The following is a 57,671-nucleotide window of genomic DNA, read 5'->3' on the forward strand; positions in this document are numbered from 1 at the left end:
AGCAGGACGCCGTAGACGTATCCGATGACGACGGCCGCGTACGCGAAGACGGCTGTGAACGGCGTCAGCAGCGCGCAGCCGACCGCCCGCCAGCCCGCCCGGTCCAGCAGGACGCCCCGCCGCCACCCGAGGACCCCGCTGCCCGCGTCCGCCGCGCCCGGCGGTTCGATCTCCAGGCCGAGCAGCTTCCGCGCGAGCCCCCGCTGCACCACGCCCAGCGCCAGCGCGCCCCGCACGGTGACGGCCAGCAGCCACAGCCCCAGCGTGGTCACCGACAGCGCCCCGCCGAACGCCAGCCCGACGAAGGTGAGGAAGAAGCCGGCCAGGGCGAGCGGGAGGGCGAGCACGCCGTAGAGGACGGCGGCCAGGGCGCGGGGGCCGAAGGTGGCGGCGGCCAGGGAGCGGAGGCGCGGCATGGGATCAACCTAGGAGAGGAGCGACCTGGCGACACGGAGCTGGACGGCGGTCAGGCCCCGCACCACCCACGGCATCAGCAGCAGGAAGCCGATGCCGCCCACTATGGCGTGGAAGGCCCAGGCGCCGACGAAGGTGGGGCCGCCCCACGCGCCGGAGTAGTCGGAGCCGGCCCGCACCGGCCAGCCGAGGTTCAGCGGGACGATCGCCCAGCCGTAGAGGGCGACGAAGGCCGTGACGAGATTGAGGGGGACGGTGAGCAGGGCGTGGCGCAGGCCGCCGCCGCGGGCGGTGCCGGGCACCTCCGTGTGCAGGAAGCGGCGGAGGAGATTCCGCTGCCAGCGGGCCGTGGGCGCGCCGAGGAGGGAGAGCGGGACGCAGATCAGGCCCAGCGGCAGGGCGAGCAGGGCGTAGGCGGTGCGGCGCCATGTCTCCGCGGTGAAGGGCGCCCGTAGGGTCTGCTGGATCGGGCCCGCCGGGGTGGCGCGAACCTGCACATGCCGGACACTGTCCATGGTGCTTCCTCCTGGCGGTGAACTGGTGTGAGCTGCGGTGAGCCGCGATGAACCCGATGCCTCCAGCCTTCCGCCACCGCCCGCCGTACACGATGGTGCCTGCACGGAAGTGCGGGGTTCGGTTAACCGAACCGGCCGATCCCGCCCCGGCCTCACACTCCGCCCCCGGCGCCCACCCGGAACCCTCACACCCTCCGCGCGCTCCCGCTGAGGGCAGCGTTCCTCACGGGAAACAGATGTGATGCGGTCGGGTAACACCGGCGTCGCAGGCTCCTGGCATGACCTCGAATCCCCGTGCGGTACCCACCATCGTGCTTGTCGGCCACGGCATGGTCGGTCAGCGCTTCCTCGAAGCGCTCGCCGAGCGCGGCCTGACCGCGACACACCGCGTGGTCGTGCTGTGCGAGGAACCACGCCCGGCGTACGACCGCGTCCAGCTCACCTCGTACTTCTCGGGCCGTACGCCCGAGGAACTCTCGCTCACGGACGCGGAGTTCATCAAGGACCACGGGATCGAGCTGTACATCGGCGACCCGGCCGAGACGATCGACCGGGCGGCGAAGACGGTAACCGCCCGCTCCGGCCTGACAGTTGAGTACGACACCCTCGTCCTCGCCACCGGCTCGTACCCGTTCGTGCCGCCCGTCCCGGGCAAGGACTCCGACGGCTGTTTCGTCTACCGCACGATCGAGGACCTGCTCGCGATCGAGGAGTACGCGAAGGCGCGGGCGACGACGGGTGCCGTGGTCGGCGGCGGGCTGCTCGGCCTGGAGGCCGCCGGTGCGCTCAAGGGGCTCGGACTGGCCACACACATCGTGGAGTTCGCGCCCCGGCTGATGCCGGTGCAGGTCGACGAGGGCGGTGGCGCGGCCCTGCTGCGCACCATCGAGGACATGGGCCTGAGCGTCCACACCGGGACCGGTACGCAGGAGATCCTGGCGGACGAGTCCGGTGCCGTCACCGGGATGAAGCTGTCGGACGGCTCCGAACTCGCCACCGACATGGTGGTGTTCAGCGCCGGTGTCCGCCCCCGCGACCAACTCGCCCGCGAATCGGGCCTGACTGTCGGTGAGCGCGGCGGCATCACGGTCGACGAGCAGTGCCGTACGGTCGCCGACCCGCACGTGTTCGCGATCGGCGAGTGCGCGCTGGCCGCCGACGGTCGGGTGTACGGCCTGGTGGCCCCCGGCTACGAACAGGCGGAGACGGTCGCCGCGACCATCGCGCAGGACGAATCGGCCTTCACCGGCGCCGACTTGTCGACCAAGCTGAAGCTGCTCGGCGTGGACGTGGCGTCCTTCGGCGACGCGCACGGCGCGACCGAGGACTGCCTCGACGTCGTCTACTCCGACGCGCGGGCCGGCACGTACAAGAAGCTGGTCATCGGCCGGGGCGGCGAGCTGCTGGGCGGCATCCTGGTCGGCGACGCGGACGCGTACGGCACGCTGCGCGCGTTCACCGGGTCCGTACCGCCCGTCTCCCCCGAGCAGTTGGTGCTGCCGGCCGGTTCCGGAGAGGCCGTCCAGCTCGGCCCGTCCGCGCTGCCCGACGCGGCCGTCGTCTGCTCCTGCCACAACGTCACCAAGGGCGCGATCCGCGGCGCGGTCACCGAGCACTCCTGCACGAGCGTGCCCGAGGTGAAGAAGTGCACCAAGGCCGGTACCGGCTGCGGGAGTTGCGTCAAGGTGCTCGGCCAGCTCGTCACCGCCGAGCTGGAGGCGAACGGCGTCGAGGTCGACAAGGGCCTGTGCGGCTGCTTCGGGCAGACCCGCGAGGAGCTGTACGAGATCGCCCTCGCGCTCCGCATCAACACCTACCAGGAACTGCTGGACCGCTACGGCCGCGAGGAGGCCCGGGGCGGCGACGGCTGCGAGACCTGCAAGCCGACGGTCGCCTCGATCATCGCCTCCCTCGCCCCGACGATCGGCGCGAGCGGCTACGTCCTGGACGGCGAGCAGGCGGCGTTGCAGGACAGCAACGACCACTTCCTCGCCAACCTCCAGAAGAACGGCTCCTATTCGATCGTGCCGCGCATCCCCGGCGGCGAGATCACCCCCGAGAAGCTCATCGTGATCGGCGAGGTGGCCCGGGACTTCGGCCTCTACACGAAGATCACCGGTGGCCAGCGCATCGACCTCTTCGGCGCCCGTGTCGAACAACTCCCGCTGATCTGGGCCCGGTTGGTGGACGCCGGCTTCGAGTCCGGCCACGCCTACGGAAAGGCCCTACGGACCGTCAAGTCCTGTGTGGGCCAGACCTGGTGCCGCTACGGCGTCCAGGACTCGGTCCGGATGGCGATCGACCTGGAGCTGCGCTACCGAGGCCTGAGGTCGCCGCACAAGCTCAAGTCGGCGGTCTCCGGCTGCGCCCGCGAGTGCGCCGAGGCCCAGTCGAAGGACTTCGGCGTCATCGCCACCGCCAACGGCTGGAACCTCTACGTCGGCGGCAACGGCGGCGCGACCCCGCGCCACGCGGACCTGCTGGCGCAGGACCTGAGCGACGCCGAACTGGTACGCCTGATCGACCGGTTCCTGATGTTCTACATCCGTACGGCCGACCGGCTGGAGCGCACCAGCGTGTGGCTGGAGCGGATCCCGGGCGGCCTGGACCACGTCCGCGAGGTGGTCGTGGAGGACTCGCTCGGTATCTGCGAGGAGCTGGAGTCGCTGATGACCGCGCATGTCGCCGGCTACCGCGACGAGTGGGCCGAGACCATCAACGACCCCGAGAAGCTGGGCCGGTTCGTGTCCTTCGTGAACGCGCCCGACACCCCGGACCCGGTCGTCGGCTTCGTCCCCGAGCGCGACCAGATCAAGCCCGACCTGCCCCTGCTGACCATCGGCATGCGGCCCCAGCAGACCGCAGACGTCCTGGAAGGAAGCGCCCAGCGATGACCCTGGCTCCCGAGACGACGGACCTGAAGGTTCAGATCCGGCTGGATTCCGAAGACGATGCCTGGTTCACGGTCTGCGACCTGACCCAGCTCATCCCCGGCCGCGGAGTGGCGGCCCTGCTGCCCGACGGCCGGCAGGTCGCCCTGTTCCGCGACCGCTCCGGCACCCTCTACGGCATCGACAACCGCGACCCGTTCGGCGGCGCGGCGGTCCTCTCCCGCGGCCTGACGGGCACCCACCAGGGCCGCCCGTTCGTCGCCTCGCCCCTGCTGAAGCAGCGGTTCGACCTGGTCTCCGGGGAGTGCCTGGACGACGGGGCGGTGCGGGTGGCGGCGTACGAGGTACGGACCGCTTGACAGCGGCTACTTGACTGACCGTTCCAGAAAAACCTAGGCTGCGCTATGTGGCCAGGACCAAGGAGTTCGATCCCGAGGCCGCGCTGCAGGCAGCCCTTGAGCTGTTCTGGCGGCGCGGCTTCGAGGCGACGTCGATGTCCGACCTGGTCGACCACCTCGGCATCGGGCGCGCCAGCATCTACGCGACCTTCGGCAACAAGCACGAGCTGTATCTGAAGGCCCTGGAGCGCTACGACCGGGCGGGGCTCACCCCGATGGTGCGCGAGCTGTCCCGGCCGGGCCCCGCGCTGCCGCCCGTACGAGCGCTCGTACGGCGTTACGCGACCGAGGCGGCGAACGAGCAACTCCGCTCGCTGGGCTGCCTGGTGACCAACACGGCGGCCGAACTCGCCCCGCACGACCGGGCCGCGACCCGACTCGTCGAGCGCAACTGGGACCAGTTGGAGGCCGTGCTGCGCTCGGCGCTGATGCGGGCCCAGGCGCAGGGCGAGCTGCCCACCGACCGCGATCCGCTCACCCTCGCGCGCATGCTGCTGGTGCTGATGCAGGGGCTGCGGGTGGTCGGCAGGGCGTCGGGCGACCCGGCGCGGGTACGGGACGCGGCGGAACAGGCGCTGGCCCTACTGGACTGACCGCACACTCCCGCCCTTCTCGGGCGGTTTTTTCATGAACTCATACTGAACCGATCGGTCAAGAAAGAGGTCCCCTCATGAGCAACCGCGACCGCTTCTCCGGCAGGACCGCCCTCGTCACCGGGGCCGGCTCCGGCATCGGGCGGGCCATCGCCCTCGCGTTCGCCGCCGAGGGGGCGAACGTCGTCGTCGCCGGACGGCGGCGGGAACCGCTCGACGACACCGTCGCCCTGATCGAGGCCGGGGGCGGCAAGGCCCTCGCCGTGAGCGCCGACGTCTCGAAGGCCGCCGACGCGGACGCCCTGGTGCGGGCCGCCGTGGACCGGTACGGCTCGCTCGACGTGGCCGTCAACAACGCGGGGGTCTTCCGGGGCGGGGTCCCGCTCGCCGACCTCACCGAGGACGACTGGCGCACCCAGCTCGACATCAACGTGACCGGTGTCTTCCTGGCCCTGCGTGCCGAGATCGCGCGGATGCGCGCCCAGCCGTCCGGCGGCGCGATCGTCAACGTGGCCTCCACCTTCGGCGTACACACGAGCAGCCCCGGCGCCACCGCCTACGCCGCCTCCAAGGCCGCCGTCGCCGCACTGAGCAAGGGCGCGGCCGTGGACCACATCCGCGAGGGCATCCGTATCAACGTGGTCAGCCCCGGCGCCACCGACACCCCCATGTCCCTGCGCCCCGGCGAAACAGAGGCCGACCGCGCCGAGCGGGTACGGACCGCCCTTCCCCTCGGCCGCATCTCGACCACGGCCGAAGTCGCCGCCGCTGTCCTGTACTTGGCCTCGGACGACGCGGGGTCGGTGGTGGGCGCGGATCTGGTGGTGGACAGCGGGGCTACGGCCTGAACCCCGTTTCTCACGCCTTGAGTTGGCCGTACACGACTCCGGTCAACTCCTCCGAAGCCTCCCAAAGCCGTTTCCCCATCGCATCGTTGAGGGTCCACGGCGCCCGCCAGGAAGGTGCCGGCGCTCCCCGCCACATCGCGAGGCGTGGGCCGTAGAAGGAGTCGGGGCGTACGTCGGGGGCGGTCGCCGCGCGCAAGGAGGGGAGCGCGCCGGCCTCCGCCGACTGGGCGAAGACCCGGTTGCCGAGTTCCGCCATGCGCTCGGCGGACCTGCGGCCCTCCGCCCGAGGCCCCGCAGCTTGGAGGTTGGTGGCCGCGTACCCGGGGTGGGACGCCGCCGCGACCGCGCCCGAACCGGCCGCCGTGAGCCGTCGCGAGAGTTCGTGGGTGAAGAGGAGGTTGGCGGTCTTGGAACGGGAGTAGGCCGTCCAACGGTTGTATCGGCGCTCGCTGTTGAGGTCGTCGATGTCGATGTTGGCGAGGAGGTGCATGAAGCTGGAGAGGGTGACGATGCGGGCGTCCGGGGCGTCGAGGAGCGCCGGGAGCAGGAGGCCGGTGAGGGCGAAGTGGCCGAGGTGGTTGACGCCGAAGTGCGTCTCGAAGCCGTCCGCCGTCGTGCCGTACGGCATCGCCATGACGCCGGCGTTGTTCACCAGCAGATCGAGCCGCTCGTACGGGAAACCGGCCGCGAACTCCCGTACGGAGGCCAGGTCTCCGAGATCCAGTCGCCTGAACTCGGCCTCGGCGCCCGGCACTTCGGCCACGATCCGGTCGGCCGCCTCGTTTCCGCGCACCTCGCTACGGCAGGCGAGCACGACCCGGGCGCCCTTGCGTGCGAGTTCACGCGCGGTGACGTAGCCGAGTCCGCTGTTGGCGCCGGTGACGACGGCGACACGACCGTTCTGGTCGGGGATGTCCCGCACGCCCCAACCCGATGAATTCATCACGGAACAGTCACCTTTCCTTCACGCATCACAGCCCGGCCCTACGGTCGTCCCCTACACGTGTCCGCACGACACACCTTGGGGGGACCATATGACCAACCCATACATGCCACCACCGCTGCCCCAGCCCGTCCGGCCCGCGCCCCGCTGGGCCCGGAAACGGTATGTGCTCCCCGCACTCGGGCTGGCCCTCTTCATCGGCATCGGTATAGGCGCTTCCGGCCAGGACACCAAGACGGACACCACGGTCGACGCGAAGCCCGCCGCCGCCAAGCCGCAGCCGACCATGACCGTCACCGCGACCGCCACGGAGACCACCACCCCGGCGCCCGCGCCCACGGTCACCACGACGAAGACGGTGACGAAGACCGTCAAGGTCACCAGAACCGTCACCGCTCAGGCCGCCGCTGGCAGCGGCTCCGGGTCCGGTTCCGGCGACAGCGGCTCCAGCAGCGTGTACTACACGAACTGCACCGCCGCCCGCGCCGCCGGCGTCACCCCCCTGTACGCGGGCGAGCCCGGCTACGACTCCCACCTCGACCGCGACGGAGACGGCGTCGCCTGCGAGTGACGGCGGAGGAGAGCAAGAGCAGAGGGGCGGCTGGCCGTACAGGAGACTCGGGGCCTGCCGACCCTCACCGGGCACCCTCGGAGCGCCCCCGCGTCACTTCACATCGATGTAGTCGGCCCAGCCGGTCGTGGCCGTGGTGAGGCTCGTGCCCGCGAAGTCGTAGCGGTACGCGCCGTCCGCCGTCACCTTCACGGTGGACGTGGCCCAGCCGTTGCGGTCGGTCTTGAGCTTCTTGAGCGTGACGAAGGGGCCGGTCGTGCCCTTGCGGTACTGGAGCAGCACCTGGTGCCCGATGAGGGGGACGTTCTTGCGCTGCTCCCAGCCGGCGACGGTCATCTGGGCCTTGACCGTGAGGTTCGCGCCCTTCTTGACCTGCTGCGGGGTGGCGACGGTCTGGGACATGTACGTCTGGCGCTTGATCCGCGCGAAGTAGGCACCTTCCCCGCGGGTGGTGTTGCCGGCGCCGTCGACGGCCACGGGGGTGATGGTCCAGACACCGGCGAGGGCGTTGCTGCGGAGGTTGACGCTCGGGTCGGCGGTCACGAGGGCCTCACAGACCGAGGTCATCTCGTTGATCTTCACGCACTGGCTCTTCCCGACCATGAGCCCGTCGGCCTTCGCCCGGCTCTCTCCGTGCCACAGCTCGTACGACACGCTCTTGACGCCGGACGGGTCGCTGACCGTCGCGGAGACCGAGAACACCCGCTTCTGTGTGGCGGCGACGCCGACGGTGTAGTCGCGGTTGTGGTTGACGTCGATGTTCCAGAACGCCGTGGCCGAGTCGTCCTGGGCGGCCCCGGCGGCCGGCGCGGCGAGAGCGGCCACGGCCAGGACGGTGCTGAAGGCGGCGGCTGTGGTGGCGGCGGCGGCGATGGTGCGTCTGCGCATGGTGTGGTTCCCCATGTTCGATGAATTGGGCGAATTGGGTGATCACTTCACTCGCGTCAGACCAGGGGGATGTCCAAGGAGTTGTGCACCCTCGCCGACATGGGCCAGCTCTTCATCCTGCCGTTGCCGTGAGTTGGCGGTATCCCGGCATGTCGGCCAACTCCGCGATGCCGAAGGGGCGGCACCCCCGCACAGGGTGCCGCCCCTTCTCGTGTGCCGGAACCGTCGCCGGGTCGGTGAGGGTCAGGATGACCGGTGGCGGTTCCGGGGTCTGTCAGCGGTGGTCGCTGCCCCCTGCCGCGCAGGCCGCCCGGCCTGCCTCCAGTCGCGCCACCGGGATGCGGAACGGCGAGCAGGAGACGTAGTCGAGTCCGACCTCGTGGAAGAAGTGGACCGACTCGGGGTCGCCGCCGTGTTCGCCGCAGACGCCGAGCTTGAGGTCGGGGCGGGTCTCCCGGCCGGCCTTCGCGGCGAGTTCGACCAGGGAGCCGACGCCGTCGCGGTCGATCGTCTCGAACGGGGAGACGCCGAAGATGCCCTTCTCCAGGTAGGCGGTGAAGAAGGAGGCCTCTACGTCGTCGCGGCTGAAGCCCCACACCGTCTGGGTGAGGTCGTTCGTGCCGAACGAGAAGAACTCCGCCGCCTCGGCGATCTGGCCGGCCGTGAGGGCCGCTCGCGGGAGTTCGATCATCGTGCCGATGGACAGCTTGAGTTGGGTGCCGGTCGCGGCCTCCACCTCGGCGACGACCTGGTCGGCCTCCTCGCGGACGATCTCCAGCTCCTGGACCGTGCCGACGAGCGGGATCATGATCTCGGCGCGCGGGTCGCCCTTGGCCGCCTTGCGTTCGGCCGCCGCCTCGGCGATCGCCCGCACCTGCATGGTGAACAGGCCGGGGATCACGAGACCCAGGCGTACGCCTCGCAGGCCAAGCATCGGGTTCTGCTCGTGCAGGCGGTGGACCGCCTGGAGGAGGCGCAGGTCGTTCTCGTGGGACTCCTGGCGGGATTCGGCCAGCGCGACACGGACGGACAACTCCGTGATGTCCGGGAGGAATTCGTGCAGCGGCGGGTCCAACAGGCGGACGGTGACCGGGAGTCCGTCCATCGCCTTGAACAGTTCGACGAAGTCCGCCTTCTGGAGCGGCAGCAGACCCTTCAGGGACTCCTCGCGCTCGGCCTCCGTGTCGGCCAGGATCAGCCGTTCCACCAGTTCGCGGCGGTCGCCGAGGAACATGTGCTCCGTACGGCACAGGCCGATGCCCTGGGCGCCGAAGCGGCGGGCGCGCAGCGCGTCCTCGGCGTTGTCCGCGTTGGCGCGCACCCGCAGCCGTCGCACCCGGTCGGCGTACCCGATGATGCGGTGCACGGCCTCGACCAGTTCGTCGGCGTCGTCGGCGCCCGCGTGCATGCGCCCCTCGAAGTACTCGACGACCGGGGAGGGCACGACCGGGACCTCGCCGAGGTACACCTTGCCGCTGGAGCCGTCGATGGAGATGACGTCGCCCTCCTCGACGACGTGCCCGCCCGGCACGGTCATCCGGCGCCGCTTGGTGTCGACCTCGAGCTCCTCCGCGCCGCAGACACAGGTCTTGCCCATGCCGCGCGCGACGACGGCCGCGTGCGAGGTCTTGCCGCCCCGGGACGTCAGGATGCCCTCGGCCGCGATCATGCCGTCGAGGTCGTCGGGGTTGGTCTCGCGGCGGACCAGGATGACCTTCTCGCCCGAACGCGACCACTTCACCGCCGTGTACGAGTCGAAGACCGCCTTGCCGACGGCCGCGCCCGGCGAGGCCGCGATACCCCGGCCGACCTGCTGGACCTTGGCCTCCTCGTCGAAGCGCGGGAACATCAACTGCGCCAACTGGGCGCCGGTGACGCGCTGGAGGGCCTCGGCCTCGTCGATGAGCCCCTGGTCGACGAGCTGGGTCGCGATCCGGAACGCGGCACCGGCGGTGCGCTTGCCGACGCGGGTCTGGAGCATCCACAACTGGCCGCGCTCGATGGTGAACTCGATGTCGCAGAGATCCTTGTAGTGGTTCTCCAGGGTCTCCATGATCCGCATGAGCTGGTCGTACGACGTCTTGTCGATCTGCTCCAGCTCCGCGAGCGGGACCGTGTTGCGGATGCCCGCGACGACGTCCTCGCCCTGGGCGTTCTGGAGGTAGTCGCCGTAGACGCCCTGGTGACCGGAGGCGGGGTCGCGGGTGAACGCGACACCGGTGCCCGAGTCGGGGCCGAGGTTGCCGAAGACCATCGAGCAGACGTTGACGGCGGTGCCGAGGTCGTGCGGGATGCGTTCCTGGCGGCGGTAGAGCTTGGCGCGGTCGGTGTTCCAGGAGTCGAAGACCGCGTGGATGGCGAGGTCCATCTGCTCGCGCGGGTCCTGCGGGAAGTCGCGGCCGGCCTCGGCCTTGACGATCCGCTTGAAGCGGGTGACCAGCTTCTTCAGGTCGGCCGCGTCCAGCTCGGTGTCGACCGTGACCTTCTTGCTTTCCTTGGCCTTGTCCAGGGCCTCCTCGAAGAGGTCGCCGTCGACGCCGAGGACGGTCTTGCCGAACATCTGGATGAGGCGGCGGTAGGAGTCCCACGCGAAGCGCTCGTCGCCTGCCTGCTTCGCCAGGCCCTGTACGGACTTGTCGGAGAGGCCGATGTTCAGGACGGTGTCCATCATGCCGGGCATGGAGAACTTCGCCCCGGAACGGACCGATACGAGGAGAGGGTCGTCGGCCTGCCCGAGCTTCTTGCCCATGGTCGCTTCGAGGGCGTCGAGGTGGGCGCTCACCTCGTCACGCAGTGCCGCCGGCTCCTCGCCGCTGTCGAGGTAGGTCTTGCAGGCCTCGGTGGTGATGGTGAAACCCGGAGGGACGGGAAGGCCCAGGTTGGTCATCTCGGCGAGGTTGGCACCCTTGCCGCCGAGGAGGTCCTTGAGGTCCTTGTTTCCCTCGGTGAAGTCGTAGACGAACTTCACTACGTGGGGTTCTTTGTTTTCCGACACGGGTCTCGACTCCTCGGGACGCGGGTGGCTGCCCTGACGGCCAGGAACATACCCAGATCGAAGGCGCCTGGGTACGTCCACTTGCATGTCATGCGTCCGTAACCAGTCGTCCGCCAGCGGATCCAAAGTCAAAGCTTGACAAGTGTTGGCCGCCGGTTGTTTTCACTTCTTGAACGCAACGCCGCCCAAAGGCGGGACAACCTGCTCACCTGAGCGGATTGCGGCTCGCCTGTTTTCGATCGATGAACGATCATAGGGTGGCACGGAGTGCCACCCCTTGGAGAAGTGCAGCCGCGCAAGATCCGCTCACCTGAGCGCCACTCCTATCAAAGGTGGCGAGAATCACGCTTCCACACCCGGCCGGATTTCACCATCCGGACGGCCGGACGGACCGGCCTCCGGACGGAAACGCGGACGTCACATGCCCAGCGCGAGCAAGCGCTCCTCGACCCGCTCAGGCGCGTACAGATGCTCCACGACCAGCGCCCCGGCGCCCACCAGTCCGGCCCGCTCACCGAGCCGCGAGGTCAGCACGTGCAGATGAGCGGTGGAGCGCGGCAGCGCCCGCTGGTACAGCAGTTCACGCACGCCCGTGAGGAAGGAGGTCCCGGCCAGGTCTCCCGCGATCATCAGAACTCCGGGGTTGAGCAGTGTCACCACGGTCGCCAGGACGTCCCCGACCTGCCGTCCGGCCTCCCGGGCAAACGCGGCGGCTCCGGGGTGCCCCGACGCCAGCAGGTCCCGCACATCCGAGCCGGACGCCGCCGGCACCCCGGTCTCGGCCAGCCGTCGCGCCACGGCGCCACCGCTCGCCACGGCCGCCAGACAGCCGTAGGACCCGCACCGGCACAGCGCGTCCGCGCCCGCCGGAACCCGGATATGGCCGATGTCCCCGGCGCCGCCATCGATGCCCCGGTACAGCGAGCCGTCCACGACGACCCCCGCGCCGATGCCCGTCGACACCTTGACCAGGACGAAGGCCGAGCAGTCGGGGTGGCCGGTGCGCTGTTCACCGTAGGCCATGAGGTTGGCGTCGTTGTCGACGAGGACCGGCACCCGGGGGACGCCGGTGTGTTCCGTGAAGGCGCGGGCCAGGCGGCCTCTTATGTCGTAGCCGTCCCAGCCGGGCATGATCGGCGGCTGGACGACCCGGCCGGTCTCGCTGTCGACGGGCCCGGGGACCGCGAGGCCGATCCCGCAGACCTCGGACGGCCGGTGTCCGGCCTTCTCCAGCAACTCGGCGAACCAGCGGCCGAGTTCACCGAGTACGGCGTCCGGGCCGTCCTCGATGACCAGCGTGCCGCCGTGCTCGGCGAGGATCTCGCCGGTGAGGGTGAGGACGCACGCGCGCGCGTGGCGGGTGTCCAGGTCCGCCGCAAGGACCACGGCGTGGGCGTCGTCGAATTCGAGGGTGATCGACGGCCTGCCGCCCAGCGGGGAGTCCACCGGGCCGCCCGCTCCCTCGCGCAGCCAGCCGGCACGGAAGAGCCGGTCCAGGCGCTGGCCGACGGTCGCGCGGGAGAGTCCCGTCACCTGTTGGAGGGCGCCGCGGGTCGTGGCGCGCCCGGTACGCACCAGTTCGAGCAGATCTCCGGCGCTCGCCTGACCTCGTCCCGTCATGCGCACCCCCTTGTGTTTCTCAACCCTGCATTACATATTGAGTTTTGCGTGTTAAATAGACGTAACCCTACGGTAGCCAAGACCGAACCGGTCGGCACGACGTCTTTCGTGGAGCCCCGAGTGGATCGCACTGCCCAGCTCACCGTCCTGCCCGCGGAGCGCGACCTCGTATACGATCCGCCGTCCTTGTCCGGTTCGCTGCATCGCAGGGCGGCCGCCGTCCTGGACGGGAACTGGACGGGAGCGTCCACGGTGCCCTCCCGCGGCCTGTATCCGCACCAGTGGTCCTGGGACTCCGCGTTCATCGCGATCGGGCTGCGGCACCTGTCCCCGCTGCGGGCGCAGACGGAGCTGGAGACGCTGCTGGCGGCCCAGTGGGGCGACGGCCGGATCCCGCACATCGTCTTCAACCCCTCCGTACCGCTCGACGCGTACTTCCCGAGCCCCGACTTCTGGCGCTCCTCGACCGCGGGGCGCGCAGCGGACGCCCCGCGCACCGTACAGACCTCGGGCATCGTGCAGCCACCGGTGCACGCGCTCGCCGCCTGGCTGGTGCACCGCGCCGACCCGGGCCTCTCCCGCGCGCGCGGCTTCCTCGCCGGTGTGTATCCCCGGCTGGCCGCCTGGCACCGCTATCTGCTGCACCGGCGGGACCTGGGCGGCGGCGGACTCGCGTCCGTCGTGCACCCCTGGGAACAGGGTATGGACAACAGCCCTTGCTGGGACGCCCCGTTGAGCCGGATCACCCCCGCTCCCGCCCGCTCCTTCCGCCGCGCCGACCTCGACCACGGAGCGGCCGAGGACCGGCCCACGGACCTCGACTACGGCCGTTACGTACGCCTCGCGACGGACTACCGGGACGGCGAATATGCCGACGGAGCAAGCGAGTTCGCGGTGGAGGACCCGTCCTTCAACGCCCTCCTCATCGCCTCCGAGCACGCACTCGCCCGTATCGCACGGGAGTTGGGCGCGACGGGCACGGCCCGGCACGCGCGCGCGGAACGGTTGACGTGCGTGCTGATCGAGCGGCTGTGGGACCCGGCGGAGGGCATGTTCTTCTGCCGGGACGTACGGGGCGAGGGCCTCATCCCCGAGCGCAGCGTCTCCGGCCTCATCCCGCTCCTGCTCCCCGACCTGCCCCGGGACATCGCCTCGGCCCTCGTCCGTACGGCGTCCGGCCCGCACTTCGGCCTCGGCGACAGCACCGAACTCCCGCCCAGCTACGACCTGTTGGGCGAGGCCTTCGATCCGCACCGGTACTGGCGCGGGCCGGCCTGGTTCAACACGAGCTGGCTGCTGGAGCGCGGCCTGCGGCTGCACGGCGAGCAGTCGCGGGCGGACGCGCTGCGGACGGCGTTCCTGAAGACCGCCGAGAGGACCGCCTTCGCCGAGTACGTCGACCCGTACGACGGGGAGGCGTGCGGCGCGACCGGCTTCAGTTGGACCGCCGCACTGACCCTCGATCTGCTCCACGAGCCCCCTGGGCACGGCGTGTCCGGGACGGGCGCCGCCACGTTCGACATGCGTGACACAGAAGTGAACGGCACAGAGGCCAAGGCCGCCAAGGGAGTCAAGGGCGTCAAGGGAGGGGACCGGGGATGACGGACCGACACCATCTGCTCGTGCACGGCGGGACGTTCGCGGCCGTGGGCGACGGCGGGGACATCAGCGGCGTACGGGGCGGCAGTTCCCCGGACGGGTTGTTCGTACGGGACGCCCGGCATCTGAGCCGTTGGCAGTTGACGATCGACGGCGCGGTGCCCGAGGCGCTCACTCCGGTGGCCGACGGGGACATGGCGCGCTGTGTGCTGGTCCCCCGCGGCGGCCGGCAGGAGCCGCCCGCGCACACGCTCTTCCGTGAACAGGCCGTGGGCGACGGCGCGTTCGTCGAGTCGCTCAAGGTGACCAGCAACCGCCCGGTGCCGACGACGGTCCGGCTCGCGGTCACCGCGGACGCCGACTTCACGGACCAGTTCGAACTCCGCTCCGACCACCGCACCTACACCAAGATCGGCGCCACCCGCTCCCGCCAAGTCCTCGACGACGGTGTGGAGTTCGCCTACCAGCGCGGCGAATGGCGTTCCCTTACGACGGTCACGGCCGAGCCGGCTCCCGACGGCGTCGAGGAGACCGGCACCGGCGCCCGCCGCCTGGTGTGGACCCTGGACCTCGCACCACACGGCACCGCCGAACTGGCCCTGCGCGTGATGGCCCGCCCGCACGGCGACAAGCGGGCGCGGCGGGTACCGCGCTCACCGGCCGCACTGAACGACCAACTCCTCGCGCTGGAGGGCGAGTACATCGAGGGTGTCTCCTTCCCCACCGGCTGGCCGGAGTTGGCCGCCGCCTGCGCCCGGGGCCTGTCGGACCTGGCCGCGCTCCAGATCCCGGCGACGGGCCCGGACGGCGAGGAACTGCGCGTACCGGCGGCCGGGGCACCATGGTTCCTCACCCTCCTGGGCAGGGACGCGCTGCTGACCTCCCTCTTCGCCCTCCCCTACCGCCCCCAACTCGCCGCCGCCACACTGCCGGCGCTCGCGGCGACGCAGGCGACGGCCGTGGGACCGGAGTCGGTGTCGCAGCCCGGCAAGATCGTGCACGAGGTGCGCCACGGCGAGTTGGCGCACTTCGGGCAGGTGCCGTACGGGCGTTACTACGGCTCGGTGGACGCGACCCCGCTGTTCCTGGTGCTGCTGGGCACGTATGTCGAGCAGACCGGTGACACGGCCCTGGCCCGCCGTCTGGAGCCCAACGCCCGTGCCGCGATCGGCTGGATGCTGGACCACGGCGGCCTGACCTCCCGCGGCTATCTCGTCTACCGCGCCGACCAGGGCGGCCTCGCCAACCAGAACTGGAAGGACTCCCCCGGCGCCATCTGCGGTGCCGACGGGGTCCGCGCGAGCGGTCCGGTCATGGCGGCGGGCGCGCAGGGATACGCGTACGACGCGCTCCGCCGTACGGCGTGGGTCGCGCGGACGGTGTGGGAGGACGAGACGTACGCGGCCCTCCTGGAACAGGCGGCGGCCGACCTGCGGGACCGTTTCCAGCGGGACTTCTGGATGCCGGACCACTCCTTCCCGGCGCTGGCCCTGGACGGCGAGGGCCGGCAAGTCGACGCGCTGGCGTCCGACGCGGGCCATCTGCTGTGGTCCGGCCTTTTGGACAAGGAGTACGGCGAACTGGTCGGCCGCAGGCTCCTCGCGCCGGACTTCTTCTCGGGCTGGGGCGTCCGCACACTGGCCTCCGGCCAAGCGGCGTACCACCCCCTGTCCTACCACCGGGGTTCGGTCTGGCCGCACGACAACGCGCTGATCACCCTCGGCCTGGCCCGCTACGGCCTGCACGACGAGGCCCGTACGGTCGCCCACGCCCTGGTCGACGCGGCGACGGCGGCCGGCCACCGCCTCCCGGAGGTCCTCGCGGGCTACGGCCGCGACACCCACCCGGAGCCGGTTCCGTACCCGCACGCGTGCGTGCGGGAGTCCCGGTCGGCGGCGACTCCATTGGCGCTGCTCACGGCGGTCGGAGGCGCGTGACACAACGGTGATAAGGCGTTTGCCGGGTGTTTGCCCAGTTCCGTGAACGGGCGCATGAGGCAACTCGTACGGAATGACGGCGGCCCTGCCTCCCCGTAAGGGTCGCCGCTCCGATCACGGGCTCCGCATGGAAGGACCTTCGGGTTGCCTCAGCACACGAGCACACGCCAGACACCGAACACGGCCGGGGCAGCCGATGGCAAGGTACTGCCGCCGGACAACGACACGGACGCGACACCGACACCGGGTGGCGCGATAGCCAAGGAGGAGGCTGCGCCGGGCGCGGTTTCCACGGGCGGCGAGGGCGAGGCCGGGGCGGGTGAGGGGGCTTCGGCTGGGGTGGACGGTAAGTCCGCTTTCGGGGCTGGGGCTTCGGCGAAGCTGGAGCGCACGTCCGGGGTCGACGCCGGGACTTCGGCGAAGCCGGAGAGCAAGTCCAGCGTCGGCGCCGAGACTTCGATGAAGCGGAAGAGCAAGTCCGGGGCCAGCGCCGGGACTTCGACGGGCGCGGGCAGCTCGACCGGGCTTTCCGCAGGCGCGGAGACGGAGGCCGACTCCTCCACCGGCGCCAAGCCACAGGCCAGCCCTTCGGCGGACGCCAAAAGTGGGACCAAGACCGCGAGCTCCTCCGGTGGCGAGGCCGAGGCCGACCCCGCCGGGGACGCGGAGGCCCACGCCCACGCGGGCCCGCAGACGGAAGCCGAAATCCCGGCCGGCCCCAAGAGCAAGACCGAGCCGTCGGCGGGCGTCGAGACCGAGGCCGCGACCTCTGCGGGTGCGGAGACCGAGGACGGTTCCTCTGCCGGCGCCAAGACCGGGGACAGCTCTTCTGCCGGTCCCGAGGCCGAGGACGGCTCTTCTTCCGCCGCTGAGACCGAGCAAGCCAAGGGCGCCTCGTCCAAGGGTGCTGTGGACGCACCCTCCGAAGTTCCGGAGGAAGCCGGGTCCTACGCCGTGGAGTCCCGGACGGCAGAGGAGGTCGAGGTCACCGACCCCGACACCACCGACTCCGAAGCCCCCGCCTCCCAAGACCCCGACGCCGAGGCCACCGGCCAGGCCGCCACCGCCGAACCCGACGACCTCACCAACCCCACCGAATCCACCACCCCCCGCCCCACCCGCCCCAGCCCCCGCTCCTGGAGCAGTCGGCTCGGGGTGCGGCGGCGTGTGCGGGCCTGGCGGGAGAAGCATCCCGTAGCCGCTCTCACGCTCTCCTGGGTCCTCACCTTCCTTGCCGCCGTGCTCGTCTACATCTGTCTGGAGATGCCGAACACCCTGGGCCAGTTGCGGCTCATGGAGTTCGCGCGGATACCCGCGGAGGCGATCATGGCATCGGTGATCCTGCTGAGCCTGCCGCGGCGGGCGCGGATCGCCGCGGCCGCGTGCTTCGGCGCTCTCGTCGGTGCCATCGCGGTGCTGAACATGTTCGACATGGGCTTCAACGAATACCTGGGCCGGCACTTCAACATCATCCTGGACTGGAGCCTGTTCGGGGACGCCCGCGGATATCTGAAGGACACCTTCGGCGGGACGGCCACACAGTTCATCACGGTCGCGGTGATCGCCCTCATCGTCGTGCTGATCGTCCTCGTCGCGCTGGCGATGGTCCGGCTGAGCAACGTGCTCGTCACCTACAAGGCCCACGCGACCCGGAGCACCCTGATCGCCGGCACGGTCTGGATCACCTGCTCCGCGTTCGCCCTGGAGTTCCACGGCATCCCGCTCGCCGCCGACCACACGGCCGGTGTCATCAAGTACCAGGTACGGGCGATGCAGGAAACCCTGCGCGACGAGGCGGAGTTCAAGAAGGTCGCCAAGGTCGACGCCTTCGGCAACACCCCGGGCAGCCAGCTCGTCCCGGACCTGCGCGGCAAGGACATGATCTTCACCTTCATCGAGAGCTACGGCCGTAGCGCGATCGAGGACCCGATCATGGCGCCCGGCGTCGACTCGACCCTCGCCGCGGACACCAAGGCGCTGTCGAAGGCGGGCTTCGCCGCGAAGAGCGGCTGGCTGACGTCGGCGACGTACGGCGGCAGCAGCTGGCTCGGCCACTCCACGACCATGTCGGGCCTGTGGGTCAGCAACCAGCAGCGCTACCGCACGGTGATGGCCAGCGACCACCTGAGCCTGACCGACGCCTTCAAGAAGACCGGCGACTTCGACACGGTCGGGGTGATGCCGGGCGTGCAGAAGGGCTGGCCGGAGCAGAGCTTCTACGGCCTCGACAAGGTCTACAACGCCTTCCAACTGGGCTACCAGGGACCGAAGTTCAGTTGGTCCACGATGCCCGACCAGTACGCGCTGGAGCAGTTCCAGAACCAGGTGCACAGCAAGCCCCGCACCGACGGCAAGTCGCTGATGTCGATGATCATCCTGACCTCCAGCCACCAACCCTGGGCACCGATCCCGAAGCTCGTACCGTGGGACAAGCTGGGCAACGGCTCGATCTTCGACTCGATCGAGAAGGCCGGGAACAAGGCGTCCGACGTCATCGCCAACACCACCAAGTCCCGCCAGGAGTACGGCAAGTCGATCCAGTACTCGGTGAACTCCCTCACCCAGTGGCTGGAGCGCTACGGCAACGACAACACCGTGCTGGTCTTCCTCGGCGACCACCAGCCGATCTCCCGGGTCAGCGGCAGCCACGCCAGCCGTGACGTCCCGATCTCGATCGTCGCCAAGGACCCCAAGGTCCTCGAGAAGATCGACAGTTGGAACTGGACCGACGGCCTGCGCCCCGCCCACAACGCCCCCGTGTGGAAGATGAGCGCCTTCCGCGACAAGTTCCTCACGGCGTACGGCTCGACGCCGCACCCGAAGAAGAACTGACCGACGAACGGGTATCAGCCGCCGGACGTGTCCAGCTCCGCGTCCTCGCCGATCCCCGCGCAGTCGTAGGGGTCCTTCAGCCAACCGTCCGGCAGCACCACCCTGTTGTTGCCGGACGTGCGGCCGCGGGGTCCGTCCGCGCCCACCGGCCAAGGCTGGTCGAGGTTCAACTCGTCCAGCCCGGCCCGGAGTTCGTCCAGCGAGGACGTGATGGCGAGCCGCTTGCGCATCTCACTGCCGACCGCGAAGCCCTTCAGGTACCAGGCGACGTGCTTGCGGAAGTCGATGACGCCGCGTGCCTCGTCCCCGATCCACTCCCCGAGCAGGGTCGCGTGCCGCACCATGATGGCGGCGACCTCGCGCAACGACGGCTTCAGACTGCATCCATCAGCGCCTCCGGCACGGGCCTGTTCACGCCCCTCGAACGCGGCCACGAGGTCGGCGAACAGCCACGGCCGCCCCAGGCACCCGCGCCCGACCACGACCCCGTCGCACCCGGTCTCCCGCACCATCCGCACCGCGTCCTGCGCCGACCAGATGTCGCCGTTGCCGAGCACGGGGATCTCCGGCACATGCTCCTTCAGCCGGGCGATCGCGTCCCAGTCGGCGGTGCCGCCGTAGTGCTGCGCGGCGGTGCGGCCGTGCAGGGCGATGGAGGTGACTCCCTCCTCGACGGCGATGCGGCCGGCGTCGAGGAAGGTGATGTGGTCGTCGTCGATGCCTTTGCGCATCTTCATGGTGACGGGCAGGTCCCCGGCCCCGCTGACGGCCTCCTTGAGGATCGCCCGCAGCAGGTTCCGCTTGTACGGCAGCGCGGAGCCGCCGCCCTTGCGGGTGACCTTCGGCACAGGGCAGCCGAAGTTGAGATCGATGTGGTCGGCGAGGTCCTCCTCCGCGATCATGCGGACGGCCTTGCCGACGGTCGCCGGGTCCACGCCGTACAACTGGATCGAGCGCGGCTTCTCGGTCGCGTCGAAGTGAACCAGTTGCATGGTCTTCTCGTTGCGCTCGACCAGCGCCCGGGTCGTGATCATCTCGCTGACGAACAGGCCCTTGCCGCCGCTGAACTCCCTGCACAGCGTGCGGAACGGCGCGTTGGTGATCCCGGCCATGGGGGCCAGGACGACGGGCGGCGAGACGGTGTGCGGGCCGATCCGCAGGGGGGACACAGGCAGGGAGACGGGCGTGGAGACGGGCGTGGACATTGCTCCATTGTCCCGCACGGCTGCCACTGCCCGTGCCTGTCCCCGTTCGAAGATCATGCAGTGGTCATTAGTTAGACGCACTATCGAGTTTCGCGTACGATGGTGCGTATGCCCGAGCTCAGCCACCGCCGCCGCATGCTGGTGCTCGCGATCTGCTGCATGAGTCTGCTGATCGTGAGCCTGGACGTAACCATCCTGAACGTCGCCCTGCCCGCGATGCAGACCGACCTGCACGCGAGCACCTCCGGCCTGCAGTGGACGATCGACGCGTACACCCTGGTCCTGGCCTCCCTGCTGATGCTGGCGGGCTCCACCGCCGACCGGATCGGCCGCAAGCGGGTCTTCGTCGTCGGCCTGGTGGTCTTCAGCCTCGGCTCACTGCTCTGCTCCCTCGCCCCCGACCTGGACGCGCTGATCTGGTTCCGCATGATCCAGGCCGTCGGCGGCTCGATGCTCAACCCCGTCGCGATGTCGATCATCACCAACACCTTCACCGAGCCGCGCGAGCGCGCCCGGGCGATCGGTGTGTGGGGTGCGGTCGTCGGCATATCGATGGCCGCCGGTCCGCTGATCGGCGGCCTGCTGGTGGACTCGGTCGGCTGGCGCTCGATCTTCTGGATCAACCTGCCGGTGGGCATCGCCGCGCTGCTGCTCACCCTGAAGTTCATCCCCGAGTCCCGCGCGCCGAAGGCCCGCCGTGCCGACCCGGTCGGTCAGCTCCTGGTGATCGCCCTGTTCGGCTCCCTGACGTACGCGATCATCGAGGCGCCGGACTCCGGGTTCACCGCGATCCTGCCCTTCGCCCTGCTCGCGCTGGTCGCCCTCGCGGGTCTCCTCTGGTACGAGCCGCGGCGCGACGAACCCCTCATCGACCTTCGCTTCTTCCGTTCGGCGCCGTTCAGTGGAGCCACGGTGATCGCCATCAGCGCGTTCTCGGCACTGGGCGGCTTCCTCTTCCTCTCCACGCTGTATCTGCAGAACGTGGTCGGTCTGGACGCGCTGCACGCGGGCCTGTGGATGCTGCCGATGGCCGTGCCCACGTTCCTGTGCGCACCGATCTCCGGGCGGCTGGTCGGCAGTCGGGGGCCGCGCATACCCCTGCTCATCGCGGGCTCCGCGATGACCGTGAGCGCGCTGCTGTTCGCCGGGTTCGAGGCAGAGACGTCCGGCGTCTCCCGGTTCATCGGGTACCTGCTGTTCGGCATCGGCTTCGGCTTCGTGAACGCGCCGATCACCAATACGGCGGTGTCCGGAATGCCTCGGGCCCAGGCGGGCGTGGCGGCGGCCGTCGCCTCCACCAGCAGGCAGTTGGGGCAGACGCTCGGCGTCGCGGTCGTCGGTGCCGTACTGGCGTCCGGGGTGACGGCGTCGTCGTACAAGGACACGTTCGTGTCGGCGGCCCGGCCCGGGTGGTGGATTCTGGTGGCGTGCGGGCTGGCCGTGCTGGTGCTGGGGGCGGTGACCAGTGGGGTGTGGGCGCGTAGGACCGCTGAGCGTACGGCTGACGAGTTGTCGTCCGTCGAAGTGCGCGAAGCGGCGGGGATCGGCGCGTAGTTCCGCGAGTGCGGGTCCGTTGTGGCTGGTCGGGCCCGCGCGGCGGATCCGCATTTCGAATACGGCCCCGAGCCCCTAGGGGTTCACCTCGCCTGTGCCAGTGCGTGCAGCCTCTCCAGACGCTCCCGCGACTCCTCGTCCGCCGGTGCGTACGTCACCATCCTCGGGCCCGTCGCCGGGCCCAGCCACAGGTCGGTGTGGTCCACGGTGATACGGCCGACGTGGGTGTTGCGGAACTCCTTGCGGCGGGGGGTGGCGCCCATCACCTCGTGGCGGTCCCAGACCTCGCAGAACTCGGGGGACGTACGCAGCCGCTTCAACAGGGTCTTCCAGGTGGGGTCGGCGAGATGGCCGGCCATCGAGCCCCGGAAGCGGGCGGCCATGAGCCGCTGGGTCTTCTCCAGGTGCACGATCGAGGAACGCCACTCCTCGTGCGTGTAGGACAGGAGCATGCAGTTGCGGTCCTCGGGCGGCACCGCGTCCATGTCGCACAGCAGCATTCCGTAGGTGCGGTTGTAGGCGAGGATGTCGTACCGGCTGTTCTGAAGGCAGGCCGGGATCGGGTCGAGCTGGTCCAGCATGGCCCGCAGGGCAGGGGTGACGACCGGGCATTCCGCGGCCGGACGCGGGTCGTTGGCGTCGGCGAGCCGGAACAGGTGGGCGCGCTCGCTCGGGTCGAGCAGCAGCGTGCGGGCCAGCGCGTCGAGGACCTGCACGGAGACCTGGATGTCCCGGGCCTGTTCGAGCCACGTGTACCAGGTGACCCCGACCGCGGCGAGCTGTGCGACCTCCTCGCGGCGCAGGCCCGGTGTACGGCGCCGGGTGCCGCGCACCAGGCCGACCTGCTCGGGGGCGATGTGCTCGCGGCGGTGGCGCAGGAACGCGGCGAGTTCATGGCGCCGGATCGTCGACGCGGTCTGCGGAGTCGCTGCTGGCCCGGTCGCGGTCTCCTGTGCCATGGTCGTCATCGCTCCAGTGTGCCGCCGCCCGGACCCTGTTTCCAGGTACTCCCGCTACCAGGATAAGAACACTCTGGTACCAGTCTGGCCGCAGGCGCAGGCTCGACCGCGTGACCGAAACCATCACTTCCCGCACCGTCCGATCCCCGGCGGTGGCACCCGTGCTCGGCGGCCTCGGACTGTTCACGGTGCTGCTGGCCGCGGCGCTGCCCCTCATCGACTTCTTCATCGTCAACGTGGCCCTGCCGACCATCGGCAGGGACCTCGCGGCGAGCGAGGCCGTCCTCGAACTCGTCGTCGCCGGCTACGGAGTCTCGTACGCCGTGCTGCTCGTCCTCGGCGGCCGGCTCGGCGACCTGTTCGGCCGCCGCCGGCTCTTCCTCGGCGGTATGGCCGCCTTCGGCCTGACCTCGCTGGCCTGCGGTCTCGCGCCCACCGCCTGGACGCTGGTCGCCGCGCGGATCGCGCAGGGCGCGGCGTCCGCGGCGATGCTCCCGCAGGTCCTCGCCACCATCCAGGCCGCGACCCAGGGCCCGCGCCGCGCCAGGGCGATGGGCCTGTACGGCGCGACCGCCGGCCTCTCCATGGTGGCCGGGCAGATCCTCGGCGGGGTCCTGGTCGCCGCCGACATCGCCGGTACCGGCTGGCGCGCGGTGTTCCTGGTGAACGTGCCGGTCGTCATCGTCGGCCTGGTCCTGGCCGCGAAGGTCGTGCCGGAGACGCGTTCGCAGCACCCGGAGCCGATCGACGTGCCCGGCACCTTCCTGCTGGCCGCGTCCCTGCTGGCGCTGCTGGTGCCGCTGACCGAGGGCCGGGCGGCGGGCTGGCCGCTGTGGACGTGGCTGTCGCTGGCCGCGTTTCCGGGGATCGCGTCCGCGTTCTACGCCGTGGAGCGCAGGGCGGACCGGCAGGGGCGTACGCCGCTGGTGCCGCCGAGTCTGCTGGCGCTGACCTCGCTGCGGCGCGGTCTGGTGATGATCGTGCCGTTCTCGATCGGCTTCAGCGGGTTCATGTTCGTGATCGCGGTGGCGTTGCAGCGCGGCGCGGGTCTCGGCCCGGTCGCCGCGGGCCTTGCGCTGGTCCCGCTGGCGGTGTCCTTCTTCTTCGCCTCGCTCGTCGGGCCGCGGCTGGTGAACCGGTACGGCACCCGGGTCGTGACGGCCGGTTCCGTCATCCAGGCGGTGGGCCTGGGTCTGATCGTGCTGGCCGCGTGGCGGTCCTGGCCGCACCTCGGCTTTGTCGAACTGCTCCCCGGGGCGGCGGTCGCCGGCGCCGGTCAGGCGCTCCAACTGCCCATCATCTTCCGGATCATCCTGTCCGAGGTGCCGGCCGCCCGGGCCGGGGTGGGCGCGGGCGTGATGGTCACCACCCAGCAGTCCGCGCTGGCCTTGGGCGTGGCCACGCTCGGCACTCTCTTCCTGTCGCTGATCCCGGGCCTGGGCATGCGCGACGCCCTGGTGATCACGCTGTCGGCGCAGCTCGCCGGGGTGGTGCTGACCGGGCTGCTCAGCCTGCGGCTGCCGCGCACGATCGGCTGACCCGGCGGAGGACAGCGGGGTCACCGTCCCCGGCCGGGCCGGGGGGTGCGTCCGATGCGACTCAGCCACCGAGGCGATCCACCGCGACCTCGCCGCGCTCACCCCACCCGAACTCGAAGTGATGCGCGTGCTCGCACAGGGGCTGGGCAACTCCGTCGGCGTCGGCGGAACCGAGCCCCTTCGCGACACGTGTGACCGGCCGCTGCACCGCGACCTGTCCGGCGAGCGCTGGGACCCGATCGAACCCCTGATCACCTCGTGGAAGGCCAGGCCTTGCCCTCGCGGCGAAGGGTCGCCGGCCAGAAGGGTCGACACCCGGTCAGGTTGATGGGTGACCGGAGGTGTCGACCCGAAGAATGAACTGGGCGGCTACGGCGGGGGGATGGCGCCTTCAGCGTGCGGAGAGCGTCCGGCCGGTGGTGATCGCCGATGGGGTCGGGGCGCTCTCGGCGATGGCGCGCCACACCTCCGCGCTGAGGTCGGGCATCCGCGCGGCCTGTACCTGAGCGGCCAGTTCGCGCAGCCGGAGGTTCGCGCCGGGGTCTCCGCCGCAGATGGCCAGCATCTCGCGCAGCAGCCGGAAGCGAATCTGATCCCGGTAGGTCAGCAGGTGCACATCGTTCTCGGCCGCCGCGACGAGCTCGGCGGCACGTGCCAAGTCGCGCTGCCGGTAGGCGAGTTGAGCCTTGAGGAGAAGCAGTTCCTGTACGTTCCTGGGCGGACCGGCGAGCTTGAGCGCGGGCTCCGCCTCGGTGAGCAGAGCCTCGGCCCGGTCGAGGCGGGGCGGCAGGGCCTGGAGCGACAGGCTCGCCGCGGCCAGCCTGAGGCGCATCCAGAGGGTGAGTTCCTCACGGCTGTCCAGCGCCGCGAGCGCCCGCTCGATGAACTCGAAGGCCTGGCCGAAGTTGCCCTGCCTGGCCCGGACGGTGGACGCGGTCCAGTAGACCTCGGCAGCGAGCGCACCCTCGCCGTGCGGGAGGCTCTCGCACACCTCGGCGCTGAGGGCGGCGGCTTCCGCAAGGTTGCCGAGTTCCGCCTCGGCGGAGATGAGCAGAAGCTTGGCGCGGACCAAGTCCGCGGTCAGTACGCGCAGTTGGTGCCGCCGGGTGAGCTCCAGCGCTTCCTGGGCCGAGCGCCGGGCACCCTCCATGTCGCCGAGGTTGCGGCAACATCGGGCGATGCGTTGCAGGACGTAGACGTGCAGGGCCGGGCGGTTCAGCTCGCGGCTCATCACGTCCAGGTTCTCCAGGACGGTGCGCTCCTCCTGGAACTCACCGAGCGCCGAGTGCTGGCGGGCGAAGAGGTCGAGGGCCTCCCAGCGCGTGGTGGCGTCCACGTCGATGGCGGTGCTGAGCGCGTCGTTGAGAAGGTCCTGGATCTCGCCGTCCCGCTCGCCCTGCGGGCGGGAGGAGAGGGTCATGACCAGATCGGCGAGATCGTTCTCGGAGTACTGGGCGAAGCTCTCGACGGGTACGGCCAGCCGCTCAGACAGGTATGCCACCGCACGGTCGGTCGGGGGCCGTGCCCCGGATTCGAGCCTGGACAGGTAGGCGGCCGACATTCCCGGTCCGGTCAGCTCCGACTGTGACTTGCCCTGCTGCAGTCGCAACTGACGCAGGCGTCGGCCGAAACTCGGCTGCTCCAGCATGAGTGAGATCCGTCCTCGAGGGTGATGATCACGTCGAGCCGGCGGCGCCCCGCACAGGCACACACCGGCTCCAGAAGGCACTCAAGGGGGAGCCGCCTCAGCGACTCCCCCCGTTCAGGAGTATGGCAAACCTTGTCTATATTTGGCAAGGCTGCGTTTTTGGATACCTTGACGCGTCAGGGCCAGTCTATGACGTCGGTGGCCTGCGCGGACGGGGCGCCCACCGACGCCCGCTCGGAGGACGGGGCCTGCGCGAGTCCCACAGCCAGGGACAGGGCGAGCGCCAGGGCGGCCAGCCCGCCGATGACAACCTTCACGATGAATCGGTCCTTTGCCTTGTTTCCAGGTCGAGTGGGATAGGCGCGATCACCTTTGACCGCGGACAAGGCGCACTCCAGAGGTGGCCATCTCCCCCGTGCGGCCCGCCTGACTCCCTCAAACTAGTCTCGACCCATCAGCTTGGCAAGGCTTGACAATAGTTGGCAATTACCGACTGTTCACTTCCTCATCCTGTTGACACCCCCTGGCATCCATGTGTTCCTCACCGGTGCGTTCGGCACACCGGTCACGGGTACAGGTGGCGCTCGTAGGCGGCCCCGTACCGCTCTTCGAGCACGTCAAGCGGCACGTCCTTCCACTCCGTGCGCTTGGCGATACGCGCTCTGGACGGCGCCGCGTCCGGTGTCCACGACTCGGGGTCCCAGACACCGGCCCGCATGAACGACTTCGCGCAGTGGAAATAGGCCTCTTCGACGTCCACCAGAAGCGCCAGTTTCGGCCGATTGCCCTTGACCACCATCGAGTCCAGCAGTTCCGGCGAACGGACCAGCCGCGCACGGCCGTTGACCCGCAGGGTGTCGCCCCGCCCCGGAATCACGAAGATCATCCCGACGTGCGGGTTCTGCAGAACGTTGAGCCAGCTGTCGAGCCGCCGGTTGCCCGGCCGGTCCGGTACCGCCAGCCTCGTGTCGTCCAGGACCCGTACGAAGCCGACCGGATCGCCCTTCGGGGACACGTCACAGGTGCCGTCCGCCGCCGCCGTCGCGATCAGCACCAACGGGGTGTGCCGGATCCACTCCCGCTCGAACTCGCCCAGCAGCACGCTCGCCTTGCCGTGGACGACCGGGTTCGCCTCACCGACCAGACCACGCAGCTCCTCCTCGGACGTGATCTCGACATGCCCGGGATCCACCGGAACGCCCGGCTCCCGCTCGGCCGGATCCAGTCGCGAGGCGCCGGCACGGTCGGTGTCGCCGGGGTTCGCCAGGCCTCCATTCCTCCTCTCGACCCGATCCCGTCGCGCCACAGGACTCGCCCCGTCACCGTCGCCGGCATCCGCCGAGGCATCAGGGCCCCGCTCGGCCCGGTCCGGTAGCGGCAGGGCGTCCATTCGGTCACTCGGTGGCATCGGCCGGTACTTCCGTGCGGACCACGATGGCCTCGGCCGTCTTGTGGGACAGGGCCAGTGCGGCGTCCGCGTCCGGGCCCACGGCGACGACCTGCCCGATCCGGTCCCAGCTGGAGCGCAGTGGTCGTACCGTGTCGCCCACCGCGATGTCGAGGGCGACGGTCAGCACGTCCGGGTGGTCGGCGGCCGTCTCCGCCCCCTCCACCGCCGTCACCGTGCCCGGCTCCGCACTCAGGAAGCGGGTCGCCGCGGCCTGCCGCAGCGCGGGGCGGGACGCCGGCTCCGGCAGGGTGCCGCCCGCCCAGGCGACGGTGTAGCGCTCGATGTCGAAGCCGTACGCCGCCTCCACCAGGTCCCGAATGCGGTCGCCGCCCGGCCGGTTGTGCGACTCGATCACCCGGGGTCCCCGATCCGAGAGCCGTACCTCCGTGTGGCTCGGGCCCTCCTGGAGCCCTATCGCGTCGAGGAACGTGTGCACACAGTGCTCGATCGCGCGGGCCGAGTCCGGATCCACCCGGGCGGGGACGACATGGCCGAGCTCCACGAAGTTGTCGGAGGTCAGCTTCTCGGTGATCGCCACGATCATGTGCCGGCCGGCGAAGGTGAACGCCTCGACGCTGAACTCCGGTCCGTCGATGTACTCCTCCATGACGAACCGCTCGATGGGGAACGCCGACGCGAACTGGTGCTCCACGCCACGCAGTTCACGGGCGGTCGCCCAGACGTCGTCAAGTTCCGCCTCGGACCTGACCAGTTGGAGGCCGAGGCTGGCGATGCCGTCCACCGGCTTCACGATGAACGGATATCCGTGGGCCGCCGCGAACCGGTCGAGGCTCTCCCGGCCGTCGAGTTCCTCGGCGGCGACGGTGATCTCCGGTGCCACGGAGGCCAGATGACGCCGCATCAGAAGTTTGTCCCGCAGCAGCAGGACCACCTCGTGGGAGACACCGCCGAGCCCCAGCAGGTCGTTGATGCGGGCGGCGGGCTCCACCCCGGCCTCGCTCGTCGTCACGGCGGCCGTGAAGCCGTACACCTGATGCGCCGCGGTGATCAGGGGCACGAGCGTGTCCCAGTCCCGGTAGTCGACCAGCAGAGCGGCATCCACCAGCTCGGCGTGGCCCGCGAGGAACAGCTCGGGGCGCTGCAGGAAGACGACCTCATGTCCCTGCTCCTTGGCTTTGCGGACGTTCTCGATCCGTCCGCCGACGATCAGCACGCGCTGCTTGGACTGGGACATGGAACTCCTCGCTGGGATGGGGTGTTGAGGGGCTGGGCCGGGGCCGTCACGCTCCGGGGACGGAGGATGTGTCGGCCGCTTCGATCTCCACCACGGCCTCGGCGACCAACCGCTCGGCCAGCAGGCGCAATTCGGGCCCGGTCGGGCAGGTGAGCACCGCCCACGCGAGGCGATCGCCCGAGTTCCGCGCGGGGCGCACCGGCGCGCCGGGGGCGAGCCGGGCGTCGTGTTTGACGACCTCGGGCCCGGCCGCCCAGGCGGTGAGGTCCAGTCCGGTCAGCCGGCCCGGTTCCGGTGCGGACAGGAAGAGGCTGCCGGCGGCGCGCATCGGGGCCGTCGGAGTGTCCGGCACCTCTCCGAGGGCAAGCCGCAGACAGGCGGCGAAGACGTCGAAGCCGTGGGCGTGGGCGACGAGTTCGAGGATGTGGTCGCCCGGGGTGCGGACGGCTACCTCCATGATCACCGGATCGTGGTCGGCGCGTGCCCGGAACTCCAGATGGACGATGCCGGTGCCGAAGTTCAGCGCCGTCACGACGTCCGCGCACAGGTCGTCCGCGGCCTTGCGCAGCAGGGGGCGGTCGGCGCCGTAGCCCGCTTCGTGGAACAGCTCGACGAAGTACGGCGGGCCGGTGGTCTCCTTGCGGGTCAGGTTGGTGAACAGCACCCGGCCCCGGTGCACCAGCGCCTCCACGCTGTACTCCTGGCCCTCCACGTACTCCTCGACCAGCAGTGGGCCCTCGTCGTCCCGCCGGGCCACCGCGTCGTCCCACTCCGCCGTGCTCACGATCCGCTCCACGCCCTGACTGCCCTGCAGCGACACGGGTTTCACCACGACGGGCAGCCGGGCGAGGGCCCACTCCCGCTGGTCCGACAGCCGTGGGGTGTGCCGATGGGCGGGCTGCGGCAGGCCCGCGCGCCGGAACTCGGCGCGCTGGAAGGCCTTGTTGCGGGAGACGGTCGCAGCGTCGAGGCCGGGGCCCGGCAGCCCCAGACGGTGCTGGACCATGGCGGCGGCCATGACGTGGGCCTCCGCGAACGCCCACACGGCGTCCGGGGCGAGCCGGCCGGCCAGGGTCATGGCCGGGGAGAGCCAGCTCTCGTCCCGGGTCGCGATCGCCTCCGGCACCGGTTCGAAGTCCACGACGCACGGGAAACGCCCCGTCAGGGCCGCGTACCGGGCGGGTGTCTCAACGACGCCCACACGCAGGCCCGCCTCCTGGGCCGCGTGCAGATAGCCCTCGGCCATCACACCGGCGCCGATCAAGAGAACGGTCTGCTGCTGTCGCGGGTCTGTCATGGGACTCTCCGGATTCGTGTCCTGTGTGCCTGTCTTCGTGTCTGTCGAGGGGTTTGGGGTCAGCCGTGTCCCACGGGCATGCGGTCCGCGGCGGGGTCCGCCGCGGCGGCGCACAGCAGGGCTTCCAGGTCGGCCAGCCTGCGCTCGGCCCACCCCGGGGACCGGACGTCCGTGTCGATCTGCAGGAGCAGCCGGACGCCGGAGCCGTCGACGTCGGCACTGAGGTAGTGGGCGGACTGCCAGAGCATGGCGCTGTCCACCCACTCGGTCTCGGCGTCGGCGGCAGCCCGGCGCAGCTCGTCGACATCGGTCTCCCGGATGGGCAACGCGGTCGCCCGGGGGCGGTAGTTGAGGGTGGCGACACCGTCCAGTCGTACACCGCGCTCCCGCTCCACCGCGGCGCGCAGTTCCGCCAGGGCGGCGGGCGGGCAGGGGCCGGCCGCGTAGGCGCGCAGGGAGGCGGCGGCGGTGCGGCGCACCAGCTCCGGGAAGGACGCGCCCTCGGTGTCCGCGCAGCACAGCACCGGCTGGGAGCAGGGGACGACCGCGTTCGCGGTCTCCGGGCGCAGCCGGTTCGCGGAGATCAGCTGGACGGCTGCGTACCGCTCACCGGTGTCCGCGGCGTCGAGTGCCAGGACGGCGGCGGCGAGTACGGCGGCGGGGCTCTCGCCGGTGCGGGCCGCCAGCGCGCCCACGGCGAGGTCGAGTGCGGCGGATCTCCGGCGCAGGAAACGGAACCGCTCACCGGTCCCCGGGCGCCCGGCGCCGACGGGTGTCGCGGGCATGCGCCGCAGCACCCGCTCGGCGTGGAGCAGGGCCCGGCGGGCGGCGCGGTCCCCCGCCCCGGACGCCTCGGCCTCGGCCAGCTCGCGTGGCTGCGGCCCCTCGGCACCGGACCCGGGCGCGGTCCGCGCGACCGGGTCCGCCAGTGCACACCGTTCGACCAGAAACGCACTGACCGGTAGCAACGCGTAGGCGTCGACGGCGACATGGCTGAAGGCCAGCGCGAGAAACCGGGGCCGTCCCCCGACCACGACCAAGGCGGCCCGCAACGGCCACTCCTCGGCGACGTCGAAGGGGCGGCGGGCGATATCCGCGAGCACGGCGTCGGCTGTGGCCCGGATGTCGTGTGGGGTGGGGGGTGCGGTGCCGGCCGACGCCGCGATCTCATGCACCGTCACCTCCAACGAGCCCTGGTGGTGGGCCTGTTGGGTGGGAGGGGTGGTCCGGGTCACTCGGGTGCGCAGGGTCTCGTAGCGCTCCGTGAGGGCGCGCAGCGCGGCCGTGGTCTGTTCCTCGCGCACTCCGGGGCGGAGGGGGTAGAGGCGGGTGATGGCCAGGCTGCGGCCGTGCGGGCGGGCCGCGTCCGTTTCCGCCAGGTAGTACTGCTGACTCCAGGTCAGGGGAGCCGGGCCGGTGCCACCCGCTTCGAAGGAGACGGTCACCGTGCGTGGGGGGACCGGTGCCGCCGGACCGGGTTCAGGTGTCATGCGGGCTGTGCCCCCACGCCGGCCGGCGACCAGACGAAGGTGAGTTCGTCGCCCGCCGCGTGCGCCCGCCCGAGGGCCTCGTCGCGGTCGGCTCCCTCGGCGATGATCCAGGCCGCGCGGTCCCGGTTGGAGCCGTTGGCCTCGTAGGTGATGCCCGCCTGGACCCCCGGACGGAGGTGCACCTCGTGGACGCCCTTGAGCGCCTTGGCCTGCGGCATGCCCTCGATGGCGTCGAGACGGCCGCTGCGCCGCAGCATCAGGAAGTGGATCGCGGCGGTCCGGTCGCAGCGCAGGGTCAGGTCGGGGGTGCCGCCGAGGAGCGCGATCATGTGGAGTCGGCACATGTCGACACCGCTGGCGATGCGGACCGCCTCGGGGATGCGGTCGCCCGCGATCCGGCCGTTCACCTCGATGACGCGGGCGTCCGTGGCGTCGGCGGTGAGCTTGAGTTCCACGTGCGCGGGACCCCAGGTCACACCGATCGCCCGTACCGCCTGCTCGGCCTTCTCGACCAGAAGCCGTTCGCGCTCGGGCGGCAGGGCCGCGGGGAAGACGTGCCCCATCTCCAGGAACAGCGGCGGCTCGCTGCCGATCTTCTCGGTGAGGCCGAGGACCTTGCCGTGCACGATCTCGGCCGAGTACTCGGCGCCGGGCACGCACTCCTCCACGACCACCTTGGGCGTCACGGTGTGGCCCAGGTACTCGCCCAGTTCCATGACCTGCGCGGTGATCGCGGTGACGTCGTCGGCCGAGTCGCAGCGGCGGACGAAGAGACTGCCGGTCAGGTCCAGCGGCTTGACGACCACCGGGTAGCCGATGCTCTCGGCGGCGGCCACGGCCTGTGCGGGGGACTCGGCGACCCGGAAGAGCGGGTTGAGGCCCGGTGTGTCCGCCATGGCCTCGCGCATCGCGGCCTTGGAGCGGCAGATCGCCACCGCCGCCGGGTCCGGTCCGGCCAGGCCCAGGCGGGCGGCTGCCTCCGCGCCCGTGTCGCAGTAGTACTCGTACACGGAGGTCACGCCGATCACCTCGCCCCGCGTTCCGAGTTCGCGGCAGAACTCCACGACGGCGTCGACGGAGTCCACGTCGCAGGCCTGGATCTCCACGCCGAGTTCGGCGTAGTCGTGCAGCAGGGAGGGGTGCAGGGCGGCCGGGTCGGCGGCCACGATGATCGGGGTGACGCCCTGTTCCAGCAGGTAGCGGGCGCAGTCCTGGCCCGCGCCGGTCCACGGCGAGTCGACGAAGACCACGAAACGGGTAGCCATGATCGCTCCATTCACTTGCTCAGGGGGGCGGTGCGCGCCAGAGGGAAGTCCTCGGGCGCGGGCAGGTCGCGCATGGTCCGCAGCCGGGAGCAGACCAGCCACAGTCCGCCGGCGCTCATCCCGGCCCCGGCGACGAAGAGGGCGGTCCGTACGCCGGTCCACTCGCCCAGCGCGCCGCCCGCGAGGGAGCCGAGCGGCAGGATTCCCCAGACGAGGAAACGCACGCTGGCGTTCATCCGGCCCAGCAGGTCGGGCGGGCACAGTGCCTGGCGGATGCTGGCCTGGCCGACGTTGTAGACGATGATCCCGAAGGCGGTGGCGAACCAGGGTCCGGCGAACAGCAGCGCGGCCCAGCCGTCGCCGGCGAACGGGATGAGCAGGGTGGTGGGCACCGCCGTGAGATAGCCGAGCCGCATGGCGCGGACCTGGCCGAGCCGGAGCGCGAGCCGGCCGGACAGGGCCGCGCCGAGCACTCCGCCGACCCCGCCGATGGTCATGAGGGCGCCGCCGAGGGTGCCGGAGAAGCCGATCTCGTCCACCAGCAGCAGGGTCACCAGCGGCAGGGTCATGGCGTAGAAGAAGTTGTACGTGGCGGCCGAACCGGTGATGGCGCGGAACACCGGGTGGCGCAGCACGAAGCTCAGGCCGACCCGGATCTCGGCGCCCATGCGCCGGTCGGGGCGGCCTTCGGGGGCCGCCTCGACGGTGCGGATGCGGGACAGCAGGAACACCGACAGCAGGTGGGCGGCGGCCTGGGCGCACTGGGTGGCGGTGGCGCCGGCGAGTTCCACGAGGGAACCACCGAGGGTGGGGCCGACCGTCCGGGAGACCGAATTGGTGCTCTCCAGGCGGGCGTTGCCCTCGACGAGCCGGTCACGGCCCACCACGACCGGGATGTACGACTGGTAGGCGATCTCGAAGAAGACGGTGGCGAACCCGATCAGCAGCATGCCCGCCAGCAGGACCGGGAAGGAGATCCGGTCCAGGTAGAAGCCCACGCCGATCAGGATCATCAGGGCGGCCCGCAGCAGGTCGCAGACGATGAGGATCGGTCGTCTGCGGACCCGGTCGACCAGGACTCCGGCGGGCAGTCCGACCAGCAGGAAGGCGAAGGTCTGCGCCGCCTGCAGCACGCCCATCTGCATCGGGGTCGCGGCCAGGGTGGTGGCGGCGAGCAGCGGGATGGCGGTCCTGCTCGTGTTCGTCCCGATCATGCTGACCGTCTGGGCACCCCAGAACAGCCGGAACTCGTGGTTCTTCAGGAGTGACATCCGGACTCCCCGTGGCCTAGCGGCCGGTCGTGAGGCTGGTGGTCCATACGCCGGGACCGGCGACGAAGGAGTCATGGGCGCGGTTGACCCGTGTCCGGCCGTCGTGTCCGTCGAGGTTCCGCAGCAGCTCGAAGACGTTGCCGGCGAGGGTGATGTTGCCCGCGTTGCCGCGGCTGCCGTCCGGGCCCACGACGACCGCGTTGGCGCCGATGGAGAAGTCGCCGGTGATCGGGTTGGAGGTGTGGGCGCCGTTGGCCTGCACGACGTGCAGCACGGTGCGGCCGGGCCGGAACTCGGTGCCCAGGTCGGTGGTGTGACGCAGCAGCAGACAGCCGGGCTGGACGGTGACCATCTCGCCGCCGGGGCCGCGCTGTCCGGAGCCGGTGCTGTTGGTGCCTGCCTCGGCCGCCGTGCGGCGGGCGCTGAGGAATCCGCGCAGGGTCCCGTCCTCGATCAGCGCGGTGGGCCCGCAGGCGGTTCCCTCGCCGTCCCAGGGGACAGGGAGCGGGCTGTCGGGTGCGGTCGGGTCGTCCACCAGGCTGACGCCGGGTGAGGCGACCGCTTCTCCGGTGCGGTCCGCGAGCGGGGAGCGCCCTTCGAGGACGGAGTCCATCTGGAAGGCGGGGACGATCAGCGAGAGCAGCTTGACCAGGACCCGGCCGTCGACCAGGAGGTCGTCGTAGGCGAGTCGTGGCACGGGTTCGGTGGCCAGCAGGCGGGCCAGGCCGATGAGTTCGGGCAGTTCCTCGGTGGCCAGCCGGTCGAGGAGGCCGGGTACGGAGCGGCCGTAGGACTGGTGGCCGATGTGGCCGATGCCGTCGCCGCGGGCGGTGATCCTGGTGTGCATCTGGACGACGCCGGTGTCGTAGCCGATGGGCGGGGTTCCGGCTCGGTGCAAGCGGATGCGGGAGCGGTCGGCGCGGGCGCGGAGTTCGACCTCCAGGCCGTCGTCGCCCGTGCTCAGCGTCCGGAGCCGTTCGGCGGCCTCGGTGTCCAGGCGGGGTGGCGGGGTGTCGGGAATCCGGTGGGGCGGGCCCGGGGCGGGCGGAGGTGGTGGGGCGGTGCCGGTGGCGGACAGGGCCCGGCCCACCGCGAGCGCGGCGGTGACCAGGGCGGGGTCGCGGGAGTCGGGGACGTTCTGGACGGCGTAGCCCTCGGTGCCTTCGAGCCACACGGTGAGGGCGGTGGCGCCGGTGGCGACCTCGCTGCGGCGCTCCACCGCGCCCAGGCGGCAGACCAGTTCCTCGGTCCGTCGGCGCAGCGTCCACACCTCGGCGTCGGCGCCGTGCAGGGCCGCTTGCTCGATCAAGGTGTCGCTCATCGTTCGGTACCGCCGACCAGGAGCGAACCGACCCGGAGGGTGGGGCCGACCACGCCGACCGTCACCCACTGTCCGAACTTGCCGCACTTGGCCGCGCCCACCGTGCTGTCGTCGGCCACGGCGTCGATGTCCCGGAGCACCTGCGTTCCCGTTCCCGTGATGGTGGTCTCTTCTATCGGGTCGGTGACCCGCCCGTTCTCGATGAGGAAGCCGTTGGTCACCCGGAAGGTGAACTCGCCGGTGGACTCGATGACTTCGCCGCCGCCGACGTGCTGGGCGTAGATGCCGTGCTCGGTGGAGGCGATGAGGTCGGCGACGCTCGACGTGCCGGCCGCCAGGCAGGTGTTGGTCATCCTGGGCTGGGGCGGCTGGAGTGCCGTGGTGCAGCGGCCGTTGCCGCTGGAGGCGCGGCCGAGGCGGGCCGCCGACTCCTGGTCGGTCAGGTAGCCGGTGAGCACGCCGTTCTCGATGAGGGTGGTCGGGCCGCCCGGGGTGCCCTCGTCGTCGTAGGTGTAACTGCCCACCGCCCGCGGCACCGTGGGGTCGTCGGTGAGCGTGACGAGGGGGGAGGCGATGTCCTCCCCGAGCCTGCCGGCGTAGACGGAGCCGCGCAGTACCTCGTCGCCCTCCAGCGGGTGGCAGCAGGCCTCGTGCAGCAGGACCATGCCCCGGCCGCCCGCCACGACGACGGGAAGCCGGCCGACCGGCGCCGGTCTGGCGTCGAGCCCGGTGACCGCGCGGCGGGCCACTTCCTCGCCGGCGGCGCGGACGTCGATGCCGCTCAGCGGGCCGCTGACGCCGGGGGTGTAGAAGCCGGTGGCGACGCGGCCCGCGCGGCGGGCGATCACCCGGATCGTGAGGTAACTCAGCAGGCGGTGTTCGTCGTGCAGCCCGGTGTCGTCGGCGAGCACCAGGTCCTGGTCGCCGAGTTCGAAGTCCACCACGACCTGGGCGACCGACGGGTCGAACTTCCGGGCGGATTCCTCCAGTTCGCCGAGGGCGCGGAGGGCGGCGGACAGTTCCATCCACTCCGGCACGGGACCGGAGTCCGGTGCGCGGTGACGGACCGGGTCAGGGGTGTCGTCGGCGGCGAGCCGGGCCACCGTCGGGTCGAGCCCGGAGACGGCGCGGTGCAGGTAGGAGTCGCGCAGCACGTAGCGGGCCGCGGTGGCCCGGCCGCGCTGCACGCTGATGTCACGGATCCTGCCCTCGGCGTACCGGCCGCCGACGCGGTGCCAGGACTGGACCGCGGCCGAGGCCGCGACGCAGTCGTGCGGGCGCTCCCGGCGGATCTCGGCGGCCAGGTCGTGGCCCACCGCGCGGAGGGAGTCACTGGGCATGGGCGTTCTCCTCGGCTGGACGTGCCGCGCCGCGTGACGGCGGGCGGCGCGGGGTCACTTGCTCGACCACATGCGGAACATGTAGCGGTTGACCTGGTCCGGGCTGTCGGTGTCCAGGTCGATCCCCCGGGGCTCGAACCGGTCGTAGAAGGCGGTGCGGGTGTGCAGGAACCGGTCGTCGGCGGAGACCAGGGTCTGGCCCCGTTCGAGCCGGATGCGGTACTGCACGGACGACTGGTCCAGCACGGCGTCGAAGAAGTCGAGGGCGGCGCGCTGTTGGTCGGTGATCGGCTCGCCCTTCTTGTCGTGGGCGACCTCGATGTACGTCCGGAAGTAGCGGACGAGCGGTTCGCCGTCGGCGGTGTAGCGGATGATCGGGGAGCGGAAGAAGCCGGTCTCCGCGCTCAGTGACATGCCGCGCTTCTCGAACCAGAAGTCCTGGGTGAGGATCTTGAGGACGTCGGGGTGCCGGGCGAGGACGTCGTGGACGGGCTTCGCGTCGACGAGGATGCTCTCGCCGCCGATGTGGGCGGACTGGCCGCAGGACAGCAGCAGGTAGTCGATGGGGTCGACGTCGTTGACGGCGTCGTTGTGCATGTACGAGCCCTGCTTGGTCTGGTGGTAGCGGGCGCCGTCCTCGATGGTCTTGCGGACGCCCCGGTCGTACACCTCGATCAGGCGCCAGCCGTCGGTGTTCTGCACCATGGGCCGGCCCAGCGCGGTGCCCAGCACCCAGGCGTACAGGGCCTGTTGGCGCAGTGAGCGGACGCCCGCGACACGGTCGTAGACGATGAAGTGGGCGCGGGAGTCGATGACGTCCCGGCTGCCGTCGACCTCGCCGGCGAAGCGCGGCACCGCGGTGAGGTCCACCTCGACGGCGTCGACGCGGCCCCGCGGGTGCTGCCGGTCGAGTGCGGCCACATAGCCGGCCAGTTCGCTCTGAGCCTGCTCCGAGAAGGTGTGGAACGCCTCGGCGGGGACTTCCAGAGTGCGTGGATGAGTAGGCGCGAGCGCGGTGCTCATTCTCTGCTGTTCCTCTCTGTTTCCCGTCGGCCCGACCCCGGGCCAGAACGATTGGAACACGTTGGCAATTGGTTGACAAGTCATTGACAACTCTTGCCGCTCGCTCTAGATTTTTGGACCGTGCCGATCGATCAAACGCCTCAACGGCCAGGTCTCGGCGCTTCACAGCAGCGCAGCGCACAGCTCAGCGCTTTGGCAAGGATTGCCATTCCACTGTCAAAAGACCAGGAGTTTCAGGCGTGCAGCGACCCATATACCCCTCATTCCGCTCCGTCCTGGCGGACAACGACGTCGTCCGGGTCGCGGGAGCGAACCACGCCCTGGGCGGGCTCCTGGCCGAGGAGGCCGGCTTCCAGGCCGTGTGGTCGTCGAGCCTTGAGGTCTCCGCGTCCCGCGGCCTGCCCGACGCCAGCATCCTGAGCATGACCGAGTACCTCGAAGCCGCCGCGAACATCCAGAAGGTGCTGCGCATCCCGGTCGTCGCCGACTGCGACACCGGCTACGGCGGCAATCTCAACGTGGGGCACATGGTCCACGAATTCGAGGCGGCCGGCATCACCGGGCTCTGCCTGGAGGACAAGCTGTTTCCGAAGATGAACAGCTTCGTGGCGGGCGGTCAGACACTGCTGGGCACCAAGGAGTTCGCCAAGAAGATCAAGATCGCCAAGGAGGCGCAGGCCTCCAAGGACACCTTCGTCATCGCCCGCACCGAGGCGCTCATCAGCGGCCTCGACGTGGCCGAGGCCCTGGCCCGCTGCCGCACCTACGCCGACTCCGGAGCCGACGCCGTCCTCGTCCACTCCAAGGCGAAGACCCGCGACCAGGTCGTCGCCTTCCTGGACGGCTGGGACTTCCGGGTCCCGGTGGTCATCGTCCCGACCACCTACCCCGACTGGCACATCGACGACATCCAGCGGGCGGGCGTCTCCGTCGTCATCTACGCAAACCACGGACTGCGCGCCACCGTCAGCGCTCTGCGCGACACCTACCGCTCCGTGTACGAGAACGGCGACACCACCGCCCTCGAAGGCTCCATCGCCTCGGTCAAGGACATCTTCGCGCTCCAGGGCCTCGACACCTGGCAGAAGCTCGACAGCTGATCGTCAGGACGGCCGCGCGGCGCGCGCGGGACGAGCGGACGGCGGCCGTGAGCGGGCCGGCGCACAGAAGCGGACAGGACCCTTGGCAATCATCTCCACTGCGGACGACCTGGTCGACAGCGACGTCTACATCGACCTGGACCACACGCTCGGCATCCCGCTGCACCTCAAGTGCGAGGGCTTCAACTTCGCGGGATCCGTGAAACTCAGGGCCGCCACGTCCATGGTCGTCACCGGCCTGAGGAACGGTCTGATCGGCGACGGCTCCACCCTCGTCGAATCCTCCTCGGGCAACCTCGGCGTGGCCCTCAGCGTCGTCACGGCGGCCCGGTCGATCCCCTTCGTCTGTGTCACCGACCCCAAGTGCAACCCGGCGACGGTCAAGCTGATGCGAGCCCTCGGCAGCGAGGTCGTGGTGGTGGACCGGCCCGACGCAAGCGGCGGCTACCTCTCGGCCCGCAAGGCCCTCGTGCGGGAACTGTGCGAGAGCAACACCGGCTATGTGTGGCTCAACCAGTACGAGAACCCGGCCAACTGGCTCGCCCACTACGAGAACACCGCGCCCCTGATAGCCAAACAGTTCCCCGACCTCGACGTGCTCTTCGTCGGCGCGGGCACCGGCGGCACGCTCAACGGCTGCGCCCAGTACTTCCGGGAGAACCGGCCCGGGGTGCGCGTCGTCGCCGTGGACACCGTGGGCTCGGTCAACTTCGGCCTGGCCTCGGGCCCCCGCCATCTGCCCGGCCTCGGCGCCGGCGAACCCATGCCCTTCGTACGGCGGGACCTGGTCCACGACGTGGTCCCGGTGCCGGAGCAGGACGCCGTACGGATGTGCCGGCGCCTGGCCCGGCACGGATTCCTCCTCGGCGGCTCCACCGGCACCGTCGTCAGCGGCGCCGCCGGCTGGCTCGCCCGGCACGACCCGGGCCGGTCGCTGAACGCGGTGGCCATCTCGGCGGACCTCGGCGACCGCTACCTCGAAACGGTTTACGACGACACGTGGGTCAAGGACACCTACGGCGACCTCCACACGGAACGGGAAGGCAGCAATGGCTGAGCAACAGGCCGAACCGCCGGGATTCTCCGTCGTCCCCGGCGCGGCCGTCCACCGGAGTCTGGCCGGACGCCGGGCGGAGATCATCGACCTGGTCGAGGACGCCTACCGGCTCCACGGCGAGGGGCGGACCGTGAACCCGCCGTCCTACTTCCTCCGGTTCCCCGACCGTCCCACCGCGCGCATCATCGCGCTGCCCGCCTCGGTCGGCGGCGGGCTCGGCGCGGACGGCGAGGCCGGTGTCGACGGGATCAAGTGGATCTCCAGCTTCCCCACCAACCTCGGCCTGGGCATTCCGCGCGCCTCGGCGCTGCTGCTGCTCAACGACCCGCGCACCGGCTACCCGTACGCCTGCCTCGAAGGGTCGATCATCAGCGCGGTGCGCACCGCCGCCTCGGCCGCGTCCGCCGCCCGCAGGCTGGCCGAACAGCGCGGCACCCCACGCCGCATCGGCTTCTTCGGCACCGGTCTCATCGCCCGGTACATCCACGACCACCTGTCCGAACTGGGCTGGCACATCGAAGAGTTCGGGGTGCACGACCTCAGCGCGAAGTACGCCGCGTCCTTCGCCGAGCAGGTCCTCGCGCCGACCGGCACACCGGTGCGGGTACACCCGGACGCCGAGTCCCTGGTCCGCTCCTCGGACCTGATCGTGTTCGCGACCACCGCGGCCACCCCGCACGTGGTCGACACCTCCTGGTTCGACCACAACCCCCTGGTGCTGCATGTCTCGCTGCGCGACCTGGGCACCGAGGTCGTACTGCGCAGCGCCAACGTCGTCGACGACGTCGAGCACGTACTCAAAGCCGACACCTCCGTGCACCTGGCCGAACAGGAGACCGGCAACCGCGCCTTCCTGGACGCCACCCTGTACGACGTCCTCACCGGCAAGTTCACCGCACCCGCCGACCGGCCCGTGGTCTTCTCCCCGTTCGGCCTGGGCGTGCTGGACCTCGTCGTCGGCGCCCATGTGCACCGGCTGGCCACCGCGGCCGGCGACACCGTCCCGATCGACGGCTTCTTCCACGAGCTGGACCGCCACCAGAGCGCGGGCACCTCATGACCACGCCCCTGACACCGGCGGAGCTGCCGCTCGCCCCGGGCGCCGCCGACCGCGCCCGCGAGCTGGGCCTGGGCCGCGACATCGGCCCGTCCGACACCACCTCCGGCGTGCTGGCCCGGGTGGCCGACACCGCGGCCCGGACACCGCGGCGCACCGCGGTCACCGACGGCGAATCCACCCTGTCGTACGCCGGACTACTCGCCCGCGTCGGCCGGTTCCGCACCGTGCTGAGCGAGGCCGGCTGCGCGGCCGGCACGGTGGTCGCGGCGGTCGGCGACCGTTCCGCCGACACCATCGCGGCATTCCTCGCCCTCGAAAGCCTCGGCGCCGTCTATCTCCCGATCGCCCCCGACTGGCCGGCCCAGCGCGTCGGCGAGGTGCTGGCCCGCAGCGGGGCCGGCCTGCTGCTCGACTACTCCGGCACCCCCGGAGGCGGCGGACCGCGCGGCCGTACGGCGGTGGCGGCAGCCGCCGAGCTGGGGACCGCCACGGTCGCGGCACCCGGCGGCGACACCCCGGTGCCCGTCCCGTTCGCCGGCGGGAACCCGGACCGCTCCCTGGAACCCCGCTACTGCATCTTCACCTCCGGGACCACCGGGCGGCCCAAGGGTGCCTCGGTGGAACACCGCGGCATGATGAACCACCTCTGGGCCAAGGTCGAGGACCTCGGTCTGACCGGCGCGGACCGGCTGGCCTTCACCGCTCCGCTGGTGTTCGACATCTCCATCTGGCAGATGCTGGCCCCGCTCCTCGTCGGCGGCGCCGTCGTCGTGGTGCGCGAGCCCGAACTCGCCTTCCCCCGGCGGCTGACGAACGTCCTGGAGCAGTCCGGCGTCACCGTCGTCGAACTCGTGCCGACCGTCGTCGGCTGGATCACCGAGCAGGCCGAACGCCGCACCGGCACGACCCTGCCCGCGCTGCGCTGGCTGATCTCCACCGGCGAGGAACTGCACACCGGACTCGCCGCCCGGTTCCTGGCCGCCGCGCCCCACGTCCGGCTGCTCAACGCCTACGGCCCCACGGAGTGTTCGGACGACATCACCCACCACGAGGTGACCGCGCGGGACACCATCCACCCCCGGCTGCCGGTCGGCGCACCGGTCCGCGGCGCCCGGCTCTACCTCCTCGCCCCCGAGGACGACGGACGGTGGCGGGCCGCCGGCGACGGCGAGAGCGGCGAGCTGTTCGTCGGCGGCGTGGTCGTCGGACTCGGCTACCTCAACGACCCCGACAACAACGCGGCGGCGTTCTTCACCGACCCCTTCGACCCCGGTTCCCCCACCGGGCGCCTGTACCGCACCGGAGACCTGGCCCGCTTCGAGGACGGCGTCGTCCACTACCTGGGACGCGTGGACCGGCAGGTCAAGGTCGCCGGGGTGCGCATGGAGCTGGACGAGATCGAGGTCGTCCTGCGCCGGCACCCGGCGGTCGACGAGTGCGCCGTCGTGGTGCCCGTCGTCGACGGGCGGCCCGAACTCGCCGCCTACTACACGCTGTTCGGCCCCGTCCCCACCGAGGAGCTGAAGGCCCACCTGGCCGACGCCCTCCCCGAGGCCATGGTGCCGCGCCGGCTCACCGAGCTCGACGCGCTGCCGCTGACCCAGAACGGCAAGACCGACCACCGTGCGCTGCGCCGGCTGACGCAGGACGGCTCGACCCCGGCAAAGGTGTGACATGGCACGCGAGAACACGACCCGAGTACCGGCCTCCGAAGCTCCCACCACCCCCGAGGTGACCGTCGACGACCTCCCCACCCACGCCCGGCTGCTGCTGGCACTTGCCCGGCCGCGGCTGGGCGAGAGCGACGTCGTGGAGGTCCGCGCCCTGGCGGGCCGGCCCGACCACGACTGGGGCGCCTTCCTGGAGGCCGCGGCCTGGCACAAGCTGCTGCCCCTGATCGGCCGGCACGTCGACCGGTACCGCCTGGACCGCAAGGCCGGCGACTCCCCCGGCTTCCCCTACTCCTGGGTGTTCATCGGCGCCTATCTCGCCAACCGCGCCCGCAACCAGGCGCTCGCCGACGAGTTCGGCCGCGTCTTCGCCGAACTCACCGCCGCGGGGCTGCGGTTCGCGGTCCGCAAGGGCTTCTCCCTCGGCGAAGGCGAGTACCACGACCCCGCACTCCGCCGCATCGCCGACCTCGACGTCCTGCTGGCCCGCGACGACGCCCCCGCCGCCCACGAGGTACTCGCCCGGCTCGGCTACCTCCAGGGCCAGGTCGCCGAGGACGGCGAGCGCATCGAGCCCTACAGCCGACAGACCCAGCTGTTCTGGAAGGTGAACCTCAGCAACCAGCTCCCGTACCGCAAACCCGGTGGCCGGCCCGACATCACCGATTTCAACGTCGACATCTGCCACGACATCTTCCAGAAGAAGTCCGGGGTCTCCCTCGCCGCCGAGGAGTTGCTCGACCGGGCCGTGCCCGTCGTGCTGTGCGGGGTCCCCGCCTGGGTCCCGGCCCCGGACGACCGGCTCCTGGACCTCTGCTCCCACCTCCACAAGGAGGCGGTGAGCCTGCACTTCTTCGAGAACAAACAGGACCTCCAGCTCAGCAAGTTCCTCGATCTGAGCCTGGTGGCCGAGGCCACCGACGACGACGCCTGGCAGCGGTTCCTGGACCGGGTCCGCGAGGTCGGTGCCGAGGCGATCGTCTACTACGCCCTGCACTTCACCGCCGTGCTGTACCCGCGCTCGGTACCCGCGTGGGTGCTCGACAAGGTACGTCCGGACGACACCGACTACCTGGAGCAGTACGGCTCCCTCGACGGGCGGACCGCGCGCTGGCAGCAGAGCTTCCTCGCCCGGCTCTTCGACCCCGGCCGGCACACCGCCGGCCCCGCCTCGAACGTGCCGCTCCAGTGACCGGCCCCGGCGCGCGGGCCGGTGAGCCGGGGCTCCTCGTCCTGAAGGTCGGCGGCAGCCTCCTCTCCGACAAGCGGGACACCGGCGAGACCGACTGGAGCGCCATCGACGACTACGCCGGGCTGCTCGCGGACCTGGTCGCCGCCCACCCCGGCCGGGTGGTCCTGGTGACCGGGGGCGGCGCGCTCTGCCACCCGGTCGGGCTGCGGATCAAGGCGGCGAAGGACGACCCGTACGCCGCCGTGGCCCTGACCGAACCGGCGTTCCGGATGCGCTGGGCCTGGACGACCCGGCTGCGCGCCCGGGGCGTACGGGCCGTCCCGCTCCAGGTCACGGCCATGTTCGAGGAACGCCCCGACGGCAGCCGGGTCTCCCACGGCGCGGTCGTCGGCCGGCTGCTCGCCGAGGGTGCGCTGCCCGTGCTGTCCAGCGACTGCTACCTCACCGCCGAGGGCACTCTGCGCATCCTCAGCAGCGATGACGTACCCGCCGCCCTGCTGGATCTCGGCGTCGGACCGGTCCGGGTGGTGGCCCTCACCGATGTCGACGGCATCCACACCGGAGGCCCCGGCTCTCCGGTGCTCGCCCACCTCGACCCCGACGAACTGGCCGCCGCCCGCGCCCTGTTCTGGACGGACGCGTGGGACGCCACCGGTGCCATGGAAGGCAAGGTCGAGGCGCTGGCCGACTCCGCCCGGCGCGGCGCCGAGTGCGTCATCACCCGCGGCGACCGCACGGCGGCGGACCTCAGGCACCTCTTCGCCCCGCTCGCGGACTGGCCGCCCGACACCCCGCGCACGCTGATCGCGCGGCGCGCCCCGAGCGGCACCACTCCCCCGCCCGCCCTCTTCCTGGAGAACGCCCCATGACCACCGCGTCCGACCGCCGGGACCGGGTCGTCCTGCTGAACCCGGGTCCGGTCAATGTGCACGACCGGGTCCGCACCGCCCTCGCCTCGCCCGACGAGTGCCACCGCGAACCGGAGGCCCAGGAACTCCTGGTCGGCGTGGCCGGCAAGATCGCCAAGGTGTGCGGCGGCGGGGACTCGCACACAGCCGTGCTGCTCACCGGCTCGGGCACGGCGGCCCTGGAGGCGGTCGTCAGCTCCGTCGTACCGGCCGACGGACGGCTCCTCGTCCTCGACAACGGTCACTACGGCGAACGGCTGCTGCGCATCGCCCGCGTCCACGGCATCGGCGTGGACCACCTGGAGTTCGGGTGGGCCGATCCGATCCCGCCGAAGGAGGTCGACCGCTTCCTGGGCGAGCACCCCGGTGTCACCCATGTCGCGGTGGTCCACCACGAGACCAGCACCGGCATGCTCAACCCGCTGCGGGAGCTGGGCGCCGTCGTCGCCCGGCACGGCAGGTCGCTGATCGTCGACGCCATCAGCAGCCTCGGCGCCGAGGAACTCGACGTCGTCGCCGACCACGTCGACTGGTGCGTCGGCACCGCGAACAAGTGCCTGGAGGGACTGCCCGGGATCAGTTTCGTCTGCGCCCCCAGGGAACGGTTCGCCGCGCTGGAACCGCTCACCCCACGCACCTTCTACCTCGACCTGTTCGCGGGCTACCGCGCCCAAGTCCTCGACCGCAACCCCCAGTTCACCCCGGCCCTGCAAGTCCTGCGCGCCCTCGACACCGCACTGGACCTCACCCTGGAGGAGGGCGTGGCCACCCGCGGCAGGCGTTACACGGACCGGGCCCGGGAGATCCGCGAAAACCTTGAGCGACGAGGCATAGAACTGCTGCTGCCGCCGCACCAACGGGCCGCCTCGATCACCAACGCCCATCTGTCCAACGGCCTGACGTACGACGAACTCCACGACGGGCTCAAGGAGCGCGGCTACGTCATCTACGCCACCCAGGCGAAGTCCGCCGGAGCGTTCCGGCTGGCCAACATGGGCCAGCTCACCGCGGCCGACATCACCGGCCTGTTCGCCGCGTTCGACGACGTCCTGAGCAAGCACGAGACCGAGCAGAAAGGAGTGGCGAACCGGTGACGACCGACAACTCCCGTGCCGCTGCGCCGATTCACCTGGCCATCGTGGGCGGCGGACCCACCTGCACCTACGTACTGGAGCGGCTCGCCGCCCTGGTGCGCGCGGCCGGCCGGCCGGTGCCCCTGGAGATCGTGATCTACGACCTCTCGGGCGAGTTCGGTCCCGGGCAGGTGCACAGCCCCGACCAGACCAGGACCAGCTATCTCAACCGGGTCGTGGGCCAGGTGGCGTTCGCCGCCGACGAGAGTGTCGTCGCGGCCGGCCCGCTGCTCACGGCCGGCGAGCGGCCCACCTTCCTTGAGTGGTGCCGCAGGAAGTTCCAGGAGACCGGTGACCCGCGCTTCGACCTGGTCGCCGAGGACTGGCCCAAGCGCTATCTGCACGGCCTCGCCCTGAAGGACCAGTTCACCCAGTACGTCGAGATCCTGCGCGCGGCCCAGGGTGTCTCGGTGACGTTGCGACGGTCCGAGGTGGTGGACCTGGAAGAGCGCGGCGAACGGTTCGGGATCCTCACCGCGGACACGGCAACGCCGTACGAGGCGGACTACGTCCTGATGCTCACCGGGCACTCCTCCAACCGGCCCGAACTCGACCCCCGGCAGACCGCCTGGGCGGACTTCGCGGGCCGGCACCAGGCTCATCTGATCCCGAACGCCTACCCGTTGGAGCGGTCTCTCGACCCGGCGTTCACCGGTCCCGGGACCACCGTGGCCTGTCTTGGCATGGGGCTCACCGGTATCGACGTGCTGCTCTACCTCACCGAGGGCCGGGGCGGCACCTTCGAACGCGGCGCGGACGGCCGGCTGGAGTACCGGCCGTGCGGACGCGAGCCCGACTCCGTCGTCGCCTTCAGCCGCTCCGGACTGTTCACCTTCGCGCGCCCCTACAACGAGAAGGAACGCGACATCGCGGCCCTGGAGTACAAGGGCCCCTTCCTCACCACGGACGCGGTGGCCCGGCTGCGCGCCACGGTGGGCGTGCCCAACATCATCGGCGGCCACGAAAAGCGCCAACTCGACTTCGAGGCACACGTCTTCCCGCTGATCCTGCTGGAGATGTCGCTGATCTACTACGGCACCCTGTACGGCGCCGAGTTCCGGGCGGCGGCGATCCGGGCGGCCCGACCCGGGTACGAGAAGTTCCTCGCGGACGCCGACGCGTTCGCCGGCCACCAGGAGGCGGCCTCGTTCCTGCTGGCCCCGCTGGAGGAGCTGGCACGGTCCGCCGCCGCCCAGGTGGACGAGGCGCTCGCGGGCCGCGCGGCACCGCGGGACGGGCAGCTCCCCCTGGCCGCTCTGCTCGGTTCCTTCCTCACCGTGGTCCACGGCGCCGACCAGGCCGCGAAACTGCTCGAACTGGCGGATGCCCCGGAGGAGTTCGCGACCGCCGCGGCCGCCGCCGAATCCCCGTGGCGGCACCCCCGGCGCGCCGCCGAGCACCGCTTCTCCTGGGAAAGCACGATCGCCCCGGTCCCCCGCGACGGCTACCCGGACGCGGAGGCGTACGTCGGGGCCTTCCTCGACTTCCTCGACAGGGACATCCGCTGGGCGGCCCAGGGCAACCTGAGCAATCCGGCGAAGGCCGCCGCCGACGCGGCCTGGCGCGACCTGCGCGGAGTCGTGATCGACGCGGTCGACTTCGGCGGCCTGCGCGCCTCCTCGCACCGCACCTTCCTCGGCGTGTACACCCCGCACCACAACCGGCTCTGCCAGGGCGCCTCCGTCGAGGCCATGGAGAAGGTGACCGCGCTCATCCGCTCCGGCCACGTCGACATCTCGGCCGGCCCCGGCGCACGCGTCGAGACCGACGAGGAAAGCGGCCGGTTCCGGGTCAGCGGGCCGGTAACCGGCACCACCCGACAGGCCGACGTACTGGTCGACGCCCGGGTGCACTCCTTCGACGCCGAGCGCGACGTGATGCCGGTCTACCCCAATCTGCTGCGCCGCGGACTGGTGCGGAAGTGGACCAACCCCGGTGTCGGAGAAGGTGACTTCGTCCCCGGTGGCCTGGACCTGACCCCCGAATTCCATCCGGTGCGCGCGGATGGCACGGTCGAGTCACGGATCACCTTCCTGGGCCCGCCCAGCGAAGGGGTGATGTACCACCAGATCGGCGCGCTCCGTCCGAACAAGGACCACCACGTCATCCGGGACATCCTGTGCTGGATCAACGCGTTCATGCCGCAGGGGGCCCCGGCCGGTTCGGAGCCGAAGAACATCGAAAGGACCCCGACATGAGCAACACCCCCTACAACGCCCCGGAGTACGGCGGAATCGAGATCCCGGAGCGGCTGAAGGAGATCACCGCGGCGCACGAGCGGCTGCGCGCCGAGGCGGCCGGACTCACCGAACAGGACGCGCGGGCGGCGATCGAACTGCCCGGTTGGACCCGCGGTCATGTCCTGATCCACCTCGCGGACCTCTCCCGGGCCTTCGCCCGGCAGGCCAGGTACGCCGTCGAGGGCCGCACCGTCGAGGTGTACGACGGCGGCCGGCCCACCCGTGACCGTCGCATCGAGGAACTGCACGACCGTCCCGTGGAATGGCTGCGCGAGCAGCTTGAGGAGGGCCTGACCGCCCTGGAGGAGGCGTGGGCGGCGCTCGGCACCGAGGACTGGGACCTGCCCTGCGCCTACCGCAACTCCCCTTTGTTCGCGACCCAGTTGGCGTGGTGGCGAGAGACCGCGCTGCACGGGGTCGACCTCGGTCGGGGCGACCGCTCCGAGGACTGGAGCGCCGCGCTCTCGGTCCATGTCGTCTCCTTCCTCCAGGTCCGGCTGCCCGACGGCACCGCCCTCGTCGCCGAGGACACCGGCCAGGAGTGGCACAAGGGCACGGGTGACGGCGCCGAGGTCCGCGGCACGCTGCGCTCGCTGGCCGCCTGGATCTCGGGCCGCCCGCACTCCGCCGCGCCCACCACGACGGCCGCCGCCCTGCCCGAACTGAACGCCTGGCCCTGACCGGCCCGTGCCGCGCGTCCGACGGGCGCGCGGCACCCGTACCCCGGAAGTGAGTTCACGTCATGACCGTCACCCAGACCGGCCCGGCACCGGCCGGACAGCTTGAAACCCCGGCCCAGCAGCTCGTCCGGGCCTTCGCCGAGCGGGGGTTCACCCACTTCACCGGCGTGCCCTGTTCCCTGCTCAAGGGCGTGTTCAAGGTCCTCGAAGGCACGGAGGCACCGCTGGCCGAGGGACTGTCCTACCTGCCGGCACCGCGCGAGGACTCCGCACTCGGCGTCGCCTCGGGCCTCGCCGCCGCCGGAGCCAGGCCGGTGGTCCTCATGCAGAACTCCGGTCTCGGCTACTCGCTGAACGTGCTGACATCGCTGAACCTGATCTACGACCTGCATGTGCCGTTGATCGTCAGCTGGCGCGGCCATGACGGCAACGACGCGGTGGAGCACGACGTGATCGGCCGTGAACTCACCCATCTCCTGGACGTGTTCGACCTGAAGCACACGGTTTTCGACCCGGAGCAGCCCCACGTCTCCGTCGACCGCTGCCTGGCGAAGGCCGAGGACGGCCGCTTCACCCCCGTCCTCATCGTGAAAGAAGGCATCTGAGCATGTTCGGCATCCAGGACGCGATCCGCGCGGTCACCGAGAAATACCCCACCTCGCTGTACGTGTCGACCTGCGGGTTCATCACCCGCGACCTCTACAACATCGCAGACCGGCCGCAGAACCTGTATCTGGTCGGTTCCATGGGCATGGCCGCCCCCGTGGGTCTCGGTGTGGCGCTGGCCCGCCCCGACAAACACGTCGTGGTCCTCGACGGCGACGGCTCCTTCGCGATGAACCTCAGCGTGCTGCCGATGATCGCCGAGCACGCCCCCGACCTGGTTCATGTGGTGCTCGACAACGGTCTGCACGAGAGCACCGGCGGCCAGCGCTCGGTCCGTGTCGGCGACCCCGCTGCGCTGGCCCGCGCCGCGGGCTACCCGGCCGCGTACGCCGTCGACTCGGCGGACGCCTTGGCGGCCGCGCGGCCCGAACCCGGCGTCACGTCCCTGCTGCACATCCGATGCGCCCCGCGCGGCGCGCACGCGGGCGAGCGCGTGCGGTGGACCCCGCAGCAACTGGTGGAGCGCTTCCGCGCCGAAGCGGTCGCCTGAGCCCCGGCCGGAAAGGAACACACCTCATGGAAGAGACGACGACCGCGGCTCTGGAGCCAGCCGTCCGGGAGATCCTGCTGCCCCTCCTCGGGCCGTCCACAGACCCCGCCGGCATCGGCCCCGACACCGACCTGTGGCAGGCCGGCCTGGACTCACTGGGCAGCGTGTCCCTGATGGCAGGGCTTGAGGACACCTTCGGCATCGAGTTCCCCGACGCCCTGCTCACCAAGGACACCTTCTCGACCGTCGGCCGGATCGTCGCCGCACTCGACGGCCTGGTGCGCTCATGACCCTCGACCTACGGCAGCTGCCCAGGCGTTCGTCGAGAGTGGTCGACCTGAACCTGCTGAGGATCAGGATCTCTTCGAACCTGCCGGAGTTCGACGCGTACGCGTACTTCTCCCGCTTCTCCGACGAAGGGCGGTCAGGCGAAGGTCCGTCCGCCGAACCGGCCGACTACGAGATCCACTGCGTCGATCTCGACCGGGACACCTTCGACACCGAGGAACTGCGGGCCCGCGCCGACCGCACCCTGCGCGCCAAACGCTTCCGGGCCGGCTACTACCTGAACCACATCTTCGGCACCCCCGCGTACCTGATCACCGAGGGCCACCGGTCCTACGTCTTCGGGCACCGGCTGGAACGCACGGTCTGGCCCTATTTCGTGAAGCGAATCCTGACCGACTTCGCCGTCGACCACGGATATCTCCACCTCAAGGCGGGCGGGTTCACCTTCGACGACGGCAGCGCCACGCTCCTCGTCGGCCCCAACGGCGGCGGCAAGACGGTCTTCCTGACACAGGCCTGCCGCGCCGGGGCCAGGTTCCTGACGAATACCCATGTCCTGGTGCGGGACGGCGTGGCCTTCGCCGTCCCGTCCTCGGTCCGGATCCGGCGCGACCCCCAGTTCGACGACCTCGTCGAACGACACCGGCTCACGCCCCATGTGGAGAGCGGCGACCATCTCGCCGCTCCGGAACTGCTGTTCCCGGGCACCCCGGCGGACACCGGCCGGATCCGCAACATCGTGATCACCGCCCACGATCCGGCCGGGCACCGCGGCTTCGAACCCGTCTCCGCCGACCAAACCGCCTTGTTCCTGGACCAGTTCGCGTCCGCGGTCACCAACTACGGCCTCAAGGACGACCTCCTGGCCCACTTCGGCGGCGACTTCGAGAAGTTCACCGCCGCGCTGGCCACGTTCAGGACCCAACTCACCGAACTGGTGGCCCAGGCCCGCTGTTTCCGGGCCAACGTCGACATGCTCGACGTGGGCCGCAGGACGGAGGTGCTGGCGGAGCTCGGCGGTGGAGTGGTGGGCGCGACCGGGACGGCCGGGTGACGCCGCTGGTCGCGCTGGTGGTGCTGCTGGCGGCGGTCACCCACGCCAGTTGGAACGCGATCACACACCGGATCAAGGACGAACTGGGCGGCCTCACCCTGGTCGGCATCGGCCGTGCGGCCTCGGGTGCGCTGCTCGCCGCCGCGGCCCCGCTGCCGGCGGCGGATGTCTGGCCCTTCCTGATCGCCTCCGGTGTCCTGCACGTCTGCTACCAGGTGGCGCTGATCACCTCCTTCCGGCTCGGCGACTTCGGCCAGGTGTATCCGATCGCGCGCGGGGTGTCCCCGACCGTGGTCACCCTGTTCGCCACCTTCGTCCTGGGCGAACGGATGGGCGACGCGGCCACCGTGGGTATGGTCCTGGTGACGTCGAGCCTCGTCGGCCTCGCCCTGTGGGGCGTCCGCGGCCGGTCGCGTCGCCGCCCGCAGTGGCCGGCGATCGCCATGGCCGCCACCACCGGACTGACCATCGCCGCCTACACCCTCGTCGACGGCGTGGGCATCCGCACGGCCGGCGCGGCCCTCGGCTACATCGGCTGGCTGATGCTGCTCGACGGCACGGCGATTCCCACCTACGCGGCGATACGACTGCGCGGCGGCCTCGCCGCACGGTTGCGCCCCGTGGCACTGCCTGGACTGCTCGGCGGGGTGCTGTCCGTCGTGTCGTACGGCCTCGTGCTGTGGGCCCAGACCCGGGCCCCGCTCGCACCGGTCGCGGTGCTGCGGGAATCGAGCGTGATCGTCGGCGCGGCCATCTCCGTGTTCCTGTTCAAGGAGCGGTTCGGTGGCGCGAGGATCGTCGCGGCGAGCGTCATGATGACGGGCATCGCCCTGATGCTCGCCACCACCTGAGAGGAATGGCACGGGCCGGGAGACAGAACGGAAGTTCCTGCTGAGGGCCCAACCCACGACCTGACGGCAGCCGGCCACACCGGGGATGACATGTTCACAGCTTGGACAACTCGTCGTGAATTGAGCCCTGTTGATGTTGGTCTTGCTGCACACTCCTTGCCGGAGGCGAGACATCATGCTGGAGATCAACACGAGCAAGGTGAGCCGCTGGGACCAGCACGGACGCGAGCATGTCGTCCGGGTGCTGCGTACCGGCGCGAAACGCATCATCAGTTGCGAGACGTGCGGCTGGAAGAAGAGCGCGCAGTTCCTGCCCTGGCTGAAGGCGCAGGAGCATCTCGCCGAGGAGCACCAGGCGACGGTGGACCCGTCCGCCGACTGACCGGGGAGCGATGAGTTCGGGAGGCGAGGAGAGTCGTATCCGACGTGTTCGACCACGACTCTCCCGACCGGAAGGCCGACCGATGAGCAATCTCCACGACACCCTGCGCCGACGCGTCGACGACGGCACCGTGCCGGGGGCGGTGGGCCTGGTGGCCCGGGGCGACGACGTCGAGGTGGCGGCCGTCGGCTCCGTCGACGTCGAGGGCACCGCACCGATGACCCGTGACTCGATCTTCCGGATCGCCTCCGTCTCCAAGCCGGTCACGGCGGCGGCGGTCCTGGCGCTGGTGGAGGACGGGCGTCTCACGCTGGACGCCCCGGTGGAGAAGTGGCTGCCCGAGCTGGCGAAGCCGACGGTGGTGCGCACCCCCTCCTCGCCGGTCGAGGACGTGGTCCCGGCGGACCGTCCGATCACCGTCGAGGATCTGCTGAGTTTCCGCGCCGGGTGGGGCTTCCCGGACGACTTCTCCCTGCCGGCCGTCCAGGCGCTGCTCGCGTTCCAGCAGGACGGCCGCGCGCCCTACCTCCAGCCCGGCCCCGACGAGTGGCTCGCCGCCCTGTCCCGGATCCCGATGGTGCGCCAGCCGGGCGCCGCGTGGCTCTACAACACCTGCTCGGACCTCCAGGGCGTCCTGGTCGCCCGCGCCTCGGGCTCGTCCTTCCCCGACTTCCTGGCGGAGCGGTTCTTCGGACCGCTGGGCATGACGGACACGGCGTTCGCGGTCCCGGAATCGAAGCGGGACCGGTTCACCACCGCCTACACGCCGGGCGAGCAGGGCACTTTGGAGCAGGCGGACACCCCGGACGGCGGCTTCAGCCGGCCCCCGGCCTTCCCCTCGGGTGCCGGCGGCCTGGTCTCGACGGCCGACGACCTGCTGGCGTTCGGCCGGATGCTCACGCACGACGGCCTCGCGCCGGACGGCACCCCGGTCCTCTCCCCCACCTCCGTCAGCCGCATGACCACCAACCACCTCACCGCCGCCCAGCGCGACGCCTCGACCCTGTTCCTGGAGGGCCAGGGCTGGGGCTACGGCGGCCAGGTCGACGTCACCCCGATCGACCCGTGGAACGTCCCCGGCCGCTACGGCTGGGTCGGCGGCACCGGCACCACGGCCCACGTCGTCCCCCCGACCGGCACGGTGACCGTCCTGCTGACCCAGGTGTCGATGACCAGCCCGACACCGACACCGCTGATGCGGGAGTTCTGGGGGTGTGCGGCGGGCCGTTCCTGAACGGTACCTACCGATTTCGGGAGAAATAGTAAACGCAGATAACGGCGAGCGCCACGACGAAAACTCCACCTATCAAAGCGGCAGGCGCATCCCCGGACGGAATGAAGATGAGTGATTGTGTCGACATTCCTCATCCGTTCGATCGGTTCTTGTTTTTGCGGCTCACCCAAGTCGAGATCCCGACTTCGGTAGCGAAGGCACCCGCACTGTAAAGGCCAATGGTGTCGAGGTAGGCGCCGGCGTAGCCGAAGGGCTGATCGACTGTGACGCTGGTCGTGGGGCGGGCGTTCCCGGTGCTCGACGAAATGCTTGCGGCAACCGCCGTCGACCCAGACTCTCGTACTGGACGTACTTGGGTCTGGGCCCGGTGCGGCGAGAGTGCGTGCCGGGCGTCGCGGGGCAGGCGGGACTTTCGCAACAGGCCCTAGCCCCGCAACCCCCTCAGCAGCAGCTCCACCATCTCCCCGAACTCCCCCTCCACGCCCGGCTTTCGCCACTCCCGTGCGTACGACGGGTCGTGGAAGCGGCCGGTGGCCTGGAACACCGTGCGGGCGGCGACGGCCGGATCGGGGACTGTGAAGACGCCGCTTGCGATGCCAGCCTGGACGATCTCGGTGAGTTGACCGGTCAGCTCGTCAATGTGATCGCTGACCACCTCGCCCGCCTCGTCCGCGAGGACCTGGTACGTGGCGAACAGTTCGGGATCGCCGCCCGCCTTCTTCCGCTTGGCGTCGAACAGGCCCGCCAGCCAGTCGCGCAGGCGGGCTTCCGGATCGCGGTCCTCCGTCACGAAGCGGGACAGCGTCTGCGACGTACGGTCCAGCCAGCGCTGGGTGACCGCCTCCCGCAGCGCCGCCTTCGTGCGGAAGTGCCGGTAGACGGTGCCATGGCTGACGCCGAGCGCGCGGGCCACGTCCACCACGGTGGCCTTCGCCGGGCCGTGGCGGCGCAGCACCTCCTCGGTCGCTTCGAGGATGCGCTCGGCGGTCAGGGTCTCGCTCGCTGCCATGGAGATGACCGTACCCGCAGGCCGGATCAGCGCTCGCTGTCGAGGTGTGCCATCGCCGCGGCCGGATAGCGGTCCCCGAGCGCCGAGTCCGCCGGTACGGCCGCCTCGATCGCGGCCAGGTCCTCGGCGTCCAGTACGACGTCCAGCGCGCCCAGCGACTCCGTCAGCCGCTCCCGGGTCCGCGCGCCGACCAGCGGCACGATGTCCTCGCCCCGCGACAGCACCCACGCGAAGGCGAGCTGCGCGACGGAGACGCCCTTCTGCTCGGCGATCTTCCGCAACTGCTCGACCAGGGTCAGGTTGTGCCGGAGGTTCTCGCCCTGGAAACGCGGCGAGTACGCCCGGTAGTCGGTGGCGGCGAGCTGCCGGTCGGCACCGAAGTGCCCGGAGATCAGGCCCCGGGACAGCACGCCGTACGCCGTGACGGAGATGCCCAGTTCACGGGTGGTCGGCAGGATGCGGTCCTCGATGCCCCGCGTGATCAGCGCGTACTCCAACTGCACATCCGCGATGGGCGCGGTGGCCGCGGCCCGGCGGATCGTGTCGGCGCCGGCCTCGCTGAGGCCGATGTGCCGGACGTGGCCCTGGTCGACCAGTTCGGCGATCGCGCCGACCGTCTCCTCGATCGGCACATCGGGGTCGACCCGGGCGATCCGGTACACGTCGATGTGGTCGACGCCGAGGCGCTGGAGGGAGTACGCGGCGAAGTTCTTCACGGCGGCGGGCCGGCCGTCGTACCCGGACCAGCCGCCCTCCGCGTCGCGCAGGGCCCCGAACTTCACGCTGGTGAGCGCCTGTTCACGGCGGGCGGCGGGTGCGGTGCGCAGGGCCTCGCCGATCAGCATCTCGTTGTGACCCATGGCGTAGAAGTCGCCGGTGTCGAGGAGTGTCACGCCCGCTTCGAGGGCGGCGTGGATGGTGGCGATGGCCTCGGTCCGGTCCGCTTCGCCGTAGACCGAGGACATGGCCATGCAGCCGAGGCCGAGGGCGGAGACCTGGGGGCCGGTGGTGCCGAGTGAGCGCGTGGGAATCGTCATGCGGACCACTTTGGCATGACAGATGACAGATTTCAATATCTGTCATTCCATACTTGCCGGAGCGAGAGCGTGGTACAGACCTCTTGACGAAAGGTCTGGACCACGAGCACTGTCATGGCAGCACTGTCATGCCTACGACACCTCACCGCACCCCCACCGGGAGGCCCCGTATGCTCCGCCGCCTGTTCACCGCCGCCGTCAGCGCGGCCGCCCTCCTCGTCCCCCTGTCGATCGCCGCCGCCCCCACCGCGTCCGCCGCCGACACCTGCGCCGTCAAGTCCCGCCCGTCCGGCAAGGTCCTCCAGGGCTACTGGGAGAACTGGGACGGCTCCTCCAACGGAGTCCACCCGCCCTTCGGCTGGACCCCGATCACCAACTCCGCGATCGCCACGCACGGTTACAACGTGATCAACGCGGCCTTCCCGGTCATCCGCTCGGACGGCACCGCGCTGTGGGAGGACGGCATGGACACGGGCGTGAAGGTGGCCACGCCCGCCGAGATGTGCGCGGCGAAGGCCTCCGGCCAGACGATCCTGATGTCGATCGGCGGCGCCGCGGCGGGCATCGACCTCAGCTCCACCACCGTGGCCGACAAGTTCGTCTCGACGATCGTGCCGATCCTGAAGAAGTACAACTTCGACGGCATCGACATCGACATCGAGACGGGCCTGGTCGGCAGCGGAAACATCGGCCAACTCTCCACGTCCCAGGCCAACTTGATCCGCATCATCGACGGCATCCTGGCCCAGATGCCGTCCAACTTCGGCCTGACGATGGCCCCGGAGACGGCGTACGTCACCGGTGGCAGCATCACGTACGGCTCGATCTGGGGCGCGTATCTGCCGATCGTGAAGAAGTACGCGGACAACGGCCGCCTGTGGTGGCTCAACATGCAGTACTACAACGGCAGCATGTACGGCTGCTCCGGCGACTCCTACTCGGCGGGCACCGTCGCGGGCTTCACCGCCCAGACCGACTGCCTCAACAAGGGCCTGGTCGTGCAGGGTACGACGATCAAGGTCCCCTACGACAAGCAGGTCCCGGGCCTGCCCGCCCAGTCGGGCGCGGGCGGCGGTTACATGTCACCGTCCCTGGTCTCCCAAGCCTGGCAGCACTACGGCACCTCCCTCAAGGGCCTGATGACCTGGTCGATCAACTGGGACGGCTCGAAGAACTGGACCTTCGGCGACAACGTCAAGTCCCTGCAAGGGCGTTGAGGCTCACTTCGCGGTGAGCGCGAGCTTCGCCCCCAGCGCCACGAACGACCCCGCGAAGCTCCGCCGCAGCCATGTCATCACCCCGGGCCGGGAGGTGACGTGGCTGCGGACCGAGGCCGCGAGGATGCCGTAGCCGGCGAAGACGACGAACGTCGCCAGCATGAAGACGCCGCTGAGCGCCAACATCCTTACGGTGGAGTGGGGTTCGTCGGGGCTCACGAACTGGGGCAGGAACGCCAGGAAGAAGATCGTCAGCTTGGGGTTGAGGACGTTGATCAGCACACCCCGGGCGATGACCCGCCCGGCCGAGCGGGGCGCGGTGTCCTCCTCCACCGTGATCGCCTCCTTGTCCCGCACGGTCGCCCACGCCATGTACAACAGGTAGACGACACCGGCGTACTTGACGATCTGGAAGGCCGACGCGCTCGTGTTCAGCAGCGCGGCGAGGCCGGTCACGGTGGCGAGGATGTGCGGCACGATGCCGAGCGTGCAGGCGAAGGCGGCGACGACACTCGCGCGCCGCCCCCGGGCGAGACCGGCGGCCAGGGTGTAGACGACGCCGGTGCCGGGAGTGGCGACAACGACAAGGGTGGTCAGCAGGAACGCGATGCTCATGCCGACCACCCTGGTGCCGCCGCGGACCCCGTTACAGGTCCAATGCGGCACCGTCATCCAGGGCCAGTCGTGCCCTAGGCACCGATCAGGCGCGCCGCGAGGTACCCCTCGATCTGGTCGAGAGACACCCGCTCCTGCTTCATCGAGTCGCGCTCGCGGACCGTCACCGCGTTGTCCTCAAGGGTGTC

At 70.7% G+C, this 57,671-nt stretch carries 50 protein-coding genes (1 of these 50 running past the window's edge); 27 read left to right on the forward strand and 23 right to left on the reverse strand.

The genetic code is table 11. The features are described from left to right. Both ABZT04_RS16020 and ABZT04_RS16025 read right to left on the reverse strand, forming a co-directional pair. Positions 1-416: sensor domain-containing protein (locus tag ABZT04_RS16020; protein WP_356056851.1), on the reverse strand; the 416-nt coding region annotated here is incomplete at its 3' end. Between the two features lie 9 nt (positions 417-425). Beyond that, positions 426-929 carry a hypothetical protein gene (locus ABZT04_RS16025; RefSeq protein WP_356056852.1) on the reverse strand — a complete coding sequence of 168 codons (504 nt, stop codon included), beginning with the start codon at positions 927-929 and terminating at the stop codon, positions 426-428. Positions 930-1,207: 278 nt separating this feature from the next. Here ABZT04_RS16025 and nirB point away from each other — a divergent pair, with 278 nt between their 5' ends. The 4 genes from nirB to ABZT04_RS16045 all read left to right on the forward strand — a co-directional run bounded on the left by nirB (position 1,208) and on the right by ABZT04_RS16045 (position 5,659). After that, positions 1,208-3,823, forward strand: a complete 2,616-nt coding sequence (nirB, locus tag ABZT04_RS16030; protein WP_356056854.1) for a nitrite reductase large subunit NirB — start codon at positions 1,208-1,210, stop codon at positions 3,821-3,823. After that, positions 3,820-4,179 carry a nitrite reductase small subunit NirD gene (gene nirD / locus ABZT04_RS16035; RefSeq protein ID WP_356056856.1) on the forward strand — a complete coding sequence of 120 codons (360 nt, stop codon included), beginning with the start codon at positions 3,820-3,822 and terminating at the stop codon, positions 4,177-4,179. The genes nirB and nirD overlap by 4 nt, the downstream gene beginning before the upstream one ends. Positions 4,180-4,226: 47 nt before the next feature. Next, complete coding sequence (locus ABZT04_RS16040; protein WP_356056857.1) at positions 4,227-4,811, forward strand: TetR/AcrR family transcriptional regulator; 585 nt, start codon at positions 4,227-4,229, stop codon at positions 4,809-4,811. Positions 4,812-4,888: 77 nt separating this feature from the next. After that, positions 4,889-5,659 carry a glucose 1-dehydrogenase gene (locus ABZT04_RS16045; protein WP_356056858.1) on the forward strand — a complete coding sequence of 257 codons (771 nt, stop codon included), beginning with the start codon at positions 4,889-4,891 and terminating at the stop codon, positions 5,657-5,659. A gap of 10 nt (positions 5,660-5,669) precedes the next feature. On the opposite strand, the gene ABZT04_RS16050 is transcribed toward ABZT04_RS16045, so the two are convergent. Continuing rightward, complete coding sequence (locus tag ABZT04_RS16050) at positions 5,670-6,602, reverse strand: oxidoreductase (protein WP_356056860.1); 933 nt, start codon at positions 6,600-6,602, stop codon at positions 5,670-5,672. 91 nt (positions 6,603-6,693) lie between these two features. Between ABZT04_RS16050 and ABZT04_RS16055 the strand changes: the two genes are divergently transcribed. Further along, positions 6,694-7,173, forward strand: coding sequence for an excalibur calcium-binding domain-containing protein (locus ABZT04_RS16055; RefSeq protein WP_356056862.1), 480 nt, complete (start codon positions 6,694-6,696; stop codon positions 7,171-7,173). Between the two features lie 93 nt (positions 7,174-7,266). On the opposite strand, the gene ABZT04_RS16060 is transcribed toward ABZT04_RS16055, so the two are convergent. The 3 genes from ABZT04_RS16060 to ABZT04_RS16070 form a co-directional block, all read right to left on the reverse strand. After that, a complete protein-coding gene (locus ABZT04_RS16060) occupies positions 7,267-8,061 on the reverse strand; it encodes a hypothetical protein (protein WP_356056865.1) in 795 nt (264 codons plus the stop codon). Positions 8,062-8,335: 274 nt separating this feature from the next. Next, positions 8,336-11,056 carry a pyruvate, phosphate dikinase gene (gene ppdK, locus ABZT04_RS16065; RefSeq protein WP_356056867.1) on the reverse strand — a complete coding sequence of 907 codons (2,721 nt, stop codon included), beginning with the start codon at positions 11,054-11,056 and terminating at the stop codon, positions 8,336-8,338. A gap of 417 nt (positions 11,057-11,473) precedes the next feature. Continuing rightward, positions 11,474-12,676 carry an ROK family protein gene (locus ABZT04_RS16070; protein WP_356056868.1) on the reverse strand — a complete coding sequence of 401 codons (1,203 nt, stop codon included), beginning with the start codon at positions 12,674-12,676 and terminating at the stop codon, positions 11,474-11,476. A 120-nt stretch (positions 12,677-12,796) separates the two neighbouring features. On the opposite strand from ABZT04_RS16070, the gene ABZT04_RS16075 reads away from it, so the two are divergent. The 3 genes from ABZT04_RS16075 to ABZT04_RS16085 all read left to right on the forward strand — a co-directional run bounded on the left by ABZT04_RS16075 (position 12,797) and on the right by ABZT04_RS16085 (position 19,044). Then, on the forward strand, positions 12,797-14,278 hold the full coding sequence (locus tag ABZT04_RS16075) for a hypothetical protein (RefSeq protein WP_356056869.1): 1,482 nt from the start codon (positions 12,797-12,799) through the stop codon (positions 14,276-14,278). Continuing rightward, entirely contained in the window at positions 14,275-16,212 is a 1,938-nt protein-coding gene (locus ABZT04_RS16080) for a glycogen debranching N-terminal domain-containing protein (RefSeq protein ID WP_356056870.1), read from the forward strand. Before ABZT04_RS16075 ends, ABZT04_RS16080 begins: the two co-directional genes overlap by 4 nt. 1,263 nt (positions 16,213-17,475) lie before the next feature. Continuing rightward, on the forward strand, positions 17,476-19,044 hold the full coding sequence (locus ABZT04_RS16085) for a sulfatase-like hydrolase/transferase (protein WP_356057252.1): 1,569 nt from the start codon (positions 17,476-17,478) through the stop codon (positions 19,042-19,044). A 14-nt stretch (positions 19,045-19,058) separates the two neighbouring features. Here the strand turns inward: ABZT04_RS16085 and dusB are convergent, their stop codons facing one another. After that, positions 19,059-20,249 (reverse strand): tRNA dihydrouridine synthase DusB, encoded by a 1,191-nt coding sequence (gene dusB, locus ABZT04_RS16090; protein WP_356056871.1) that lies wholly within the window; start codon positions 20,247-20,249, stop codon positions 19,059-19,061. Positions 20,250-20,357: 108 nt separating this feature from the next. Between dusB and ABZT04_RS16095 the strand changes: the two genes are divergently transcribed. Further along, entirely contained in the window at positions 20,358-21,803 is a 1,446-nt protein-coding gene (locus tag ABZT04_RS16095; RefSeq protein ID WP_356056872.1) for an MFS transporter, read from the forward strand. Positions 21,804-21,886: 83 nt separating this feature from the next. On the opposite strand, the gene ABZT04_RS16100 is transcribed toward ABZT04_RS16095, so the two are convergent. Continuing rightward, positions 21,887-22,771: a helix-turn-helix transcriptional regulator gene (locus ABZT04_RS16100; RefSeq protein ID WP_356056873.1), complete on the reverse strand. Its 885-nt coding sequence runs from the start codon at positions 22,769-22,771 to the stop codon at positions 21,887-21,889. Between the two features lie 101 nt (positions 22,772-22,872). Here ABZT04_RS16100 and ABZT04_RS16105 point away from each other — a divergent pair, with 101 nt between their 5' ends. Next, positions 22,873-24,300: an MFS transporter gene (locus tag ABZT04_RS16105; RefSeq protein WP_356056875.1), complete on the forward strand. Its 1,428-nt coding sequence runs from the start codon at positions 22,873-22,875 to the stop codon at positions 24,298-24,300. Positions 24,301-24,691: 391 nt separating this feature from the next. Here the strand turns inward: ABZT04_RS16105 and ABZT04_RS16110 are convergent, their stop codons facing one another. The 11 genes from ABZT04_RS16110 to ABZT04_RS16160 form a co-directional block, all read right to left on the reverse strand. Further along, positions 24,692-25,948 carry a helix-turn-helix domain-containing protein gene (locus ABZT04_RS16110; protein ID WP_356056877.1) on the reverse strand — a complete coding sequence of 419 codons (1,257 nt, stop codon included), beginning with the start codon at positions 25,946-25,948 and terminating at the stop codon, positions 24,692-24,694. Between the two features lie 176 nt (positions 25,949-26,124). Then, positions 26,125-26,265: a hypothetical protein gene (locus tag ABZT04_RS16115; protein WP_356056878.1), complete on the reverse strand. Its 141-nt coding sequence runs from the start codon at positions 26,263-26,265 to the stop codon at positions 26,125-26,127. 248 nt (positions 26,266-26,513) lie between these two features. Then, positions 26,514-27,140, reverse strand: coding sequence for an MSMEG_1061 family FMN-dependent PPOX-type flavoprotein (locus ABZT04_RS16120; RefSeq protein ID WP_356056879.1), 627 nt, complete (start codon positions 27,138-27,140; stop codon positions 26,514-26,516). Positions 27,141-27,342: 202 nt separating this feature from the next. Beyond that, positions 27,343-28,593, reverse strand: a complete 1,251-nt coding sequence (locus tag ABZT04_RS16125; RefSeq protein ID WP_356056880.1) for an ATP-grasp domain-containing protein — start codon at positions 28,591-28,593, stop codon at positions 27,343-27,345. Positions 28,594-28,639: 46 nt separating this feature from the next. Beyond that, positions 28,640-29,890 carry an ATP-grasp domain-containing protein gene (locus ABZT04_RS16130; RefSeq protein ID WP_356056881.1) on the reverse strand — a complete coding sequence of 417 codons (1,251 nt, stop codon included), beginning with the start codon at positions 29,888-29,890 and terminating at the stop codon, positions 28,640-28,642. Between the two features lie 59 nt (positions 29,891-29,949). Further along, entirely contained in the window at positions 29,950-31,380 is a 1,431-nt protein-coding gene (locus tag ABZT04_RS16135; RefSeq protein ID WP_356056883.1) for a hypothetical protein, read from the reverse strand. After that, positions 31,377-32,645 carry an ATP-grasp domain-containing protein gene (locus ABZT04_RS16140; RefSeq protein ID WP_356056885.1) on the reverse strand — a complete coding sequence of 423 codons (1,269 nt, stop codon included), beginning with the start codon at positions 32,643-32,645 and terminating at the stop codon, positions 31,377-31,379. Before ABZT04_RS16140 ends, ABZT04_RS16135 begins: the two co-directional genes overlap by 4 nt. 11 nt (positions 32,646-32,656) lie before the next feature. Continuing rightward, a complete protein-coding gene (locus ABZT04_RS16145; RefSeq protein WP_356056886.1) occupies positions 32,657-33,916 on the reverse strand; it encodes an MFS transporter in 1,260 nt (419 codons plus the stop codon). 16 nt (positions 33,917-33,932) lie between these two features. Then, positions 33,933-35,237 carry a metallopeptidase TldD-related protein gene (locus ABZT04_RS16150; protein ID WP_356056888.1) on the reverse strand — a complete coding sequence of 435 codons (1,305 nt, stop codon included), beginning with the start codon at positions 35,235-35,237 and terminating at the stop codon, positions 33,933-33,935. Next, positions 35,234-36,577 (reverse strand): TldD/PmbA family protein, encoded by a 1,344-nt coding sequence (locus ABZT04_RS16155; protein WP_356056889.1) that lies wholly within the window; start codon positions 36,575-36,577, stop codon positions 35,234-35,236. Before ABZT04_RS16155 ends, ABZT04_RS16150 begins: the two co-directional genes overlap by 4 nt. Before the next feature lie 54 nt (positions 36,578-36,631). After that, positions 36,632-37,600 (reverse strand): TauD/TfdA family dioxygenase, encoded by a 969-nt coding sequence (locus ABZT04_RS16160; protein WP_356056890.1) that lies wholly within the window; start codon positions 37,598-37,600, stop codon positions 36,632-36,634. Between the two features lie 239 nt (positions 37,601-37,839). Between ABZT04_RS16160 and ABZT04_RS16165 the strand changes: the two genes are divergently transcribed. The 16 genes from ABZT04_RS16165 (at position 37,840) to ABZT04_RS16240 (ending at position 53,605) form a co-directional block, all read left to right on the forward strand. Continuing rightward, positions 37,840-38,700, forward strand: coding sequence for an isocitrate lyase/phosphoenolpyruvate mutase family protein (locus ABZT04_RS16165; RefSeq protein ID WP_356056891.1), 861 nt, complete (start codon positions 37,840-37,842; stop codon positions 38,698-38,700). 82 nt (positions 38,701-38,782) lie between these two features. Further along, a complete protein-coding gene (sbnA, locus tag ABZT04_RS16170; RefSeq protein ID WP_356056893.1) occupies positions 38,783-39,757 on the forward strand; it encodes a 2,3-diaminopropionate biosynthesis protein SbnA in 975 nt (324 codons plus the stop codon). Further along, entirely contained in the window at positions 39,750-40,817 is a 1,068-nt protein-coding gene (gene sbnB, locus ABZT04_RS16175; RefSeq protein ID WP_356056895.1) for a 2,3-diaminopropionate biosynthesis protein SbnB, read from the forward strand. Before sbnA ends, sbnB begins: the two co-directional genes overlap by 8 nt. Beyond that, positions 40,814-42,490: an amino acid adenylation domain-containing protein gene (locus tag ABZT04_RS16180; protein WP_356056897.1), complete on the forward strand. Its 1,677-nt coding sequence runs from the start codon at positions 40,814-40,816 to the stop codon at positions 42,488-42,490. Before sbnB ends, ABZT04_RS16180 begins: the two co-directional genes overlap by 4 nt. Before the next feature lies 1 nt (position 42,491). Further along, entirely contained in the window at positions 42,492-43,679 is a 1,188-nt protein-coding gene (locus ABZT04_RS16185) for a nucleotidyltransferase family protein (RefSeq protein WP_356056898.1), read from the forward strand. After that, the gene (locus ABZT04_RS16190; RefSeq protein ID WP_356056899.1) at positions 43,676-44,548 is read left to right on the forward strand and encodes a hypothetical protein; all 873 of its coding nucleotides are present in this window, start codon (positions 43,676-43,678) and stop codon (positions 44,546-44,548) included. The genes ABZT04_RS16185 and ABZT04_RS16190 overlap by 4 nt, the downstream gene beginning before the upstream one ends. Continuing rightward, positions 44,545-45,681, forward strand: coding sequence for an aminotransferase class V-fold PLP-dependent enzyme (locus ABZT04_RS16195; RefSeq protein ID WP_356056901.1), 1,137 nt, complete (start codon positions 44,545-44,547; stop codon positions 45,679-45,681). Before ABZT04_RS16190 ends, ABZT04_RS16195 begins: the two co-directional genes overlap by 4 nt. After that, positions 45,678-47,918: an FAD/NAD(P)-binding protein gene (locus ABZT04_RS16200; RefSeq protein WP_356056902.1), complete on the forward strand. Its 2,241-nt coding sequence runs from the start codon at positions 45,678-45,680 to the stop codon at positions 47,916-47,918. Before ABZT04_RS16195 ends, ABZT04_RS16200 begins: the two co-directional genes overlap by 4 nt. Beyond that, positions 47,915-48,640, forward strand: coding sequence for a maleylpyruvate isomerase family mycothiol-dependent enzyme (locus ABZT04_RS16205; protein WP_356056903.1), 726 nt, complete (start codon positions 47,915-47,917; stop codon positions 48,638-48,640). Before ABZT04_RS16200 ends, ABZT04_RS16205 begins: the two co-directional genes overlap by 4 nt. A gap of 62 nt (positions 48,641-48,702) precedes the next feature. Then, positions 48,703-49,245, forward strand: a complete 543-nt coding sequence (locus tag ABZT04_RS16210; RefSeq protein ID WP_356056904.1) for a thiamine pyrophosphate-binding protein — start codon at positions 48,703-48,705, stop codon at positions 49,243-49,245. 2 nt (positions 49,246-49,247) lie between these two features. After that, on the forward strand, positions 49,248-49,796 hold the full coding sequence (locus ABZT04_RS16215) for a thiamine pyrophosphate-dependent enzyme (protein WP_356056905.1): 549 nt from the start codon (positions 49,248-49,250) through the stop codon (positions 49,794-49,796). 26 nt (positions 49,797-49,822) lie between these two features. Continuing rightward, positions 49,823-50,086 (forward strand): phosphopantetheine-binding protein, encoded by a 264-nt coding sequence (locus ABZT04_RS16220; protein ID WP_356056906.1) that lies wholly within the window; start codon positions 49,823-49,825, stop codon positions 50,084-50,086. After that, positions 50,083-51,138: a FomB family phosphonate monophosphate kinase gene (locus ABZT04_RS16225; RefSeq protein ID WP_356056907.1), complete on the forward strand. Its 1,056-nt coding sequence runs from the start codon at positions 50,083-50,085 to the stop codon at positions 51,136-51,138. The genes ABZT04_RS16220 and ABZT04_RS16225 overlap by 4 nt, the downstream gene beginning before the upstream one ends. Further along, positions 51,135-51,989 (forward strand): EamA family transporter, encoded by an 855-nt coding sequence (locus ABZT04_RS16230; protein ID WP_356056908.1) that lies wholly within the window; start codon positions 51,135-51,137, stop codon positions 51,987-51,989. Before ABZT04_RS16225 ends, ABZT04_RS16230 begins: the two co-directional genes overlap by 4 nt. Positions 51,990-52,164: 175 nt before the next feature. Further along, entirely contained in the window at positions 52,165-52,371 is a 207-nt protein-coding gene (locus tag ABZT04_RS16235; RefSeq protein WP_356056909.1) for a hypothetical protein, read from the forward strand. A gap of 82 nt (positions 52,372-52,453) precedes the next feature. Then, a complete protein-coding gene (locus ABZT04_RS16240; RefSeq protein ID WP_356056910.1) occupies positions 52,454-53,605 on the forward strand; it encodes a serine hydrolase domain-containing protein in 1,152 nt (383 codons plus the stop codon). A 424-nt stretch (positions 53,606-54,029) separates the two neighbouring features. Here the strand turns inward: ABZT04_RS16240 and ABZT04_RS16245 are convergent, their stop codons facing one another. Together ABZT04_RS16245 and ABZT04_RS16250 are read right to left on the reverse strand one after the other, a co-directional pair. Continuing rightward, positions 54,030-54,614, reverse strand: coding sequence for a TetR family transcriptional regulator (locus ABZT04_RS16245; RefSeq protein WP_356056911.1), 585 nt, complete (start codon positions 54,612-54,614; stop codon positions 54,030-54,032). A 26-nt stretch (positions 54,615-54,640) separates the two neighbouring features. Next, positions 54,641-55,651, reverse strand: coding sequence for an aldo/keto reductase (locus ABZT04_RS16250; RefSeq protein WP_356056912.1), 1,011 nt, complete (start codon positions 55,649-55,651; stop codon positions 54,641-54,643). 170 nt (positions 55,652-55,821) lie between these two features. Between ABZT04_RS16250 and ABZT04_RS16255 the strand changes: the two genes are divergently transcribed. Next, a complete protein-coding gene (locus ABZT04_RS16255) occupies positions 55,822-56,868 on the forward strand; it encodes a chitinase (RefSeq protein ID WP_356056914.1) in 1,047 nt (348 codons plus the stop codon). 3 nt (positions 56,869-56,871) lie between these two features. On the opposite strand, the gene ABZT04_RS16260 is transcribed toward ABZT04_RS16255, so the two are convergent. After that, positions 56,872-57,483, reverse strand: coding sequence for a LysE family translocator (locus ABZT04_RS16260; protein ID WP_356056916.1), 612 nt, complete (start codon positions 57,481-57,483; stop codon positions 56,872-56,874). A 74-nt stretch (positions 57,484-57,557) separates the two neighbouring features. After that, a protein-coding gene (locus ABZT04_RS16265) for a glycine--tRNA ligase (RefSeq protein ID WP_356056917.1) crosses the window boundary here: on the reverse strand, positions 57,558-57,671 show its final stretch. 1,269 nt of this gene lie beyond the right edge of the window; 114 of the gene's 1,383 nt are visible here — the last part of the coding sequence; the start codon falls outside the window, past its right edge; its stop codon occupies positions 57,558-57,560.

It is taken from the genome of Streptomyces sp. NPDC005492, assembly GCF_040605995.1.
GTDB lineage: Bacteria > Actinomycetota > Actinomycetes > Streptomycetales > Streptomycetaceae > Streptomyces.

Bases quoted from the DNA above. Each gene is read 5' to 3' on its own strand.
- ABZT04_RS16025 (WP_356056852.1), bottom strand. From the start codon at position 929: ATGGACAGTGTCCGGCATGTGCAGGTTCGCGCCACCCCGGCGGGCCCG.
- nirB (WP_356056854.1), top strand. From the start codon at position 1,208: ATGACCTCGAATCCCCGTGCGGTACCCACCATCGTGCTTGTCGGCCAC.
- nirD (WP_356056856.1), top strand. From the start codon at position 3,820: ATGACCCTGGCTCCCGAGACGACGGACCTGAAGGTTCAGATCCGGCTG.
- ABZT04_RS16045 (WP_356056858.1), top strand. From the start codon at position 4,889: ATGAGCAACCGCGACCGCTTCTCCGGCAGGACCGCCCTCGTCACCGGG.
- ABZT04_RS16050 (WP_356056860.1), bottom strand. From the start codon at position 6,602: ATGAATTCATCGGGTTGGGGCGTGCGGGACATCCCCGACCAGAACGGT.
- ABZT04_RS16055 (WP_356056862.1), top strand. From the start codon at position 6,694: ATGACCAACCCATACATGCCACCACCGCTGCCCCAGCCCGTCCGGCCC.
- ABZT04_RS16060 (WP_356056865.1), bottom strand. From the start codon at position 8,061: ATGCGCAGACGCACCATCGCCGCCGCCGCCACCACAGCCGCCGCCTTC.
- ABZT04_RS16070 (WP_356056868.1), bottom strand. From the start codon at position 12,676: ATGACGGGACGAGGTCAGGCGAGCGCCGGAGATCTGCTCGAACTGGTG.
- ABZT04_RS16080 (WP_356056870.1), top strand. From the start codon at position 14,275: ATGACGGACCGACACCATCTGCTCGTGCACGGCGGGACGTTCGCGGCC.
- ABZT04_RS16085 (WP_356057252.1), top strand. From the start codon at position 17,476: ATGCCGAACACCCTGGGCCAGTTGCGGCTCATGGAGTTCGCGCGGATA.
- dusB (WP_356056871.1), bottom strand. From the start codon at position 20,249: ATGTCCACGCCCGTCTCCACGCCCGTCTCCCTGCCTGTGTCCCCCCTG.
- ABZT04_RS16095 (WP_356056872.1), top strand. From the start codon at position 20,358: ATGCCCGAGCTCAGCCACCGCCGCCGCATGCTGGTGCTCGCGATCTGC.
- ABZT04_RS16100 (WP_356056873.1), bottom strand. From the start codon at position 22,771: ATGACGACCATGGCACAGGAGACCGCGACCGGGCCAGCAGCGACTCCG.
- ABZT04_RS16110 (WP_356056877.1), bottom strand. From the start codon at position 25,948: ATGCTGGAGCAGCCGAGTTTCGGCCGACGCCTGCGTCAGTTGCGACTG.
- ABZT04_RS16125 (WP_356056880.1), bottom strand. From the start codon at position 28,593: ATGTCCCAGTCCAAGCAGCGCGTGCTGATCGTCGGCGGACGGATCGAG.
- ABZT04_RS16130 (WP_356056881.1), bottom strand. From the start codon at position 29,890: ATGACAGACCCGCGACAGCAGCAGACCGTTCTCTTGATCGGCGCCGGT.
- ABZT04_RS16135 (WP_356056883.1), bottom strand. From the start codon at position 31,380: ATGACACCTGAACCCGGTCCGGCGGCACCGGTCCCCCCACGCACGGTG.
- ABZT04_RS16140 (WP_356056885.1), bottom strand. From the start codon at position 32,645: ATGGCTACCCGTTTCGTGGTCTTCGTCGACTCGCCGTGGACCGGCGCG.
- ABZT04_RS16145 (WP_356056886.1), bottom strand. From the start codon at position 33,916: ATGTCACTCCTGAAGAACCACGAGTTCCGGCTGTTCTGGGGTGCCCAG.
- ABZT04_RS16150 (WP_356056888.1), bottom strand. From the start codon at position 35,237: ATGAGCGACACCTTGATCGAGCAAGCGGCCCTGCACGGCGCCGACGCC.
- ABZT04_RS16155 (WP_356056889.1), bottom strand. From the start codon at position 36,577: ATGCCCAGTGACTCCCTCCGCGCGGTGGGCCACGACCTGGCCGCCGAG.
- ABZT04_RS16160 (WP_356056890.1), bottom strand. From the start codon at position 37,600: ATGAGCACCGCGCTCGCGCCTACTCATCCACGCACTCTGGAAGTCCCC.
- sbnB (WP_356056895.1), top strand. From the start codon at position 39,750: ATGGCTGAGCAACAGGCCGAACCGCCGGGATTCTCCGTCGTCCCCGGC.
- ABZT04_RS16180 (WP_356056897.1), top strand. From the start codon at position 40,814: ATGACCACGCCCCTGACACCGGCGGAGCTGCCGCTCGCCCCGGGCGCC.
- ABZT04_RS16185 (WP_356056898.1), top strand. From the start codon at position 42,492: ATGGCACGCGAGAACACGACCCGAGTACCGGCCTCCGAAGCTCCCACC.
- ABZT04_RS16195 (WP_356056901.1), top strand. From the start codon at position 44,545: ATGACCACCGCGTCCGACCGCCGGGACCGGGTCGTCCTGCTGAACCCG.
- ABZT04_RS16205 (WP_356056903.1), top strand. From the start codon at position 47,915: ATGAGCAACACCCCCTACAACGCCCCGGAGTACGGCGGAATCGAGATC.
- ABZT04_RS16210 (WP_356056904.1), top strand. From the start codon at position 48,703: ATGACCGTCACCCAGACCGGCCCGGCACCGGCCGGACAGCTTGAAACC.
- ABZT04_RS16215 (WP_356056905.1), top strand. From the start codon at position 49,248: ATGTTCGGCATCCAGGACGCGATCCGCGCGGTCACCGAGAAATACCCC.
- ABZT04_RS16220 (WP_356056906.1), top strand. From the start codon at position 49,823: ATGGAAGAGACGACGACCGCGGCTCTGGAGCCAGCCGTCCGGGAGATC.
- ABZT04_RS16225 (WP_356056907.1), top strand. From the start codon at position 50,083: ATGACCCTCGACCTACGGCAGCTGCCCAGGCGTTCGTCGAGAGTGGTC.
- ABZT04_RS16235 (WP_356056909.1), top strand. From the start codon at position 52,165: ATGCTGGAGATCAACACGAGCAAGGTGAGCCGCTGGGACCAGCACGGA.
- ABZT04_RS16240 (WP_356056910.1), top strand. From the start codon at position 52,454: ATGAGCAATCTCCACGACACCCTGCGCCGACGCGTCGACGACGGCACC.
- ABZT04_RS16245 (WP_356056911.1), bottom strand. From the start codon at position 54,614: ATGGCAGCGAGCGAGACCCTGACCGCCGAGCGCATCCTCGAAGCGACC.
- ABZT04_RS16250 (WP_356056912.1), bottom strand. From the start codon at position 55,651: ATGACGATTCCCACGCGCTCACTCGGCACCACCGGCCCCCAGGTCTCC.
- ABZT04_RS16255 (WP_356056914.1), top strand. From the start codon at position 55,822: ATGCTCCGCCGCCTGTTCACCGCCGCCGTCAGCGCGGCCGCCCTCCTC.
- ABZT04_RS16260 (WP_356056916.1), bottom strand. From the start codon at position 57,483: ATGAGCATCGCGTTCCTGCTGACCACCCTTGTCGTTGTCGCCACTCCC.